General features: G+C 35.9%; 51 protein-coding genes and 1 tRNA gene (2 of these 52 only partly in view). 21 read left to right on the top strand and 31 right to left on the bottom strand.

Features of this window, described 5'->3' with window-relative positions; translation table 11 throughout:
- The 6 genes from DFQ03_RS17215 to DFQ03_RS17190 form a co-directional block, all read right to left on the bottom strand.
- On the bottom strand, positions 1–265 hold the 5' end (the start) of the coding sequence (locus tag DFQ03_RS17215; protein ID WP_133674474.1) for a cellulose synthase family protein. It extends 1,220 nt beyond the left edge of the window; only the first 265 of its 1,485 coding nucleotides appear in the window; its start codon is at positions 263–265; the stop codon falls past the left edge of the window.
- Position 266: 1 nt separating this feature from the next.
- Complete coding sequence (locus DFQ03_RS17210; protein WP_133674473.1) at positions 267–956, bottom strand: glycosyltransferase family 2 protein; 690 nt, start codon at positions 954–956, stop codon at positions 267–269.
- Entirely contained in the window at positions 956–1,447 is a 492-nt protein-coding gene (locus DFQ03_RS17205; RefSeq protein WP_133674472.1) for a toxin-antitoxin system YwqK family antitoxin, read from the bottom strand. The genes DFQ03_RS17210 and DFQ03_RS17205 overlap by 1 nt, the downstream gene beginning before the upstream one ends.
- A 54-nt stretch (positions 1,448–1,501) precedes the next feature.
- The gene (locus DFQ03_RS17200; RefSeq protein WP_133674471.1) at positions 1,502–3,907 is read right to left on the bottom strand and encodes an alpha-L-rhamnosidase-related protein; all 2,406 of its coding nucleotides are present in this window, start codon (positions 3,905–3,907) and stop codon (positions 1,502–1,504) included.
- A gap of 153 nt (positions 3,908–4,060) precedes the next feature.
- Positions 4,061–5,644: a 4Fe-4S binding protein gene (locus DFQ03_RS17195; protein ID WP_133674470.1), complete on the bottom strand. Its 1,584-nt coding sequence runs from the start codon at positions 5,642–5,644 to the stop codon at positions 4,061–4,063.
- Positions 5,645–5,673: 29 nt separating this feature from the next.
- Positions 5,674–7,020, bottom strand: coding sequence for an NAD(P)/FAD-dependent oxidoreductase (locus DFQ03_RS17190; RefSeq protein ID WP_133674469.1), 1,347 nt, complete (start codon positions 7,018–7,020; stop codon positions 5,674–5,676).
- 274 nt (positions 7,021–7,294) lie between these two features.
- Between DFQ03_RS17190 and DFQ03_RS17185 the strand changes: the two genes are divergently transcribed.
- The 4 genes from DFQ03_RS17185 to DFQ03_RS17170 all read left to right on the top strand — a co-directional run bounded on the left by DFQ03_RS17185 (position 7,295) and on the right by DFQ03_RS17170 (position 11,459).
- The gene (locus DFQ03_RS17185; protein ID WP_394346274.1) at positions 7,295–8,014 is read left to right on the top strand and encodes a DUF547 domain-containing protein; all 720 of its coding nucleotides are present in this window, start codon (positions 7,295–7,297) and stop codon (positions 8,012–8,014) included.
- A 27-nt stretch (positions 8,015–8,041) separates the two neighbouring features.
- Positions 8,042–8,917: a hypothetical protein gene (locus DFQ03_RS17180; RefSeq protein ID WP_208295934.1), complete on the top strand. Its 876-nt coding sequence runs from the start codon at positions 8,042–8,044 to the stop codon at positions 8,915–8,917.
- Positions 8,918–9,092: 175 nt separating this feature from the next.
- Entirely contained in the window at positions 9,093–10,358 is a 1,266-nt protein-coding gene (locus DFQ03_RS17175; RefSeq protein WP_133674468.1) for a POTRA domain-containing protein, read from the top strand.
- 66 nt (positions 10,359–10,424) lie between these two features.
- Positions 10,425–11,459, top strand: a complete 1,035-nt coding sequence (locus DFQ03_RS17170) for an N-acetylmuramoyl-L-alanine amidase family protein (protein WP_133674467.1) — start codon at positions 10,425–10,427, stop codon at positions 11,457–11,459.
- A 1-nt stretch (position 11,460) separates the two neighbouring features.
- Here the strand turns inward: DFQ03_RS17170 and DFQ03_RS17165 are convergent, their stop codons facing one another.
- From DFQ03_RS17165 to DFQ03_RS17150, 4 genes are read right to left on the bottom strand one after another with little or no spacing between them, the layout of a single operon-like run.
- Entirely contained in the window at positions 11,461–12,165 is a 705-nt protein-coding gene (locus tag DFQ03_RS17165) for a TIGR04283 family arsenosugar biosynthesis glycosyltransferase (RefSeq protein ID WP_133674466.1), read from the bottom strand.
- Between the two features lie 44 nt (positions 12,166–12,209).
- The gene (locus tag DFQ03_RS17160; protein ID WP_133674465.1) at positions 12,210–13,025 is read right to left on the bottom strand and encodes a purine-nucleoside phosphorylase; all 816 of its coding nucleotides are present in this window, start codon (positions 13,023–13,025) and stop codon (positions 12,210–12,212) included.
- Positions 13,022–13,693: a TIGR04282 family arsenosugar biosynthesis glycosyltransferase gene (locus DFQ03_RS17155; protein ID WP_394346275.1), complete on the bottom strand. Its 672-nt coding sequence runs from the start codon at positions 13,691–13,693 to the stop codon at positions 13,022–13,024. Before DFQ03_RS17155 ends, DFQ03_RS17160 begins: the two co-directional genes overlap by 4 nt.
- Before the next feature lie 29 nt (positions 13,694–13,722).
- Positions 13,723–14,232, bottom strand: a complete 510-nt coding sequence (locus DFQ03_RS17150) for a rhodanese-like domain-containing protein (RefSeq protein WP_243834531.1) — start codon at positions 14,230–14,232, stop codon at positions 13,723–13,725.
- A gap of 52 nt (positions 14,233–14,284) precedes the next feature.
- Between DFQ03_RS17150 and DFQ03_RS17145 the strand changes: the two genes are divergently transcribed.
- On the top strand, positions 14,285–15,868 hold the full coding sequence (locus tag DFQ03_RS17145) for a glycoside hydrolase family 32 protein (protein ID WP_133674463.1): 1,584 nt from the start codon (positions 14,285–14,287) through the stop codon (positions 15,866–15,868).
- Positions 15,869–15,872: 4 nt separating this feature from the next.
- On the opposite strand, the gene DFQ03_RS17140 is transcribed toward DFQ03_RS17145, so the two are convergent.
- The 3 genes from DFQ03_RS17140 to DFQ03_RS17130 all read right to left on the bottom strand — a co-directional run bounded on the left by DFQ03_RS17140 (position 15,873) and on the right by DFQ03_RS17130 (position 18,259).
- Complete coding sequence (locus DFQ03_RS17140; protein WP_133674462.1) at positions 15,873–17,144, bottom strand: ADP-ribosylglycohydrolase family protein; 1,272 nt, start codon at positions 17,142–17,144, stop codon at positions 15,873–15,875.
- Complete coding sequence (locus DFQ03_RS17135) at positions 17,141–18,112, bottom strand: phosphotransferase (RefSeq protein ID WP_133674461.1); 972 nt, start codon at positions 18,110–18,112, stop codon at positions 17,141–17,143. Before DFQ03_RS17135 ends, DFQ03_RS17140 begins: the two co-directional genes overlap by 4 nt.
- A gap of 74 nt (positions 18,113–18,186) precedes the next feature.
- Positions 18,187–18,259, bottom strand: a tRNA-Phe gene (locus DFQ03_RS17130).
- A gap of 100 nt (positions 18,260–18,359) precedes the next feature.
- Here DFQ03_RS17130 and DFQ03_RS17125 point away from each other — a divergent pair.
- From DFQ03_RS17125 to DFQ03_RS17095, 6 genes are all read left to right on the top strand, one after another.
- Positions 18,360–19,088, top strand: a complete 729-nt coding sequence (locus tag DFQ03_RS17125; RefSeq protein ID WP_133674460.1) for a type III pantothenate kinase — start codon at positions 18,360–18,362, stop codon at positions 19,086–19,088.
- Entirely contained in the window at positions 19,089–20,378 is a 1,290-nt protein-coding gene (locus tag DFQ03_RS17120; RefSeq protein WP_133674459.1) for a hypothetical protein, read from the top strand.
- 38 nt (positions 20,379–20,416) lie between these two features.
- Complete coding sequence (locus DFQ03_RS17115) at positions 20,417–21,790, top strand: tetratricopeptide repeat protein (RefSeq protein WP_166637492.1); 1,374 nt, start codon at positions 20,417–20,419, stop codon at positions 21,788–21,790.
- 5 nt (positions 21,791–21,795) lie between these two features.
- Entirely contained in the window at positions 21,796–22,407 is a 612-nt protein-coding gene (lptC, locus tag DFQ03_RS17110) for an LPS export ABC transporter periplasmic protein LptC (protein ID WP_133674458.1), read from the top strand.
- Between the two features lie 198 nt (positions 22,408–22,605).
- Positions 22,606–23,892, top strand: a complete 1,287-nt coding sequence (locus DFQ03_RS17100; protein ID WP_133674456.1) for a hemolysin family protein — start codon at positions 22,606–22,608, stop codon at positions 23,890–23,892.
- A gap of 110 nt (positions 23,893–24,002) precedes the next feature.
- Positions 24,003–26,120, top strand: a complete 2,118-nt coding sequence (locus DFQ03_RS17095) for a peptidylprolyl isomerase (protein ID WP_133674455.1) — start codon at positions 24,003–24,005, stop codon at positions 26,118–26,120.
- Between the two features lie 55 nt (positions 26,121–26,175).
- On the opposite strand, the gene DFQ03_RS17090 is transcribed toward DFQ03_RS17095, so the two are convergent.
- Both DFQ03_RS17090 and DFQ03_RS17085 read right to left on the bottom strand, forming a co-directional pair.
- Positions 26,176–27,087, bottom strand: a complete 912-nt coding sequence (locus DFQ03_RS17090) for a GYDIA family GHMP kinase (RefSeq protein ID WP_133674454.1) — start codon at positions 27,085–27,087, stop codon at positions 26,176–26,178.
- Positions 27,068–28,411: a hydroxymethylglutaryl-CoA reductase, degradative gene (locus DFQ03_RS17085; protein ID WP_133674453.1), complete on the bottom strand. Its 1,344-nt coding sequence runs from the start codon at positions 28,409–28,411 to the stop codon at positions 27,068–27,070. Before DFQ03_RS17085 ends, DFQ03_RS17090 begins: the two co-directional genes overlap by 20 nt.
- Positions 28,412–28,622: 211 nt before the next feature.
- Between DFQ03_RS17085 and DFQ03_RS17080 the strand changes: the two genes are divergently transcribed.
- Entirely contained in the window at positions 28,623–30,788 is a 2,166-nt protein-coding gene (locus tag DFQ03_RS17080; RefSeq protein WP_133674452.1) for a S9 family peptidase, read from the top strand.
- Positions 30,789–30,804: 16 nt separating this feature from the next.
- Positions 30,805–32,337 (top strand): peptide MFS transporter, encoded by a 1,533-nt coding sequence (locus tag DFQ03_RS17075; RefSeq protein WP_133674451.1) that lies wholly within the window; start codon positions 30,805–30,807, stop codon positions 32,335–32,337.
- A 7-nt stretch (positions 32,338–32,344) separates the two neighbouring features.
- Here the strand turns inward: DFQ03_RS17075 and DFQ03_RS17070 are convergent, their stop codons facing one another.
- The 5 genes from DFQ03_RS17070 to surE all read right to left on the bottom strand — a co-directional run bounded on the left by DFQ03_RS17070 (position 32,345) and on the right by surE (position 37,212).
- Positions 32,345–34,357, bottom strand: coding sequence for a ComEC/Rec2 family competence protein (locus tag DFQ03_RS17070; protein WP_133674450.1), 2,013 nt, complete (start codon positions 34,355–34,357; stop codon positions 32,345–32,347).
- Position 34,358: 1 nt separating this feature from the next.
- A complete protein-coding gene (locus DFQ03_RS17065; RefSeq protein WP_133674449.1) occupies positions 34,359–34,922 on the bottom strand; it encodes a C40 family peptidase in 564 nt (187 codons plus the stop codon).
- A 68-nt stretch (positions 34,923–34,990) separates the two neighbouring features.
- Complete coding sequence (lpxB, locus tag DFQ03_RS17060) at positions 34,991–36,112, bottom strand: lipid-A-disaccharide synthase (protein WP_133674448.1); 1,122 nt, start codon at positions 36,110–36,112, stop codon at positions 34,991–34,993.
- A gap of 1 nt (position 36,113) precedes the next feature.
- Entirely contained in the window at positions 36,114–36,398 is a 285-nt protein-coding gene (locus tag DFQ03_RS17055) for a hypothetical protein (RefSeq protein WP_133674447.1), read from the bottom strand.
- 46 nt (positions 36,399–36,444) lie between these two features.
- A complete protein-coding gene (surE, locus tag DFQ03_RS17050; protein WP_133674446.1) occupies positions 36,445–37,212 on the bottom strand; it encodes a 5'/3'-nucleotidase SurE in 768 nt (255 codons plus the stop codon).
- A gap of 191 nt (positions 37,213–37,403) precedes the next feature.
- Between surE and DFQ03_RS17045 the strand changes: the two genes are divergently transcribed.
- On the top strand, positions 37,404–39,542 hold the full coding sequence (locus tag DFQ03_RS17045; protein ID WP_133674445.1) for a carboxy terminal-processing peptidase: 2,139 nt from the start codon (positions 37,404–37,406) through the stop codon (positions 39,540–39,542).
- 65 nt (positions 39,543–39,607) lie between these two features.
- Here DFQ03_RS17045 and DFQ03_RS17040 read toward each other — a convergent pair whose 3' ends face one another.
- The 3 genes from DFQ03_RS17040 to msrB form a co-directional block, all read right to left on the bottom strand.
- Positions 39,608–40,012 carry a DoxX family protein gene (locus DFQ03_RS17040; protein WP_133674444.1) on the bottom strand — a complete coding sequence of 135 codons (405 nt, stop codon included), beginning with the start codon at positions 40,010–40,012 and terminating at the stop codon, positions 39,608–39,610.
- A 128-nt stretch (positions 40,013–40,140) separates the two neighbouring features.
- A complete protein-coding gene (gene msrA / locus DFQ03_RS17035; protein ID WP_133674443.1) occupies positions 40,141–40,683 on the bottom strand; it encodes a peptide-methionine (S)-S-oxide reductase MsrA in 543 nt (180 codons plus the stop codon).
- On the bottom strand, positions 40,676–41,134 hold the full coding sequence (gene msrB / locus DFQ03_RS17030; protein ID WP_133674483.1) for a peptide-methionine (R)-S-oxide reductase MsrB: 459 nt from the start codon (positions 41,132–41,134) through the stop codon (positions 40,676–40,678). The genes msrA and msrB overlap by 8 nt, the downstream gene beginning before the upstream one ends.
- 90 nt (positions 41,135–41,224) lie before the next feature.
- Between msrB and DFQ03_RS17025 the strand changes: the two genes are divergently transcribed.
- Positions 41,225–42,037, top strand: coding sequence for a DNA/RNA non-specific endonuclease (locus DFQ03_RS17025; protein ID WP_133674442.1), 813 nt, complete (start codon positions 41,225–41,227; stop codon positions 42,035–42,037).
- Here DFQ03_RS17025 and rodA read toward each other — a convergent pair.
- The 8 genes from rodA to DFQ03_RS16985 all read right to left on the bottom strand — a co-directional run bounded on the left by rodA (position 42,034) and on the right by DFQ03_RS16985 (position 51,039).
- Positions 42,034–43,317, bottom strand: coding sequence for a rod shape-determining protein RodA (rodA, locus tag DFQ03_RS17020; protein ID WP_133674441.1), 1,284 nt, complete (start codon positions 43,315–43,317; stop codon positions 42,034–42,036). The two genes, DFQ03_RS17025 and rodA, sit on opposite strands and share 4 nt — an antisense overlap.
- Positions 43,307–45,175 (bottom strand): penicillin-binding protein 2, encoded by a 1,869-nt coding sequence (mrdA, locus tag DFQ03_RS17015; RefSeq protein WP_133674440.1) that lies wholly within the window; start codon positions 45,173–45,175, stop codon positions 43,307–43,309. The genes rodA and mrdA overlap by 11 nt, the downstream gene beginning before the upstream one ends.
- Positions 45,172–45,681, bottom strand: coding sequence for a rod shape-determining protein MreD (mreD, locus tag DFQ03_RS17010; RefSeq protein WP_133674439.1), 510 nt, complete (start codon positions 45,679–45,681; stop codon positions 45,172–45,174). Before mreD ends, mrdA begins: the two co-directional genes overlap by 4 nt.
- A complete protein-coding gene (gene mreC, locus DFQ03_RS17005) occupies positions 45,674–46,495 on the bottom strand; it encodes a rod shape-determining protein MreC (protein ID WP_133674438.1) in 822 nt (273 codons plus the stop codon). Before mreC ends, mreD begins: the two co-directional genes overlap by 8 nt.
- Before the next feature lie 174 nt (positions 46,496–46,669).
- Positions 46,670–47,698 carry a rod shape-determining protein gene (locus tag DFQ03_RS17000; protein WP_027066022.1) on the bottom strand — a complete coding sequence of 343 codons (1,029 nt, stop codon included), beginning with the start codon at positions 47,696–47,698 and terminating at the stop codon, positions 46,670–46,672.
- A 56-nt stretch (positions 47,699–47,754) separates the two neighbouring features.
- The gene (gene purH, locus DFQ03_RS16995; protein WP_133674437.1) at positions 47,755–49,287 is read right to left on the bottom strand and encodes a bifunctional phosphoribosylaminoimidazolecarboxamide formyltransferase/IMP cyclohydrolase; all 1,533 of its coding nucleotides are present in this window, start codon (positions 49,285–49,287) and stop codon (positions 47,755–47,757) included.
- 92 nt (positions 49,288–49,379) lie between these two features.
- The gene (locus DFQ03_RS16990) at positions 49,380–49,829 is read right to left on the bottom strand and encodes a GAF domain-containing protein (RefSeq protein WP_133674436.1); all 450 of its coding nucleotides are present in this window, start codon (positions 49,827–49,829) and stop codon (positions 49,380–49,382) included.
- 112 nt (positions 49,830–49,941) lie between these two features.
- Positions 49,942–51,039, bottom strand: a complete 1,098-nt coding sequence (locus DFQ03_RS16985) for a hypothetical protein (protein WP_133674435.1) — start codon at positions 51,037–51,039, stop codon at positions 49,942–49,944.
- Between the two features lie 220 nt (positions 51,040–51,259).
- Between DFQ03_RS16985 and DFQ03_RS16980 the strand changes: the two genes are divergently transcribed.
- From DFQ03_RS16980 to DFQ03_RS16955, 6 genes are all read left to right on the top strand, one after another.
- Positions 51,260–51,673, top strand: coding sequence for an HYC_CC_PP family protein (locus tag DFQ03_RS16980; RefSeq protein WP_449405361.1), 414 nt, complete (start codon positions 51,260–51,262; stop codon positions 51,671–51,673).
- A gap of 62 nt (positions 51,674–51,735) precedes the next feature.
- Positions 51,736–52,506, top strand: coding sequence for a hypothetical protein (locus tag DFQ03_RS16975; RefSeq protein WP_133674434.1), 771 nt, complete (start codon positions 51,736–51,738; stop codon positions 52,504–52,506).
- Between the two features lie 18 nt (positions 52,507–52,524).
- Positions 52,525–53,157, top strand: a complete 633-nt coding sequence (locus tag DFQ03_RS16970) for a heavy-metal-associated domain-containing protein (protein WP_166637491.1) — start codon at positions 52,525–52,527, stop codon at positions 53,155–53,157.
- The gene (locus DFQ03_RS16965) at positions 53,154–53,981 is read left to right on the top strand and encodes an NHL repeat-containing protein (protein ID WP_133674433.1); all 828 of its coding nucleotides are present in this window, start codon (positions 53,154–53,156) and stop codon (positions 53,979–53,981) included. The genes DFQ03_RS16970 and DFQ03_RS16965 overlap by 4 nt, the downstream gene beginning before the upstream one ends.
- Positions 53,982–54,039: 58 nt before the next feature.
- Positions 54,040–56,532: a heavy metal translocating P-type ATPase gene (locus DFQ03_RS16960; RefSeq protein ID WP_133674432.1), complete on the top strand. Its 2,493-nt coding sequence runs from the start codon at positions 54,040–54,042 to the stop codon at positions 56,530–56,532.
- 20 nt (positions 56,533–56,552) lie between these two features.
- On the top strand, positions 56,553–57,671 hold the 5' end (the start) of the coding sequence (locus tag DFQ03_RS16955) for a TonB-dependent receptor (protein WP_133674431.1). The gene runs 1,146 nt beyond the window's last position; 1,119 of the gene's 2,265 nt are visible here — the first part of the coding sequence; it begins with the start codon at positions 56,553–56,555; its stop codon lies off the right edge, out of view.

Here is a 57,671-nt window from a genome sequence, read left to right as displayed (position 1 = left end):
CTAATTTACTTTTAGGGTATTCTATTTTTGCGATGTTCTCTAATAACCTATCCATTACATATTCCTCGTTAAAAACAGGAAGCTGAATGGTTACGAATGGAATTTCTTTTGGGTCTAACAGATTAAATTTTGGTGCTGTTGTGTTCTCTCTTTTTTGCGATAAGTAATTGATTAGCAAGTTCAGCTGCGCCAAGCTATAAAAGAAAATCAATAGTAATGAGATACTATAAATTATGATAATAAAATAAGCTAAAGCTAGTGCCATATTATTTAATACTGTATTTGAAGATCCACCCCAAAATTTTTATGCCAGCAAATATACTACCTTTTACGGTTCCTGACACTTTTGAGATGCCAATTCTTCGTTTGTAACGTACTGGTACTTCGGTATATGTCATTTTTTTCTTAAGAATTTTCAGTTGCATTTCAACCGTCCATCCATAAGTTTTATCTTCCATGTTCAATTCTTTGAGTTTTTCGTATTTAATAGCCCTAAAAGGACCTAAATCCGTAAATTTTGCACCAAAAAATAATCGCATTAAAAATGTCGCCAACCAGTTGCCAAAAACCTGTTGCGGCGTCATCGAACCTTCTTCTCGCAAGCTTTTTGTTCTGGCACCTACTACAAAATCGATATTATCTTTTAAAATAGGAGCGACCACCTTATCTAGCTCTTCTGGATAATCAGAGTAGTCTCCATCAATAAATACGATAATGTCGGGTTGTTTAGATGTCGAAGCAACATAATCTAAACCTTTAAGGCATGCATAGCCATAACCTTTTTTGGTTTCGGTAAGTACGGTAGCTTCTGCAGCTTCTGCATTTTTTACGGTATCGTCGGTAGAATTATTGTTCACAACGATTACCTCAGACACCGATTTTGGCAGATCTTTGATGACATGGGCAATGGAATCTGCTTCGTTAAAAGCTGGTATAATTACTTTAATATCTGTCATTATTTTAAATCTGATAAACTGTTTTCATGGGTAAAAGAACGAAAAGATGTCCATTCCTTAACTTTTTCACCCATGCTATATTTCTCTGCAGATATCAATTTTGTATCCTTGTATTTTAGACAATATCCGTCTTTGATTCCTTTTGATAACTGGCATTTGTGATTTACACGTCCTTTTTTGTCGTAAAACAACCACCAACCTATTTCTTTGTTTTCAACGAATTTTCCCTCTTTAATTCTAATACGGTCTTCGCTAAAAAAGAACCAATATTTCTCTTTTTTGCCATATGCGTAATATCCTTGTTCAGACTTATAACCGTTTGGGTGGTAGAAAGTCCAGTAATCCGTTTTGGTACTATAGCGAACCCACCCTTCACTTTTTAAAGTGCCATCATCATAATAGTTACGTTCATAACGTTTGTCTTCAGGGTTTATAAAAGCTAACAGGCCTAAACAAATAATAGCGGGGTAAAAGAGTTTAAATAGCTTCATTTTTTAAAATATTAGATTAATATCTAGGTCATAACTACACCAAAGATCAAGCCGTTATTTTCGACTTTTTATGGTGTAGGTATTTTTTCCTTTTTTAAGCGGAATAGCAGTTCCCTGCCAAATTAAGTTGCCTTTTATGGTTGTAGGAATGGTTATTTCTGCGGATAATTTATTCTTTGTTCTCTTTAATTCAAATTCAATATTACCTTTCGATGTAGGAAGTAAACCTACTATTTCATTTAGTTTGCCGAATACCGGAGCAATTTCTACCTCTTCAAAATCATTTTGTACAGACCGGATGCCTGCCAGGTAATTAAAATAAAAATATGCTGGCGATGCACTCCATGGGTGTACTTCTGATCTTGTTGGTTTTTCAACACTTTCAAAACGTTCTAAGGTTGTGGTCATGTGGTTATTTATCATTTGTTCCCATGGTTTTTGAGCGACATCGAATAATTCTGGAGCACCTACTTTTTTAATCGCTTCAAAAAGATAAAAACGATAATAGTAAGTAGCTTGTAGTAAGTCTTTTTCGTTAAGAATTTTATCTAAAAGCGCCCTTTGCTCATTTTGTGGGATAGCATCTGTCAATATCGCCATAATATTGGTATGCTGATCGTAAATGGTCTTATCCGGTCTTTCGGCAAATAGATTTCTATCAGAATCATAGCAAAGTTTGTAAACCGATGTAATGATTTCTTGCGCTCTATTCTTGTATTTTAAAGAAGTTTGTTCATCTGCGATTTCATCAAAAAGGTGTGATGCATTTTGTAAGGCATGCACATAATGTAAACTGACCACGGCAGAGTTGAGACCGTCGTTTTTGGTAGCTGTGCCACTGCCGTTATTTAGACCGGTATACCAATCTACAAAATATCGGTATGGTGTTTTGTTGACCAAATTAAGGTCGTTCATATTTTTTTCGAATCCGGCTAAAGTATTGATAATGCCATCTTTATAGGCGTGTATAAAATCTTTATTGCCAGAGGTGTTGTACCGATCTGCAATCATATCTACCCAAACTAAAGAATACGTGGGGTAAATAAAGGTAGAACGAAGTGGGTAGGCGCCTAAAATATTACCTTCAGAATCTCTAGACTGATCAAACTGGCGAATGGCATTTTTAGTATGTTCGGCATTACCGCTCAAGGCTTCCCAAACTAAGCCCTGTATTTTTGTATCGCCCACATACTGCATGGTTTCGTAATAGGCATCACTTAAAAAGTAATCTTGTGTACAGATATCAATAGTACGCTTACAGATTTCGAAAATGTCATTGTACATTTCGTCGTCAGACTTGAACTTGGCAATAGAAGGTATGGTAGTTCTTGATCGGTGGTTTATAAATTTTTCTAGAACAAGTTCTTGGTCTTTGGTCTCAATTTCGAATTCAATGAAACGGAAGGTGCGCATCCAATTCGGTATGAATTTCTGAGAAGCTTCTCCGTTAGAAATAATTTCGTCGTAGTAACCTAAAAGCTTTTTGTTCTCTATTTCGTTACGGTCCCCTTTTTCATTGTTGGCTCCAAAAAGATTTTCTGCATATTTAATGGTGATCGTTGCCAATTTTCCTTTGCTGAATTGCAGTTCGGGAAATCCGTTGGTAACGTATTGCTGATCTAAAAGAAAAGTAGCTTTTGTGTGTGGGGCAAGTGTCAAAGTACCCAACACCGGAAACTCAGTTTCAAGAGGTTTCGAAGAACGGACAATGCTTGCAATTCTTTCTTCATCCCAAGAAAGTAAAGGTAAATTACGAGGTTCTAGTAAATAGGCAATAGAGCCTCCCATACTACTGGCATTCTCAAAAAACTCTACTTTTTTCCATTCAGAGTCATCAAAATCTAGGGTTTCCCAATGCGTAGGGTATTGGTTCATATCCACAATATCGGTAGGGTTGTTGGCATAGAATCCTCCAACGATGGCCTTTTCCTTATCACCCCTCCAAATGACTTCGTTCGCTTTGTAAGATTCGTCAATGGTACTTACCCAAGTATCATTGAATCCTGTTGTATTAATAATTTTGGCATTTTCAGTAACGCCGTTTATCATGACACTAGTGAAAATAGATTGCATACCCAAAAACCTTCTTTTTCCAAAATTGATGACCTTAACGGCAATTACATTTTTTCCCTGCTTCAGGAAATCTTTCAAGTTTAAGGTTTCAAATTTATAATGTTGAATATCGCTCAATTGCGGTCCATGAGTAATAAACAGGCCGTTTACATATAGAAAGTAATGGTTGTCAGCAGAAATATTGATAATAAAATCTGCCTTTAAATCATCAATATTAAATGTATTACGAAATAAAACCGCTGTGTCTTTACCGCCTTTTATATCTGGGTGACTTACCCAACTGGCACTGATATTTTCTTTGCCATAAACAATCTTAGGGTAATTAAGTTCCGTTTGTGATTTAGCGGAAAGAGATAGTAAAAAAAGTAAGAATAAAAAGCGGTTCATGTAATTTTTAAGTTGTTTTTAGTAGGTTGTAAAGATCATGAAAGATTAGTAGAAACGAGTCTTTCATGATCTTTTTCCTTTTATAAAATGCTAGTGAATAAAATTAGAATAGTTATGATGCTAAAATATGTCGTACTATTTTAGATTAGAAATCTATTTGCTATTCACCAAATCCATTAAGTCAACATCGTTACCTAATAAGACATCTTTAGAGTTAATACGTCCTTTTTCAGGTCCGTTCTCTAATTTTAAAACTCCCCTTGGGCAAACCGCAGAACAAATACCACAACCTACACAACTAGAGCGTACAATGTTTTCCCCTTTTTGAGCATAAGCACGAACATCGATACCCATTTCGCAGTAGGTAGAACAGTTACCACAAGAAATGCATTGCCCACCATTGGTCGTAATTCTAAATTTAGAGAACATACGTTGTTGAAAACCTAGCATAGCTGCCATTGGGCATCCAAATCTGCACCAAACTCGATTTCCTAAAATGGGATAGAATCCTGTTCCTATAACTCCAGAGAAAATACTACCAATTAAAAAGCTGTAAGTGGTACGTAGCGTTTCTGCCTTGAATATAAATATGTTTCCAGAACCACTAAAAAAGTGCATACCAATTAATACGGCGATAATAGTAAAGTATCCAATAGCACCATATCTGGCATCTTTTGCCAGTTCTTCTCTTTTATAGATCATTACCCAAGCAAATATTGCGGTTAAAATAACGGCAACCCCAGAAATAAACATGGTTTTGGTAAGCCAATATTTACTGGTGTCATTACCTAAATAGGAGTAAATAACCGCCGTAGTCATTAAAGTGACGAATACTACTACACTATGTACTACCCAACGTTCCACTTTCCAAGCAAATTTAGACTTGTCACTTAATTGACGAAAAGAATCACCGGCAGTTTCAGCCAATCCGCCACAACCACATACCCAAGAGCAATACCAACGTTTACCGTATTTGTAGGTTAAAAACGGAGAAATTACAAAGATAGAAATGATACCAAAAAATAACATGGTCATACCAACACTACCAGAATCTATAAAGCCATTAATACGGTAACGTTCAAAATTGTAATAGTTTAAAGGCCACATGTTTTTTAAATCGTAATAAGGCAAATCCCCATTTAAACGCGCCATAATTTCTGGAATAAAAAAAGCAAATGCGGTCTGAAAGAACATAACACTGACCGTTCTCAATTGCTCGTATTTATTATGGCGGTATTTCCAAATGAATTTTGCGCCGAAAGCCAAAATAGCAACGGTATACATGGTACCGTAAACGAACCATTGGCTGGCAGGGTTTCCGCTCAAGCCTTTGCTTAAAGGGTCGAATAGGGCAATTAAACCAGTATTGTCGCCATCTTTTACCAAACCTAAGTACTGCGGATAAAAATAGAGTACAATATAAAATCCCGTTAAGGCAATACCTGCCATCCAAGCCAATACACCTCTACTGGATATGGATTTAAACCATACGCCGTCATTCTTAATGCCTTTTTGCTTGTGTGCGTATGCAGCTTGTGAAAACCAAATAATACCAGTAAAAATAGCTACGATAGAAATTGTTAACCACAAGGCACTATTGCCTAATTTTAAGTTGAACAATTGTAATATAAGTATGCCCATACCGGTCATACCTACTAATACTGCCAATTTTTGGCCTGTGTTTAATGCTTTAGGCGGTTCGCCCGCAAGTGACATACTTCTGTCAAAATTACCCATAGTAGGTGTTGTTTGTATTTGTTATTGAGTTAGGCGATACTGAAAATACGTTTCCAGCTTTTTTTCTTAGGGCTGATGTTCTTATTAAAATCAGCATTGTATTTAGCGACAATTTCATCCTCATAAAGTTTGTAGAACTCCGGATCAAAATTGGCACCCTTTAAATAGGTCATGACATGGTCTATGTCTTTGTTCTCTGTTAACCATTGGTCAAAGATTTCATGTCTCATTCGAATTCCAAAGGTGTTGATGCCTAAAAATTGATAGCTGTCTTTGTCAAATGCTACAGTTATACAAATCTTTTCAGTAGCATGGCGCCAATGAAAATGGTGTTCATTATCTTTTTTGCTACGCTCGCTAAAGACCCATCCGTAGGTTTGATATTCTACATCTAAAAATTTAGCCGAATTGAACCAGTGGCCGGGGTTGTATTCTCTTTTTTGTCCACAAATGGTTTGTGCTAGTGCTTCGCCCATCATTCTACCGGTGTACCAAACAGCTTCAATTGGTCTTCTGCTGCCAATACCTTCGTGCTGTTCTGCGCAATCGCCTATTGCGTATACGTCTTTTACGTTGGTCTCTAAAAAACGGTTTACCTTAATGCCCCTGCCTAATTCAATACCGGAATCTTTCAAGAAATCTATATTTGGGGCAACTCCCGCAGTTAAGCCAACAACGTTACATTCTATGGTTTCGCCTTTATCGGTTACAACAGCTTTTGCGCGCCCATTGTCATCAGAAATTATTTTTTCAAGATTGGTGTCTAATTGTAAGTCAATATGATGTTCTAAAATATGTTCGTTGATCATAGCAGATTCCCCAGCAGGTAATACGCCGTTCCAAAAGCTCTTTTCTCGCACCAAAAAGGTAACCGGTATTTCTCGAGAACGCAACATTTCTGCCATCTCTATACCAATGAGTCCGCCACCAACAATTACCGCACGATTACAAACCTTATTGTTGGGTGCATTTTTTTCAAGCATCTCTAAGTCTTGTTTTGAATACAGACCTTGTACACCTTTTAAGTCTTGTCCTGGCCAGCCAAACTTGTTGGGTTTAGAACCTGTTGCAATGATTAGTTTATCATATGATATGTAAGAGCTGTCTTTTAAAAGTAGTTTTTTAGAATCCGTTTCTACTTTTTCTACAAACCCTTTTACGAGGTCGATTCTGTTTTTCTTCCAAAACCAGTTTTCGTAAGGTTGGGTATGTTCAAATTTCATATGACCCATGTAAACATACATTAATGCGGTACGGGAGAAGAAATAGTCACTTTCTGCAGAAATAATGGTGATTTTTTTGTCTGATAGTTTACGAATATGCCGAGCTAAAGTGACCCCGGAAATGCCATTACCAATAATTACAATATGATCCATATATGCTTTTGTTGCTCGTTGTGTCGGTATTAAAGGTAAGAACTTAATAGCCTACTTTTAATTTAGAAAGATTATAAAATTGTTATAACTCTGTGATACTTTTTGCCGTAGTTTGCGTTTTATTGAAATAAAAAAGTCTTTGTAAAGTATTGATTATAAAGGTTTAAATAAGATGTAACTATCAAAAAAATCGACAAGAATAATTTTTTTGCTTGTATGGTTTTTAAAATATGACCGACTTAAACAAACTCAAAAGCGATGCTAAAATTAAAATATGATGAATAGAACTTTTATACAGTCGTTGTTTTTCTTTTTAATAGTTACCAGTGTTTCTGCACAAGATGTAGTAACCTTTTTTAACAAAAGCGATAGTTTTTTTAAGGAGAATGTTGTTAATGGTAAAGTAAAGTACGCAGCTATAAAAAGTAATCCTGAAACTTTGAACGCGGTATTGGCAACTGCAAAAGGTTTAACGGTTTCTAAATCTGATGCTGTAACGTATCAGGCTTTTTGGATCAATGCTTACAATCTACTTGTTATAGATGGTATCGTTAAGAATTATCCATTAAAATCTCCTTTAGATGTAGCCGGGTTTTTTGATAAAACAAAGCATGATGTTGGCGGTAAGTCTGTAACCTTGAACGGCATAGAGAATAATCTGTTAAGAGCAGAATTCCCAACAGAAGCAAGGTTTCATTTTGTATTGGTTTGCGCAGGTTTAGGATGTCCACCAATTATAAACACGGCTTACAGCCCTAAAACATTAGAAAGTCAATTGCAGAAGCAGACCGTTTTGGCATTGAACAATCCTAATTTTATTAAAGTAAATAAAAATAAAGTCCAGATTTCACAATTGTTTGAGTGGTACAAGGGTGATTTTGAACAAAGAGGAAGTACGGTAGATTTCATTAATACCTATAGAAAAGAGCAATTGCCAGAGAAGGCTAGGGTTTCTTATTATCCTTACGACTGGACTTTGAACGAAGCTAAATAATCAATTAAGAATTTTAAAAACCCAAAAATGAGTGTTTTAATTAGAAATTTATTTCTTGCAGTGGCTTTTTGTGCCTTTTTTAAAGGGTATAGCCAAGATAGTTTGCAACAGAAAAGTAATATACAACAATACACGCCATCAAAATTGGTTGGAAAAGGTCAGTATGATGTAAAATGGTTCAATAATTTATACACCCAAACCGAAAGTACATTTTCAGAAGGTACAGAACCAAGGCAAACATTTTTTACGTCTACAATTGAAGGGTATACAGGTGTAGGTACTAATAAACGGTGGAATGTAGGTGCTATCTTAGAATTTAGGTCAAATGTAATTGGTGATAGAAGTGCCTTAGATGTATTTAAGTTTGATGGGGAGAACAACACCGCCAGATCCGGACTTACTTCAATTGCGCCATCGGTGAAGTTTGTACCGATAGCTTCGGTCAGTAATTTTTCTATTCAAAGTTCATTCTTTATTCCGTTAGTTGATAATGAAACTGAGAACGGCGTCTTTCTAGATCAGAAAGGATACATCTGGCAGAATAGATTCTTTTACGACTATACTTTTCCAGGCGACAAGTGGCAACTATTTAGTGAAATCAACTCAGAGCTAAGCTTTGGTGATAAGGAAGAAAGTTTTGCCAATAACAGTTTAAACCTTAGTCCGGGTTTATTTCTTAGCTATTTTCCAACAAGTAAGTTTACCGTTTTGGCATTGGCGCAACATTCTCAGCGTTTAGATTTAGGAAACAATTTCACACAAGATTTTACGGCCTTAGGTGGTGGTGCAAAATATCAATTGACAAATGCTTTGAACTTAGAGGTGCTGTACACCAACTTTGTGCGTGGCAATAATACAGGACTAGGGCAAACCTTTAATTTAGGCTTGCGCGGTATATTTTAAAATTAGTTTAAGTGTTCCTTAAAAGAGCTTTTGGCTAACATGCAGTATAGCTAGGCTCTTTTTTTGTTGTGTACAGCTACGCTTTTGAATTATAATTGATTACGCCTATATTTTGTTCTATATTGAAAATCATAATTAAAGATTCATAAAGATTTAGCCTGTGTATTTGAAAAAAATGAATATAAAAACACTTCCTTTTTTTATGCTATTAATTGCCGGCGTTTTTATGCAAGGGCAAGATGTAAGGGTGGCAGAAGTGAATTTTGAAGGAGCAAACCGCACTAAGATTTCTTTTATAAAGAATCTTGTAAATTTAGAGGAAGGTATGGTCTTGGATTCTGTTCTTATGAATAGAGATATACTACGTTTAAAAAGGTTGCCGTCCATTTCTCATGCCTATTATAAGGTCAGTTCGATGCCAAATGAAACCTGTGAAGTTAAATATGTTATTGAAGAAAATTTCACATTAATCCCCTTTGCAAATCTTTTTAGTTCATCAAACGACAATTTTGCATTTAGAATTGGGCTGCAAGAGTTTAATTCTTTTGGTCGCAACATTACGCTAGGTGCTTTTTATCAGTATGATAATTATAGTTCTTTCGGGTTGAGTGTACGAGCGCCATATCTATTTTCTAATAAATTAGGTCTCGCACTAAACTACAATGATTTCACCACGTTGGAACCTGTATTTTTTCAAGATGATACAGCAGATTATAAGTATAGTAATACCGGATTTGAACTCTTAGGTCTGTATGAGCTCAATTTTAAAAATAGAATGGAGCTGGGCTTTAGTTTCTTTACTGAAGACTACCAATATATTGAGGGTGCTACCAGTGCAGGTGTACCATTGAGCTTAAATGTAGACAAGCATTTGTTCAAGTTCATTTATGATTTTAATAGTTTAGATTATTTCTACCACTATTTAGAAGGCTTTAGAAGTCAGTTAAATTTACAATATGTAGGTAGCACCAATTCTAATTTACCCGAGTTTTTAATCGGGTTCAATGATTTTACCTACTTCAAAAGAATTGGCGATAGGGGTAATTGGGCAAACAGGCTACGTTTAGGTTTGGCAAGTAATGTTGATAGTCCGTTTGCACCCTTTACCGTAGATAATAACTTAAATATTAGAGGAGTCGGTAATACCATTGATAGAGGTACAGGTATGGTTGTTTTGAATACTGAATACCGACAAACCCTGATAGATAAAAATAAGTTTGTGCTTCAAGGTAATGTCTTTGTTGATGGTGGTACATGGAGAAACCCCGCAGGCGGATTTGATGATTTGCTGAAGAGTGAGAATCTTAGAATATACCCAGGTGTCGGACTCCGATTTTTGCACAAGCGAATTTTCAATGCGATTTTTAGGATAGATTACGGCTACGGAATCACAAAAGATGGCGACAACGGAATTGTCTTTGGTATTGGTCAATATTTTTAGCAATCTTTGTGATTCAAAAGGTGGTCATATATAAATTATGGCATAGACCTTGCTTTCAATAATAGCATGAAATACAACAGTTTTACCATAATATTTTTATTGTTTATTAGCGGTTTTTGCGTTGCGCAAGATTCGTTGAAAACGGTTGTTGCAGAACCTGGTGACGGAATTTTGTCGCTATTAAGAAAGCAAGGTGTTAATCCGTATGAGGCTTATGACGAATTTGTAGCCTTAAATCATCATGATTTGCGCGATAGTGTGGATCTAGTTGCTGGTAGAATTTATGTACTTCCAAGAATAAAATTAGATACCGTAGCTATAGTAGATTCTTTGCAGCTGCAATCAAAAGAAATTAAAGAGTTAGAAAGTGATGCTTACGACATTTTTGGAGAGAAGCATAAAACGGTCATTGCTAAAAGTGAAAGATTAAAAGGCAATATATATTATTTGGTTTCAGGTCATGGTGGTCCAGATCCTGGTGCTATGGATATTTATGCGGGCAAGGAAATATCTGAAGATGAGTATGCCTATGATATTACCTTACGATTGGCTAAAGAGTTATTAGCTCATGGTGCAGAAGTATATATCATTATACAAGACGAAAATGACGGAATTAGAGATGATTTTGTTCTTGAAATTGACCACGATGAAGTTGCTTATATGAATAAGACAATTCCACTAAACCAAGTTGCCAGATTAAAGCAGCGGGTAGATATTGTGAATGATCTGTATAAAGATCATAGGGGTAAATATCAGCGTTTGATCGTAACCCATGTAGATAGTAGAAGTGAAAATCAAAATATAGATGTTTTCTTTTACCACCACGAGAAAAGTAAAAACGGAGAAAAACTAGCAGAAAGCATTCATAAAACTTTCGGTGCCAAATACAAGAAATATCAGCCTAACAGAACCTATTCAGGAACTTTTGAAGATAGAACTTCACTGTATTTGGTAAAAAAGACCCATCCTGCAATGGCATATATTGAGATTGGTAATATTAGAAATAAAAAAGATCAGGTCAGAATTCTAGATCCAGATAATCGCCAGGCATTGGCAAAATGGATCAGTGAAGGTGTGTTGTTAGATTTTGAGGGCGAGTAGGTTATGCAATTATATACTTCAAGTAATATTGATGCAGCTCCATTGGTTTTGCTCCCAAATGGTATTTTAAATGAATCATGCCAAAATGATATTGTAGCCTAACCATGCCACGTTCTTCATAACGACGAGCTGAAGTAGTGACAGCCGAAGAAATAATTTTGAAAGGTCTTAGTTTATACACCCGCTGAATAAATTCATTGTCCTCATAAATAATATAATTTTCATTGAAGCCGTTCAATTGGTGAAATAGTTTGTTGGTAATGAATAGCGACTGATCCCCACCACGACAAATTTGAAGATTTATGCGAGTACACCAAGAAAAGAATTTTAAAAAGTGGCTGTTACTATTAAAGCGCATTTGAAAACAACCCACCTCAAAACCTCGGTCAATTTCATTGATAATAGCCTTATCAAAATCTTTTGGAGGTAAAGAATCTACATGTAAAAAATAGAGAATATCTCCCGTTGCTTTTGTTGCGCCGAAGTTCATTTGTGCTGCACGTCCTTTTTTGCTTTTAAAGACAGATGCACCATGTTTTAGCGCATTTGCAACGGTGTGATCTGTGCTGCCGCCATCAACCACTAGTATTTCTTTAATGCGTTCAGAGCCTGAATTGGTTGAAATAGCAAAAAGTACATCTTTAATGTATTTTTCTTCATTCAATACCGGTATAATAATACTAATGGTTGGCTGGTGGGCACTCATACAATATTGTTTGTTTACTTATGGTAGCCAAATACTAGTAATCCTTACAACTGCTTGATCAATTCTTGAAATAACTTCACCATTTTAGGTTCGGTTTTTTCAGCAATAGCAATGATTTCGCTGATGTCTACAGGCTTTAGATTGTCTGGGTCACATTCATCTGTTAATACAGAAACAGCAACAATAGGTAATGACAAATGATTGGCTACAATAACCTCTGGTACGGTACTCATACCTACGGCATCTGCACCAATTAATTTAATCATTCTGTATTCAGCTTTTGTTTCTAGTTGAGGTCCTACAACAGAAGCGTAAACACCCTGTTTCAAAGAAATATCATTGTCTTTGGCAATGGTGATCAGCTTTTTACGCATGTCCACATCATAGGGTTCAGACATGTCAGCAAAACGTTCTCCAAATTCACTTACTCCTTTAAAAGCCAATGGCGAACCACCCTGTAAGTTAATGTGGTCTTCGATCAACATCATATCACCTTTTTTAAAGTCAAGGTTTACCGCACCAGCTGCGTTAGAGATAAACAGTTTAGAAATACCCAACATGTGCATAACACGAATAGGGTAGGTGATATCTAAAAAGTCATAACCTTCATATAAATGAAAACGACCTTGCATTACCACTACTTTCTTTCCAGAAATGGTTCCGTATACCAATTTACCCGTATGAAATTCCACTGTTGCCAATGGAAAAAATGGAATGTGATTGTAATGTGCCTCAATGGGGTCTTCTACACTGTCAACTAATTTTCCTAATCCTGTGCCTAGTACAATACCAATTTCAGGTTTGTCAAAACCTTTGTTTTTAAGGTATGCTACAGATTCTAAAAGTTCATCTTTCATCATAAGTTTATATGTTTTAAAAAGGGTTTAAAGGCATCAATATCCTTTATGTCCTCGTAATAGTCTACGTCGTTTTTTGTTTCTAAAAGGGCAGTGGTTTCATTTGCGAGGTCAGCTAAAGTGTCTTTTAAAACGGTTTCTGTACCCCAAGTTTTGTTTTTGAAAAGTGCCGGCATAAATTTCTTCATACCCAATAAATAATATCCTCCATCTTCAGCTGGCCCCACTACAAAATCGTTTTTCTCTAAAGCTTTAAATGCATTTTCTAAATCTTCTTGAGATAGATCCAGCATGTCACTACCAATGATAATAATTTTTTGATATTCGTTCTGAAAGCCTTCTTGAAAGGCATTTGCCATACGAGCACCTAAATCTTCGCCTACTTGTAGTTTTTTGCCGAATTTTTGATTGTCCCAAATATCGTTTTTCCAAATTTCTTCAGAATAATACACCTCTTTTTCGGCATATAAATTTTTTGTAATCGCTAAGGTGTGATCTAATAAAAACTTATAAATATCAAATGCGGCTTGGTCGCCAATAGTAGCGGCTAAACGTCTTTTTCCTTTCCCTATTTCAGGGTTTCTGGTGAAAATCAGTAAAAGATTGTTTGAGTTTGCGAGTGTGAAGTCTATAACCTTTTCGTCTCGCTCTGCTTTGTTGTTCTGTAATATTGCCAATGTATTTTTTTAATTTTTCCTAACTAGTACACCTTAATTCCTTCTTGTAAAAGCTTTCCCCAATGTTTGCTAAAAGCATGGACGCTATCGGTTTCAATTTCTTTGTCGTTAAAAACGGCTCCACCTTTATTTTTCCATTCAAAAATACCACCATGCAGGTTTAGAATTTTGGTATATCCTAATTCTTTTAGCTTCTCGCCAATATCTTCTGATCTTACACCAATAGAACAGTAAACGATTATGGGTTGCGATTTGTCGGTAATAGTTTCCAACACCTTTTTTTCATCGAACTTTTTATATCCCACCCAAATAGCATTCTTAAGGTGGCTTACTTTAAATTCTTCTTTTTCTCTCGTGTCTAAAAATGCAATAGAATCTGTCTCTGGTAAATTTTCAACATACGCATAAGGTATTGTTCCCTGGTTCCAAGAGTCTAGCGCTTTTGAAATTTTGTCTTGTCCTGAGCTATATTTTGAAAAAGAAAGGAAGGCAAGGATACAAAGTAATAACTTATAATTTAGTATTTTCATCATAACAAAGGTACTATAATTAGCATTTAAGAAGTACCGGTATAAAAGTGAATTTATGGTTAAAACTTTGCAGAATAAGGGCTTAACAGTATTTGTTTTACTGTACGCTATTTTCAATATTGGTTGCAAACAAGAAGTAAAGCAAGAGTTGATCGAAGAAGAAGAAATCCCTACAGGTTATTATACAGAAAAATACAGATCCCAATATCACTTTACACCAGAGGAAAAATGGATGAATGATCCTAATGGATTGGTTTATAAAGATAGTTTATATCATCTTTTTTATCAATACTATCCAGATAGTACGGTTTGGGGGCCTATGCATTGGGGGCACGCGGTTAGTAAAGATATGATGGTTTGGAAGCATAAACCAATTGCGTTATTTCCTGACGAAAACGGATTCATATTTTCTGGTAGTGCAGTGGTGGATCATAACAATACCTCGGGTTTTGGTACAAAAGATAATCCCGCAATGGTGGCAATTTTCACCTATCATGATATGGAAGGCGAGCAAGCCGGAAAAAATGATTTTCAAACACAGGGTATTGCCTATAGTTTAGATAATGGTGAAAGCTGGACAAAGTATGAAAAGAACCCTGTTATAGGTAATACAGGAATTAAAGATTTTAGGGATCCTAAGGTTTTTTGGAATGATAAAGCTGAGGTTTGGACGATGCTTTTAGTGGCTGGTGATCATTTGCAGATTTGGAATTCACCAAATTTAAAAGAGTGGGAAAAAGTAAGTGAGTTCGGTAAAGAAACAGGTGCGCATGGTGGTGTATGGGAATGCCCAGATTTATTTCCGTTAAAAATAGAAGGTACCGATGAAGTAAAATGGGTGCTTCTAATAAGTATTAACCCAGGTGCGCCAAATGGAGGCAGCGGTACACAATATTTTATAGGGGATTTTGATGGCACAACATTTACGACAGACCAAGTGGATCATAAGTGGATAGATTTAGGTAGGGATAATTATGCAGGTGTCACCTATAACGATGCACCAAATAATGAACGAGTGTTTATTGGTTGGATGAGCAATTGGGATTATGCACGTGAAACACCTACTGAAAAATGGCGTAGTGCCATGACGGTGCCAAGAGCGTTGACTTTACGTAAAGTAGGAAATGAGTTGTCGCTATTTAATTATCCTTTAGAAAATTTTGAAAAGCATGTTGCCTTGGCATACCCAGAAAGCAGAATTAAGATTCTACCTACTAGAAAAAGAATTATTCCCCTTAAATACAGTAATCAAAGCAAAACAAAATTTACATTGTCTGTTCCGAATGCTCAAATGTATTTTAGGAATAAAAATGGAGATAGTTTAAGTATTGACATAGATAGAGATAAAAAGTTGGTAACTCTTGACAGAAGAAAATCTGGCAATGTTGATTTTAGCGATAAATTTTCGCCGGGAGTTCAACAAATGAAAATTCCGAATTTGCCAGATGGTCCAATTGAAATAGTGTTGTTGTTGGATCATTCTTCGTTAGAACTTTTTATCAATGGCGGTCAATACGTAATGACCAATCAAATATTTCCAAATGAATTTTTTAGGGCGATAACCATTATAAATAATTCAGAAGAAGAGTTAGTTATAGAAGACTTTACAGAGCATAAAGTAGAGCGTGTTTGGGACTAGCTATTTATTGTCTCATCACATGGGCTAAGGCTTCTAGGTCTATGCCCATTTGTTCTTTGTTTACCTTGATAACGGTTTCTTTAAGTTGAGGTGGTAAGGCTTTGTAACCTAATTTTGCGCCAAGAATCATACCTGCTACAGCGGCAACAGTATCATTGTCGCGGCCGTAGTTGACAATAAATTGCATTGTTTTTTGAAAATCTCCTTGTCCGAATTCAAGCGCCGTTACAAGTATTTGCCAAATTTCTGCAGAGTGAAATGCAATGCTACGTTCCTCTTTTTCTAGTAGATGATATAGCATTTCTTGTCTGATCCAGTCAGGTTTAGAGCCTTTGAATCCCTTTGGTATTTTGTAGTTTATGGTGTCATTTAATAATGTCGAATCTAATACCAATTCATTGATTCGCCTCACATTCTTTTGAGACGATATTAAAATAGAGGTAGGTATGCGACCTACCAGCCTACTGTCTGCATAACCAATAGGGTCAACAAAATTAACCACGCTCATAATAGAATCGATTCTTTGTGTTCTCGTTGCCATAAAAGTCATGGTAGAGACTAATGCGGTAATGTCTTTGGCGTAGCCAATATCGAATAAGCTTAAATCATATGCTTTTTGATAAGCGTCAGCGGGCGATTTAGAAATGAGCCCCACCATGGGCGAGTACAATTGCCCGGCACAAGACATTTCTCCGCCATAAAAACGGTTTTGAGCCTGTAGGTAGTTTTTGTTGTCTTTTTTGTAGGCCAATGCAACTCTTGCCCATTCTTTGATCCAATCTATCTTTTCAATTTGTATGTCTAGTGCATCGGTATTGATTTGAATATCTTTGTTGGCAAGAGAGTTGGTCAAAGTGTTATAGTACTCAATAATAAAATCGGCAAAATTTTCAGGATTGGTATCATTTTCATTCAATTTAAAATAATGCACCATTAAACTTTTCCAGCGGGTATCGTCGGTAGTGGCACCGTCTAATAAGTTGTGGTCCCAGGTGCCTTCGGGCGATTGTTCGCGAAGTGCAGGGGTTAATCCGTTAATATAGCCGTATGTTAATTGAATTTCTTTTCTATGCCACATTTCTGTAGATGCGCCCATAGCATCGCCAATTGCAGAACCAACTAAAGCACCTAAAACCTTATCATAGAAAACGGAGTCTGTCAACTGAGTTGTATTGACTTCGTAGTTACTTTTAGTTGGAGAAGGAATATCGAATTTCTTGTTATCGTTTTTACATCCTATCAAGCCAATAAACAGAAGAATTGCTAAGTATCTCATGATAGAATTAAGTTTTTGGCCATGGTTAGTAATTTCTTTTTTTCTTCTAGAGTTCTAACAATTGGTAATTGCGCCAAGCCAATTAGTCTACGCATGATTTCGATACCGGCAACTTTTTTGAGTAAGTATGTTTCTACATTTGCAGGATAAGAATCTTCAATTTTGTCAATGTAAGAAAGGTCATTAGTAGCAATAACAAGATGCGCTGCCATAACGCCAAGGTCAAATTCTTTAAATCCGACGAAACCGAATTCGGGGTCAATTATAAATAGTTGCTTGTCTGTAGACATCCAGCTTCCGGGATAATAATCGCCATGTAGAAGCGTATCTCCTTTATGTAGGTATTTATCACCAATTGAATTGATGATTTGTTTCATTTGGTCATTTTCTTTGTATTCAAGCGATAAGTTTTGTAATCCGGGTTGAATATCATCCAGCGAGAATCCGTTATCTATCATAAATGGCAATACAAAAATATGCTGATGGTTAAGCTCTCGCATTTTTATATTATCAGGAAAGTCGCTTGGCGGTTTAGTATTGTGAATTTGATGTAGAATCAAAATTAACGTATTGAACTGTGCATCTGTAATATTTTGTTGATGGTATAGAAAACTCATGTCGTCACAATCGCCTAAATCTTCCATTACAAGAATATGGGCGTCAACGTCAAAGCCGATAATTTTTGGTGTATGAGATTTGATGCCACTTTTACTAACAGTTTGGTAAAACTCATGTTCAACTGCTATTCTTTCTATAGGTGCAGGTATGTTCTGGTATTTCTGAACAAATGGTCGTGATTGTTTTACTATGATAGAACGAGAATTGGTGATTACGCGTATGACTACGTTCATATTGCCCTCCCCGGCTTTTGAAATTTGGGTAATTTCTTCATTGTTCTCAAGCCAACCTTTATTTGATAGGTATTCTTGAAGGGAAATTAATGTAATGTCTTCGCTAATTTGTATCACAACCTATATTTTTCGTACTTTGAAAGATAGGTATTAAAACAAAAAAATCCTTACCGTTAAGTAAGGATTTATTGTGGTGCCTCCAGGAATCGAACCAGGGACACATGGATTTTCAGTCCATTGCTCTACCAACTGAGCTAAGGCACCATGTCGCTGTAAGCGGCTGCAAATATAATTTCAATTTTATGATTTACAAACAAAATCGTGAAAAAAGAGAAATGTTTTTTTAATTTTTAATCTTTGCAACATGAATTTAATAATTGATGCAGGTAATACAAATGTGAAGTTGGCAATCTTTAATAAGTCAGAAATAATTCATTTAGAGACTGTTGTTGTCGATTTGTTTGTAGAATCCGTAAAAAAAATATTCAAAGAATACACAAGAATTCAGTGTGCAATAGTTTCTAGTGTTGGGTCACTTTCTAAGGAACAAATGAAGGTTGTAGCCGTTTTTTGTGACCTTCATGAGCTTTCGAATGCTTCGAAAGTGCCATTTAAGAACTCTTATGCCTCACCTCAAACATTAGGTGTAGATCGTTTGGCTTTGGCAACAGCGGCATATTATTTCAATCCTCATCATAATAATTTGGTCATTGATGCAGGTTCTTGTGTAACGTATGATATGATAAATGATTTTGATGAATATTTGGGCGGAGCAATATCTCCAGGAGTTCAAATGCGATATAATGCTATGCATCATCAAACGGCAAAATTGCCGTTACTAGAGAAAAAAGAACTGTTAGACTATATCGGCAACACGACAGAAAACTGTCTTCATAGTGGTGTAGTAAACGGTATAACTCTTGAAATAGACGGTGTCATTGATCTCTACAAAGCCAGATTTGAAAATTTAACAGTTATTTTAACCGGTGGAGACACACTATTTTTGTCTAAACGATTAAAAAATACCATATTTGCGGATTCCAAATTTCTCCTGAAAGGGCTTAATTATTTGCTGGAATACAACAAGCACTAAATGATCAGAAAAATTGTAATTGCAATTGTATACATAACCACCGTGGGTATGTACGCTCAAGATGGCACCGTTTCTCCCTATTCTTTCTTCGGAATAGGCGATTTAAAGAACGAAAGCACGGTTGAAAATCAAATGATGGGTGGTATTGGCGTCTATGCCGATAGTATTCATATAAACCTTAAAAACCCTGCTGCTTATGGTAAGCTTGGTTTAGAGGTAATGGATAGGGAAGGTCTTGTAACATATACCGCTGGTGTCTCGAATAAACAGTATACACTTAAAAGTTTTACCGAAGAACAACAAAGTTCTATTACTAATTTAGATTATTTGGCACTAGGTTTTAGTGTGGGTAATGGTTTAGGTATGGGGTTCGGTATTATGCCGTATTCTTCAGTTGGCTATAATTTGGTTGAAGAACGCTCAAATGCAAGTGGCTCAGATTTGGTTAATGTATATAGTGGAGAAGGCGGGTTGACCCGTGCATTTTATTCTATAGGATATGAAGTTGTAAAGAATTTAAGTATTGGGGCTACCGTAAATTTCAACTTCGGTACTTTAGATAGCGAAAGGTTGCAACAGGTAGAAGATATTCAATTTGGTACTTTTGATAGAAGAAGTTCTAGAATAAACGGATTCGATTTTAACTACGCATTAAATTATACTCCTATAATAAAAGGTAGGCAACGACTACATTCTTCTATTCGTGTAAATACGCAAGGTAATTTAGTTTCTAAGAATGATAGGCAAATAGGTTCTTTCTCGGTTGCAAATGGGGGAACAATTGAAGAGGTAGAAGTAAATTTGGCTGCTCAGAATTTGAGTAATACCGAGTTAAAAATACCTACGACCACTACAATAGGTTTAGGTTATGGAGAAGATTATAAATGGTTTATAGGTGCTGAGTATAGTTTTCAAGAGATGAGTTCTTTTGAAAATTCTTTCTTGGGTTCTGATAGTATTGCGTACGAAGATGCGAGTTCTTTTGCATTTGGTGCTTTTATTACACCAGATCATAACTCGTTTTCAAGTTACTTAAAACGAGTTACTTACCGTGCAGGTTTACGTTTAGATAAGACCGGTATGCTAGTGAACGATGTTGATATAAATAACTTTGGCATAACTTTTGGATTAGGGTTACCGCTGGGTAGAAGTTTCTCTAATCTTAACTTAGGTTTTGAAATTGGCAAAAGAGGAACAACTAGGGCTAATCTAATTGAAGAGAGCTATTTTAAATTTAATGTAGGTCTTTCGTTGAATGATCGCTGGTTCCAGAAAAGAAAAATCAATTAATAAAAATTTAGTACATTAACCATTTAAAAAGAGAAAAAATGAAATCGAAACTTTACTTCACGGCAATAATGTTCCTAGGGATGATGGGAGTGAGCAATGCACAGGCACAAAACCCTGAATGTATGACGAACCTGTCCATATTTTCTGAGCATGCGAAAGTTAAAAATTATGAGGCGGCCTATGAGCCATGGAAAATGGTTTATGAAACTTGTCCACAACTAAATAATGCTATCTATGTATATGGTGAGCGTATACTTAAAGATAAGATGAAAAACGCGACAGGTGCTGACAAAGAAAAATTTGCTAATGATCTTATGGGTCTTTACGATAATAAGTTAAAGCACTTTGCATCTAAAACTAGCCAAGCCGAGACGGAAGTTGATAAGGCTTTGGTTATGTATGATAATAAAATGGCAGATGATGCTAAAATGTACAGCATGTTGAGTGATGCTTTTACAAAGGATCAAGAGAACTTCACTAATCCAAAAGCATTATATATCTATTTCTCTAGTTTAGTTGATGAGAATAAGGCAGGTAGAAAAGATTTACAAGAAGTTTTTGATGTATACGATGCTGTTACAGAGAAAATTGAATTGGAAAATGAAAAAATCACAGGTAAAATTGCTAAACTTTTACCTAAAGAAGAAGCTGGTACGTTAACTTCAAAGGAAAAATCTCGTTTAAAGTCTTACAATTCTTATTCTGAAGTTTACGGTAAAATTGCAGGAAGTATCGATTCTAAATTAGGTCCTTTGGCAGATTGTAGTAACTTAATTCCTCTGTACGAAAAGAGTTTTGAAGAGAAAAAGAATGATGTTGTATGGGTAAAAAGAGCAGTAGGTCTTATGTTCAATAAAGAATGTACAGATGATCCAATGTTCCAGAAATTATTCGAAGCGCAATTAAGATTAGATCCATCTGCCGATGCTTATGTATATGGTGGTACTTTGAAAATGAAAAATGGAGATACGAAAGGTGCTCTTGCAGATTTCGATAAAGCCTTGTCTTTAGAAACGGATAATGAGAAAAAATCTAAGATAGCTTATAAAGTAGCTGTTATTAATAAAAGAAAAGGTAGTAAGTCAACAGCACGTAGCTATGCACAGAAAGCAATTGATGCTAACGCATCTAACGGTCGTGCATATTTATTAATCGCTAACTTATATGCAACTAGTGCAAATGATTGTGGTACTTCTGCTTTTGAGAAAAGAGCAATGTATTGGAAAGCTGCAGATATGGCAAGAAAAGCAGGTAGAGTGGATCCGTCATTAAGTGGTTCTTCAAGTCAAGCCGCAAACAGCTATAGTGCAAAAGCACCTTCTAAAGAAATGATCTTTAGCTCAGGTATGGCTGGTAAAACTGTTACTTTCAACTGTTGGGTTGGTGGTAGCGTGAAAGTACCTTCTTTATAGAAAAAATGATACAGATTAATAATTTTAAAGGCATTGCCGTGGTATGTACCATGGCAATGCTTTTTTTGTCTTGTCAAGATGATTACAAGAGAGTAGGTGAAGAAGCGGCAAAGAAAGTTTATCCAAGAAGTGTGGCAGAAAACTTTGTGGCGACTTATACCGAGTCTCCTGAAAAATTAGGGTCTGAAGCTGAGGGTTCTTCTAAAGTTATGGCAATATTATCAGGACCTATAAGAAATGATTTTGAGCAATTATCCTTTCCTTATCAAACCTTTCCAGAAGGCTTGTTGGTAGAGGTTTTTAATGAAAAAAATGAAAAAACTACCATAGAGGCAGATTACGGGGTATTGTATTCCAAAACTTCTATCGTAGATTTGCGTGGTAATGTACTTATAAAGAGTGATGATGGTAAGAAATTATCAACATCTCAATTATATTATGATCGTGGTAATGAATGGGCTTTTACGCAAGAGAAATTTACATTTACCAATCCTGATGATGGAACGGTAATGGACGGCGAGGGAATGGATATTCAGAAAGACCTTAAGTTTTTAAATGCACATAAGACCTATGGGCTTATGTTGATTAAAGAAGATAAAGAAGAAAAGAATGATTAATATTTTAAGGTATACAGAATATTTATATATAATAGTAGCTGGTTTTTCAATTTTTAGAATTTTCACAGATTGGAATACCGATAGAAGTATGGCTTATTTTTTCATATTCTTCGCGATAGTTTCTATTGGTATGTTTTTGTTTAGAAGAAACTACAGGAAAAAATTCGAACAGCGTAAACGGGATAATCAAAATAAATAGTGGGTACAGCCGGTATTATCATTATACTTTCCTTGATTTTTTCAGCATTTTTCTCAGGAATGGAAATTGCCTTTATTTCTGCGAATAAAATTCATATTGAAATAGAGAAAAAACAAGAAGGTTTTTTGGCTAGAGTACTAACTAGATTAACCAAAAAACCATCTAAGTTTATTGCTACCATGCTTATTGGCAACAATATAGCATTGGTTATTTATGGTCTTTTCATGGGCGATGTACTTATGAATTGGTTTGCGGGTATTGCACCTGACAATGCTTTTTTAAAACTACTGATAACAGATTTTAGTCTGTTGACCCAAACGTTGATATCTACATTCGTTATTTTAATAACGGCAGAGTTTTTACCGAAGGTTCTCTTTCAAATTTATGCTAATAACCTATTGAAATTATTGGCAATACCGGCGTTCTTATTTTACATTTTATTCTCCTTCATATCAGATTTCATTATTTGGATTTCTGATTTTATATTGAAATATGTGTTTGGAACATCGGGAGATGAAGTACAATTAGCGTTTAGTAAATTAGAGTTGGGAGATTATATCACCGAACAGATGGAGACCGTTGAAGAAGAAGACGAAATAGATACCGAAATACAGATATTTCAAAATGCCTTAGAATTTGCCGCTGTAAAAGCGCGCGAGGTTATGGTTCCAAGAACTGAGATTGTAGCTGTAGAAATGCATGAGACGCCTAAAAATTTAGCAAAACTATTTACAGAAACAGGCTACTCCAAAATATTGGTTTATAATGATACGGTAGATAATGTAATAGGTTATGTACATTCATATGAATTATTCAAGAAACCAAAAACGATAAAAAGTATATTATTACCTGTAGAGTTTGTGCCAGAAACGATGCTAATTCAAGATATATTAAATGTATTGATTAAAAAACGTAAAAGTATAGCAGTAGTATTAGATGAATATGGTGGTACGTCGGGTCTTGTAACAGTAGAAGATATTGTAGAGGAACTTTTCGGTGAAATAGAAGATGAACACGATACTACAGATTTAAGAGAAGAAAGAGTTGATGAGCGTCACTTTCTTTTTTCTGCAAGGTTAGAAGTTGATGATATCAATGAAAATCATAAATTGAGCCTGCCGGTATCAGATGAATATGAGACACTTGGAGGACTTTTAGTACATACACTAGGGGAAATTCCAGATAAAGAAGTAGAGCTTACCATAGAGTCTTATAAGTTTACGGTACTAGAAGTTTCCAACACCAAAATAGATTTAATTTCGATAGAAGTTTTGGAAGAGGAATAACAGTGCATAAATCAATAAATTAGGAGTCTTTTTAGTTTTTATTATTTCAATTAAAAATGGTAGTTTTGCCTCCCAATAACCACAAACGATTATTTTAAACGTTAATTAGAATGGCAGTATTAGAAAATATAAGGAAACGTACAACAGTGTTGATCTTGATTATAGGTTTAGCACTTTTTGCATTTGTTATTTCTGGGGTTTTTACCAGTAGCAATTTTGGAGGAGAAAAAGTAGGCTCATCTGTAGCTGTAATTAATGGAGAAGATATTTCTATTGATGAATTCAGAAGAGAAGTTGAAGTTGCTTCGAATAGAGTTGGTCCAACGGCATCGTCAATGCAGGTTGTAAACCAGGTTTGGGAGAACAAGGTAAGAAAGACAATCTTAGGTGAGCAATTTGAAGATTTAGGTATTGGTATCGAGCAAGATCAGATTGTTGATTTTCTTAGAACTACTGGTTACGCACAAAATCCTCAGTTTCAAGATCAGAACGGTCAGTTCGATGCAAACATGTTCAAGCAAACTGTAGCAGATTGGAAAGTGAACAACCCTGCACAATACGAAGCTTGGTTACAAACAGAAGATGAAATCGTTCAGTTGGCAAAAGAACAGACTTACTTTAATATGGTAAGAGCTGGTGTTGGTGCTACTTTGAAAGAAGGTGAGCTAGATTATAAATTGGCCAACGAAAAAATGGATATTAAGTATGTAAGAGTACCTTACACTTCTATTGCAGATAGTACTATTTCTGTTTCTAAAAGCGAAATTGCTGATTATGTTAGTAAGCATAAAGAAGAATATAAGCAAGATCCTGCTAGAGATTTGCAATATGTATATTTTCAAGAAGAACCATCTGAAGCTGATCAAACTGCAATTAAAGATGAGATTACTAAACTTTTAGATGATACGGTCGAGTACAATTCTCAAACAGATCGTAACGATACTATTAGAGGTTTTAGAAATACAAAAGATGTTACTGCATTTTTAGACAGATACTCGGACACTAAGTTTGATACTATTTATAAAGCGAAGAAAAATTTACCATCTAGTGTTGCCGATACATTAATGAGTTTAAATGTTGGTCAGATCTACGGTCCTTATAAAGATGGAGATTCATACAAGATTTCTAAAATGATTGCTAGAAAGCCCAATGGGTCTGTAAAAGCTAGTCATATTCTATTGGCTTATACAGGTGCAACTAGAGCTAACCCTGATGTAACTAGAACAAAAGAAGAGGCAGAAGCTAAAGCAAAAGAATTATTAAGGGAAGCTAAGAAATCTGGTGTTGTTTTTTCTACATTGGCTAGAGATAACTCAGACGGGCCTTCTGCACCTAACGGTGGAGATTTGGGGTACTTCCAAAGAGGGGTAATGGTTCCTGCTTTTAATGATTTTGCATTTGAAAATTCAGAAGGATCAATTGGAATGGTTGAAACTGATTTCGGTTTTCATGTTATTAAAATAGATGACAAAGAAGATGTAGTTCAAATTGCTACGGTCTCTAGAGAAATTGTCGCTTCAGAAGAAACAATTAATACATTGTTTACAAGTGCTACAAAATTTGAAATGGAAACAACAGATGATGAAAGTGCATTTTCAACATTGGCCAAGAAAGATGAATATGTAGTTCGTCCGGTAAATAAGATCAAGGCTTTAGATGAGAACCTTCCTGGTTTAACAAATCAAAGAAACATTGTTCAGTGGGCTTTTAACGGCGATACTAAAGTTGGCGATGTAAAGAGATTTAATATTAATAACGGTTATGCTGTTGTTCAATTGACAGGTAGTTATGCTGAAGGAGTAATGAGTGCTGAGGATGCTTCTGTACTAGTATTGCCAATTATTAGAAAAGAACGTAAGGCGGCTCAGATAATTGCAGCTAACAAGGGCAAAGATATGAGTACGATTGCATCTGATAACGGTGTTAGTATTTCAAATGCTTCTGCACTTACGGTAAAATCACCAACAATACCTGGTGCAGGAAGTGAGCCTGTAGTAGTAGGTACTGCTTACGGAATGAATGCTGGTGCAACTTCAGGATTGATTCAAGGAAACACTGGTGTTTTCAAAATTGAAATCGTAAAGAAAACAGAAGCTCCTAAATTAGATAACTACAGTGTATATGCCAATGCTTTGAAAACCGGAGCGGCTAGTCGTGTTAACACTGCCGTATACAATGCGTTGAAAGATGGGTCTGAAATTGAAGATAAAAGAGCTACTTTCTATTAGTAGTTACTTTAAGATTTATATTTAAAAAAGAGCATCCAATTTGGATGCTCTTTTTTTATAGTATCATTTTTGAGTAGGGGAGTATTGTGTGGTATCCTTTTTTCTTGAAGTATTGCATGTTATCTTCAGTACCGGTAGCTAGCACAAAGTCTCCGCCCCAAGCTCCTAAGCTTTTAATTGTTCTAGAATAATCAGAAAATAGAGTGTCTTTAATTGTGGGTATTTGAAGAGTTTTTGATAAAATAGCTTCGTGTTGGTCTAATAAGATTTCAAAATCAATTATCTTATTACAAGATAATATATGATCTGTAATACAATCGATTTTGGTAATAAGCTCCTTTTTATTAATGTCTAAACTACGATAGCTATCAATAGCATCTCTACTATTCTTTTTTTGATTCAGATAAACGAAAAATAGCTCATCCTTATAGTCCGGATTAAAAGTCACCTCTTTTACTATGGGCTCAAAACCATTTCTTTGGTAGGTAATTGCTGTATTATATGTGGCACATGCAATATCATAACCACTGCCGCCAAAGGTAGCTTCTAACAATTGATAGGGATTCACAGCTGCCCATGCTGCCATATTTGCAATTAACGTAGAAGAAGTGCCTAACCCCCAATCTTTAGGGAAAGAAATTTTGGCTTCAATGATACTGTATAATGATATACTTGATGAAAACTCAGGATTCAGCCGTTGTGTTTCAGTCAATATCTGATGTAATCTATCTGAAACGGTTTCGTCAGTTGTATTAATAGTCTTAAAATCGGTCTTGGAAAATTCGGCGTAAAACCAAGTGTCGTCATTCTCGTCAACACTAAACCAGTGAATGGTTTCAGAGTTTTTATTTCTAAGTTTTAATGATTGTCCGAAAGATGTAGGCAATGCTAAGCCTTTTGCACCGTCAAGAATGGCATATTCACCAGTAAGCAATAATTTTCCATTACTATAAAATTCCTTCATCATAGATACCTTGCTTTCTAATGTTACTCAGTTGAACTTCAACACCATGGTGCGTAACGGTATTGGTTTTAAAATATTCGACCAACGAAGCTTTTTCTTTTTCATTAGCACCTAATTGGTTTAATATATTTAGAAGGTGCATTTTCATATGTCCTTTTTGAATTCCGGTGGTCACCAAAGAGCTTACTGCGGCAAAGTTCTGTGCCAGTCCTGCGACCGCAACAATTTGCATAAGTTCTTCTGAAGTGGGTCGTTGAAGTATCTCCATATTCAGTTTTACTAGCGGATGCAGGTTTGTTAGTCCGCCAACGGTACCTAGTGCCAATGGCAGTTCTATCCAGAATTTAAAAAATCCGTTTTCAATTTCGGCATGCGTTAAACTACTGTATTGCCCATTTTTACAGGCATATGCATGTACGCCGGCTTCAATAGCTCTAAAATCATTTCCTGTAGCTAATACAACGGCATCAATACCGTTCATGATTCCTTTATTATGTGTAACCGCTCGATAGGGTTCTACTTTAGCGATGTTAATCGCCTGAATTATTTTTTCAGCAGTATGTTGCGGCGTTAATTCTGCCGATAGTTTTAAATCTTCAACAGGGCAGCTAACTTCAGCACGAACGGTACAGTTGGGTACGTAGTTAGATAATATGCTCATCACTACTTCAACATCTTTCTCTTTGGCTGAGAATTCATTATAATTGGCAGCTTCTTTTTTCAACGTAGCAGCAAATTGCTCTAAGCAGCTATTAATAAAATTGGCGCCCATGGCATCTTTCGTTTGAAAAGTAGCATGTAGCTGAAAGTAATGGTCTAATTCGCTGGTTTTGTCTCTTAGAACGATATCAGAAATACCACCACCTCTTTTTTCCATACTAGTGGTTAAAGAAGCACTTTCTGCTAGTAAAATAGGTTTTAAATAGGTAAAAAAAGATGTTAGCTTGTTGGCATCACCTTTAAAGATAAAATGTACCTGACCTACTTTTTCAGTGCCTATAATTTCAGTTTTAAATCCGCCCTTGTTCAACCAAAATTTTGCCGCCTTACTAGCGGCAGCAATAACCGAACTTTCTTCGATAGCCATAGGTATGGCGTATAGTGTTTCGTTTATTAAAAAGTTAGGGGCAATGCCTAAAGGCATGTAAAGATTGGTGAGTGTATTTTCAATAAACTCATCGTGTAGTTGCTGAATACTAGAATTTTCATTCCAGTAGGTTTGCAATATTTTCTTTGATTGCGCTGCGTTTTGGGTGTAATTTGTGGTGACCCAATCTATTTTTTCTTCTTTGGTAAGCTTGGAGAAACCACTTATTGGCTTGGTCATTTAGATATAACTTTCAACTAATATTCGATGTTGTGTAAATGTCTTGCTTTAGAAAAATACTACACATTTTTACGGTTGTAAAGATAAGCATATTGGCAAGAATCTATTTTCTAAGGGCAAAGCGTTAAAACCGCTTTCTTTTTCACTGTAAAGCGTGTTTTTTTGAGGAAATAGTGGTAAACTTGAGAGATTTAACAAAATTCAAATATTTATGCGAAAAACACACTTATTTGCGTTGATTTTACTTTCGTTCACCGCAATTACTTGGGCACAGGAAAAACAAATTGAAGTTGCTGAAATATATCAAGGCGCTTTTAGAACTGAAGGGATGGATGCCCTTAGATCCATGAAAAATGGTACCCAGTATACAGTTCTTAATACCAATAGATTCAGCCAAATTACAACGGTTGATAAATACGATTACAAAACACTAGAAAAAGTAGGTACCGTAGTTTCATCTGCAGATTTAGCAGATATTCCTTCATTTTCATCATATGACTTCAGTTCAGATGAAAAAAAGATTCTATTGTCAACAGAAGTAGAACCAATATTCAGAAGATCGAAACTTGGTATTTATTATGTGTATGATGTAGCTTCTAAAAAAGTGGTTAAGATAAGTGCAGATAAAATTCAAGAGCCATTATTATCTCCGAATGGAAGTCATGTTGCCTATGTGAAGAATAACAACATATACATTTTTAACATTGCATCAGGTGAAACCAAGCAGGTGACTGAAGACGGAGTGCAGAATAAAATTATCAATGGTGTAACCGATTGGGTGTATGAGGAAGAATTTGCATTTGTTCGTGCTTTTGAATGGAATGCCGATGGTTCTAAAATAGCTTTTCTGCGTTTTGATGAAACCAATGTACCAGAGTTTTCTATGGATGTCTATGGAACGGGACTGTATCAACAACCACATGTATTCAAATATCCAAAAGCAGGCGAGAACAATTCTATAGTTACGTTACATCTTTTAGATGTTGCAAGTGGCGCTATTTCTTCGGTAGATTTGAAAGATGCTTATTATGTACCAAGAATTAAATGGAAAAACCATAAAGATTATTTAAGTGTTCAAACCTTGAACAGACATCAAAATCAATTAACGATGTATTCGGTTAATGCCAAAAAAGGAGATGTTTCTGTTTTGTTGGTAGAAAAAGATGGCGCTTATGTAGACGTTACCGATAACTTAACTTTTTTAGAAGACGATAGCTTTATTTGGACTAGCGAAAAAGATGGTTGGAACCATATTTACCTTTATGGGGAAGATGGTAGTTTAATGAACCAGATTACAAAAGGCGATTGGGAAGTAACAAAATACTACGGTTACGACCAAGACGAAGATAAAATTTACTACCAATCAACTGAAAATGGTTCTATAAACCGTGGTGTTTATAATATCAGCAGCGGTGGTGATGATAAAAAAGGTTTAGCAGTAACTAAAGGAACGAACAATGCATCTTTTAGCACTGATTTTACATATTTCATCAATACATTCTCTAGTGCAGAAATGCCTCAGGTGTATACTTTGCATCAAGCTATAAATGGTAAGAAGGTTAAAGATATAAAGGACAATAGTCAATTATTGAAAAGTTTAGAAGGGTATGCTGTGAGTCCGAAAGAATTTTCTACAATCACTATCAATGGTAATGATTTGAACATGTACATGATCAAACCTAAAGATTTTGACCCTGCAAAAAAGTATCCGTTGTTTATGTATCAGTACAGTGGTCCTGGTTCACAAAATGTAAGTAATAGTTGGATGGGTGCTAATGATTATTGGCACCAGAATTTAGTAGCTGAAGGTTATATTGTTGCTTGTGTAGATGGTCGTGGAACCGGATTTAAAGGTAGAGATTTCAAAAAGGTAACTCAAAAAGAATTAGGTAAATATGAGGTTGAAGATCAAATTGCTGCAGCTAAAAAATTAAGTGAGTTACGGTATATCGATGAAGAAAGAACCGGTATATGGGGTTGGAGCTATGGTGGCTTTATGTCGACCAATTGTATTTTAAAAGGTAATGATACTTTTGAAATGGCAATCGCCGTTGCACCAGTTACATCGTGGGCTTTTTATGATACGATTTATACGGAGCGCTACATGCAAACGCCACAAGAAAACCCAAGTGGTTATGATGATAACTCACCATTTAATTATCCGCAGTTATTGGAAGGAGATTATTTGTTGATACATGGTACAGGTGATGATAATGTTCATGTTCAAAATTCAATGCGAATGATCGAAGCTTTAATACAGGCTGATAAGCAATTCGATTGGGGAATCTATCCTGATAAAAATCATGGAATTTACGGTGGAAACACAAGAATTCACCTCTTCAACAAAATGACCAATTTCATAAAAGAAAAACTTTAATCAAACTAACATCAATATGACTGAGAGTACTGAATTTTCAGACCAAAAGCAGATTTTTGGACACCCGCAAGGTTTATTTTACTTATTCTTTGCAGAGTTGTGGGAGCGTTTTAGCTTCTACGGTATGCGAGCATTGCTGACGCTTTACATGATTGATGTAATCTTTCAAGCCTTGGCAGAGCGAGATTATGCTACCGCTGCTGTTTACTCTTCCTACGGGTCTTTAGTATACGCATCGACCGTAATTGGTGGTAAATTGTCCGATAAGATTTTAGGGATGCGTAATTCTATCTTTTTAGGCGGTATTTTAATGTCTATAGGTCACTTTGTACTGGCAATAGAAAACAACATGGCTTTCTTTTTAGCACTCTCGTTGATTATTGTAGGTAACGGATTTTTTAAACCGAATATTTCCACTTTTGTAGGTACGTTGTATGAGAAAGGTGATCCCAAAAAAGATTCAGGATTTACTATTTTCTATATGGGTATTAATATTGGTGGTTGGGTAGCTCCATTATTATGTGGGTGGCTCGCGGCTACATATGGCTGGCACTATGGCTTTGGCTTAGCTGGTATTGGTATGTTAACCGGTTTGATCGTTTTTTGGAGAGGTATTCAAAATAACGTCTTCGGAGATAGGGGATTGCCGCCTAATGAGCATGTATTAGAGAAAAAGGTATTAGGTGTAAAACAAGGCATTTTGGTTCCTGTTTTAGCTGTATTGGCTGCACCATTAATTGCTCTTTTGTTATCATCTTATAAAGCGATTGCTACAGAAGGTATGTTTGCAGATCAGAATATCGTTAATGTAATTTTTACAGGCATCGGTATTGCAGTATTGGCATATTTGGCATATGAGATGTTCAAGGCAAATGTTAAGGAGAGAAAAGAACTTTTTGTAGCCGTATTGCTTACATTTTTCATGACCATATTCTGGGGGTTCCATGAATTATCCGGTAGTGTTATTACGTTGTTTGCAGCTAGAAATATTGATTTAGATGGCATAATGTCTGCAGCGCAAACCAATTCATTGAACTCTATGTTCATTATTATATTGGCTATTCCTATCTCAATGATGTGGACGTGGTTAAGTAAGAAAAATTGGAACCCGAGAACTCCGTATAAATTCGGATTAGGATTGCTTTTTGCCGGTATTAGTTTTTACGTTTTAGCTTTAAGTGGTGGTAGCGCCAACGAAAGCGGTTTTGTTCCTTTTACATATCTGTTGTTAATGTATTTCTTATTGTCGGTTGGGGAGTTGTTTATGTCGCCTGTTGGGCTGTCTAAAATGACCGATTTAGCACCGATGAGATTAATCGCCTTTATTATGGGTGTTTGGTTTTTATCATCTGCATTTGCATTTCAGATAGTAGGTTTTATTGGTAAACAATTAGCGATTGAAAGTACAGACGCAGATGTAAGTGGATTTGCAACTTTAACTGTGTATACAGATGGTTTCATGCTTATTGCAAAATATGCTATAGGTGCAGGTGCCATTGTTCTTTTAGCCTCACCACTAATTAAAAAGTTAATGGGTAAAGTACATTAGTCACAAATCACTCAAAATAATAAGCTCCCTTTTCACCAGTATAGTGAAAAGGGATTTTGTTTTTTATGCAGGTAGCTTCCCAACGTGAAATATAGCTTTTATAATTACTTCCATCTGCTATAATCACTTTTGGGTTGATGCTATCAAGCAATCTGTCTAGATTAATTTTTGGTGATTGGGTCAACAAGATTTTGTTCGACATTGACTTCGGATAAATTCCGGTACTATCAATAATCAGTAACGATTCACCTTGTAAAGCATAGCTGTTTTTTAAAGAATCATATCGAACCGAATCTATGCGTTCAGCGGTTATAAAATCTGAAATAAGATAATCAGGTTTGTTGTTGGGATTTGTTAAGATGGATACATTATCTCCGTTTCTATTAAAAACAAGACTTTTTCTTGTTTGATGTAACACAAATACTTCCGACTTACTACGAGCCTCATATTCTTGATAAATTGTCCAACCTTGAAAACATATAATACTCAATAAGAAGAAAACTATTCGTTTATAATTGAATTTTGCACAAAGCTCAACGCCCATTATGAGGATCAAAACACTTAACAATAGCTGAATAAAATCAAAAGAGATAGCGCTAAAAATAAAATTTTCTTGTTTTGCCACCCAGGCAATAAGGCCGTTCATTATACTGATAATTTCATTATAAAACCATACCAATTGAGTAGGGAGCCAATTTACTAGTGATAATACAATCACTAAAATACCCATGCCAAGAATCACTCCCAAAGCAGGCACGATAACTAAATTCGAAATAAAGAACAATCCCGGAAACTGATGAAAATAGTATAGGCTAATAGGTAAAACACCTAATTGCGCAGCGATACTGACACAAAGCAATTGCCAAAAGTATCGTGCCACTTTATTCTTCGGAAACCATAATTGTTTGAGTAATGGGAAAATCCAAAGAATAGCAAAAACAGCTGCATAGCTCATTTGAAATCCGACTTGAAATAACAAATTCGGATTGATGAATAGTAGAATAAATAGTATGGAAAGCGCAAGTATATTGAAGGTGTTACTAGGTCTGTTCAAATACAGTGCATATGCCACGAAAGTGAACATCGTAGTTGCGCGAATAATACTAGCAGACAACCCAGCAATAAAGGCAAAACCCCATAAAAAGAATACCGATAGAATTAAAATAAGAGATCGACCATTAGGGATGTTTTTCAGCGGACTCAATAAAAACTGAATAACTAAGAGTAAAATACCAATGTGTAGCCCTGATACTGCTAAAATATGCACGGCACCCGCTTTCTGGTAATTGGTATACGTTTCTTCTGATATATCTGAACGCTGCCCAAGTAATAGAGCTTGTATGACTCCCAATTCATCTGCTCCGAAACTTTCTTTATCAAGTTTTTCAATAATATGATTTCGTGCCCTTGCAGCGATGCCGAGAAGGGTAGTTTGCGAACTTTTAATTTTCACAAGTTCATCATGCTCTATTCGCATACTATGATATATCCCTAAATTCTCCAAATATTTTTTATAATCAAATTGATGTGGATTTAGTGGAGGGGAAATACCTTTAGCTTCGTTATAGGTTACAAATTCATCATCGATAGCTAAGCTTAAATTTGCCGAATCTTTGGGTATAGTGAGAAGAATAGTGCCCCTTACATGTTTATTACCTACACTTTTTACAGAGGCAAAATAGCGGGTCGAAAACTGATTAGGTTTTAGAACCTCTTTGATTTTTAGCGTCCATAATTCATTACTAATGTTATTATAATTACTGTAGTGATTGCTGTAATTTATGGGTTGTGCCACAGTGTAGCTATATATACCTAATGCAATAAATGTTAGAGCGGCAAAGGTTCCAAATAAAACCGATTTTGTATTCTTTTCAAAAAAGAAAATAAAAGCTAATAAAGAGAAAAGTAAAACGGTAGATAGAAGAATATTTAAAAGGTTGAAGGAAAAAAAGTAACCTATTAGGATTCCAAGGATGAGTAAAAGCGTTAATCTGATAGGAATAAACGCTAAGAGCTTCATGCTATAATATTCTTGTAGCCTTTACGAAAGCTTGGTTCCAGAATCCGTCTCTCAAAGATGAAACGGTAACACCACGCGATGTTGAAGCATGTATAAAAGTAATTTCGTTATTATCGGTGCCTACGACCATACCTACATGGTTAATACGTTTAGAGCCTCTTGAAGTCTTAAAGAATAGCAAGTCGCCCTTCTCTACATTTTTAACGGTAACTCGATGTCCTTCTTCTGCCATGTGAAAAGACGTTCTAGGCAGTTGTACATCATGTTCGCCAAAAGAAATATATAGTAGACCAGAGCAATCCATTCCTTTTTTGGTGGTACCGCCAAACTTGTAGCGTGTTCCAGAAAATGAAAGGGCTGTGTTGATAATCTCATCAGCCTTTGTATGCGTTGAAGAAGGTATAGTCCTACGTTCTTCGGTTCTTGTAGGTTCGGTGACATTACCTGTTCTAGTATTATTTGCAGCAGCAACAGATATTTTGCGCTCTTTGTCAGATGTGCTCGTCTTTTTGACTCCGCAACTGGCTAAAAAGCAAATAATGAGAAAGTATGGTAATATGCGCATAAAATAGAGTGAACCCTGTAGTAGGTGTAACTCCAAAATTATAGAATTTTTTTTAAAAATTAATAAAGCTAAGAAATTTTGGCATTTGCAATGATTAACGAAGCTGCTTCAGCGCTAGCGCCAGAACCACCTAACTTAGCAATTAACTCATCATAATTAGCCAATTGTTTAGTTCTAGCTTCTCCATCTAAAATTGAGGTCAGTTCTTTTTTCAGGTTCTGTTTGGTGAACTCATCTTGTATTAATTCTTTAACTACCTCCTTTTTCATGATAAGGTTGACCAAAGAAATATATTCTAGAGTGATAATACGTTTTGCAATTTGATAAGAAATCCAGTTTGCTTTGTAGCATACTACTTGTGGTACCTTAAATAAAGCAGTTTCTAAAGTAGCGGTGCCACTGGTAACCAATGCTGCAGTTGAAATAGAAAGTAAATCGTAAGTTTTATTTTGAATGAATTTTACATTCGCATTGGTAAGAAAAGCAGCGTAAAATTCTTCGTCTAAACTTGGTGCGCCTGCAATAACAAATTCATATTCAGAGAAGTCATTGGTCAAAGAGAGCATCAAAGAAAGCATCTTCTGAACTTCTTGTTTTCGACTGCCGGGTAGTAAGGCTATAATTCGTTTATTTGGGTCTATGTCGTTAGCTGACCTAAATAGACTTTCGCTTAATTCTGGTCTATTATCAATAGCATCTAATAGCGGATGCCCCACGAAATTAACTGGGTAATTATGTTTCTTTTCGTAAAATTCTTTCTCAAAAGGGAGAATAACATACATGTGGTCAACTGTCGCTTTTATTTTATCGATTCTACCTTCTCTTGATGCCCATATTTGTGGTGAGATGTAATAATTGGTCAAGAAATTATGTTCTTTGGCCCATTTGGCAATACGTAAATTAAATCCGGAATAATCAATGAAAATAATAGCATCAGGGTTGAAGGCTGCGATGTCTTGCTTACAGAATTTTATATTTTTGAAAATGGCATTTAAGTTCAGAAGAACTTCGAGAAATCCCATGAATGCCAATTCTTTGTAGTGCTTGGCTAAAGTCCCACCAGCTTGCTGCATTAAGTCGCCGCCCCAGCATCTAATGTGAGCATTAGGGTCTTGTTTCTTCAAAGCCTTAATTAAATTAGAACCATGTAGATCACCAGAAGCTTCGCCTGCAATAATGTAGTACTTCATTTTAAAAGACTTTGTAGTAAAGAATCAAGAATGCGGTTAAAATGGTGGCGATTAAAACCCCTTTTGCTCTATTGTCCCTCTTGATTTTTAGAAATCCGAAAAAAGCAACTAGGTTAAGAATAGCACCTAATGCTAGAAGGCTACCAACATGCTCTTGATTAACAGCGGCTTCAAAAGTTTCGGCAATGCTTAAATCTGAAAATATGAGAATGTATAGTAATGTACCAAGAGTGTTTGCAATGATGCCTACTATAAAGCCTATTAGAATTTCTTTTTTAGTATTCATTTAAAATAGTTGTACGATATAATTGAAATCTTTTAAACTGTGTTTATTAGAGCTCCCAAGTGTTCAATTCTTGAATAACATGATGGGCAGTTAAATCAAATTGTGTAGGTACCACAGAAATATGACCATTTGCCAATGCCCATTCGTCGGTATCTTCACCTTTATCTAGCAATTCAAATTCACCGGTAAGCCAATAGTAGTCTTTACCCATAGGGTTGGTACGCTTATCGAATTTTTCTTTCCAATTTGCTCTAGCTTGTCTGCACACCTTAATACCTTTTATCTCATTTTTGGTCAGCTTAGGGATATTCACGTTTAATACGGTGCCTTTTGGAATTCCGTTCGCCAAAGCTTGGGTGACAATACTGTGAATAAAATCATGAGCTTGCTCAAAATCAGCATTCCAGCTATAATCACATAGTGAAAAACCAATAGCAGGTATTCCTTCTATGCCAGCTTCTACCGCAGCACTCATGGTACCTGAATAAATAACATTAATTGAAGAATTAGAGCCGTGATTAATGCCGCTAACACAAATATCGGGTCTTTTAGGTAGTATTTCTTGAAGTGCCAATTTTACGCAATCTGCAGGTGTACCGCTACAACTATATTCATCGATACCGTCAAGGTCAATTTTCATTTTTTTAGAAAATAGGGCTGTATCCAGGGTTATTGCATGACCCATGCCAGATTGCGGACTGTCAGGTGCTACAACAACTACATCGCCAATTTTTTTCATTATCGTAATCAACATGCGTAAACCAGGCGCTGTAATTCCGTCATCATTCGTTACTAAAATCAGTGGTTTTTCCATATCATATACTTTCTGTAGTAAAAATACGTTTTTAAATATGATAAGCCCGAAATGCCGTTTAACAAAAAATTAGTTCTAAGCAGATTTAATTGGCATGGTTTTTTCTTTACCTTAGGGGTTTAAGTAGCTTTTATTGCTGTTTTTAACCCTCAAATTCGGAGATATTGAAAAGGAAAGTAAAATATAATTTTATGAAAAGAAATTTAGCCTACGTACTCTTATTGTTGCTCGCAGCTGTAGCATCTTGCAGTTTTACGAATAAGACTTTTGAAAATGACGATAAGGACAAATTGTTGTTAGATTTAATAACCTACGTATTAGAAAAAGGGCATTATGAGCCAAAAGCGCTTAACGATGACTTTTCGGTACATGTGTTTGAAGATTTTATTGATGTAATCGATCCTACTAAAAGATATTTTATAGCATCTGATATTGCTGAATTCGAAAAGTACAAATATCAGATAGATGATGAAATCAAGAATACAGACATCACATTTTTCAATATAGTATATGAAAGATTGATGGAGCGTATGGACGATGCAAAAGGAATTTATAAAGAAGTTTTAGAAACTCCTTTTGATTATTCTGAGAATGAAAGCATCAGTATTAAATATGACGAAGAGCCATTTGCTGCAGATAGAAATGAGTTAAAAGAACGTTGGAGAAAGCAATTGAAATATGCAACCTTAGGTACATACGATTCTAAAATTTCTCATATGGAGAATGAGGAGATTGAAAGTACAGATGAGCATGATCATACTGCACATTCACAAAAAGAGGCAGAAGAAGAATCTAGAAAATCTACAGAAACTACTTTAGATGAGTTCTTTGATTTTGTAAATGATTTAGAGCGTAAAGATTGGTTTGTACAGTATATCAATACTATTGTCGATGAATTTGATCCACATACATTTTACTTCGCTCCAGAAGAAAAAGAGAAGTTTGATACCAGCATGTCCGGCAAGTTCGAAGGTATTGGTGCAAGACTTCAGAAAAAAGCTGAAGGTGCAAAAATCGTAGAAATTATATCTGGTGGACCGGTATGGAGAGATCAACGATTAGAAGTTGGTGACGAAATCATTAAAGTTGGTCAGAATGGTGAAGAGCCCATTAATATTGTTGGGATGCGTTTAGACGATGCCATTAAGTTAATAAAAGGTGCTCAAGGCACTATCGTAGATCTGACTGTTAAAAAAGTTGATGGTTCTTTAGATGTTGTTTCTTTAACAAGAGATGTTGTTGAGTTAGAAGAGTCGTATGCAAAATCTGCGAACATTATTAAAGGAGAAGAGAAATTCGGAATTATTAATCTTCCAAAATTCTACGTTGATTTTAATGATTACAGCGAAAGAAACGCAGCTACAGATGTCGCTAAAGAAGTAGAACGTTTAAAGGAAGAAGGCATGGAAGGTCTAATTCTAGATTTACGTGATAATGGCGGCGGATCTTTAAAGACTGTTGTTGAAATGGCAGGTCTTTTTATAAAGGATGGCCCAATTGTTCAGGTTCAATCAAAAGATAAAGGTAAAGATGTATATGATGATAAAGATGAAAGAATTCAGTGGGATGGTCCATTGGTAATTCTTGTAAACGAGTTGTCTGCATCTGCTTCTGAAATTTTAGCAGCTGCAATGCAAGATTATAAAAGAGCTATTGTAATTGGTAGTAAGCAGACTTTTGGTAAAGGAACGGTACAGAATGTTATTCCTTTAAACAACATGTTGCGTAGTAATGAGCACGGAGATTTAGGTGCCATTAAAATTACTACTCAAAAGTTCTATAGAATTAACGGTGGTTCTACGCAATTAGAAGGTGTTAAGAGTGATATCGTTGTTCCAGACAGATATAGCTATATTGATTTAGGGGAAAGAGATCAATCAAACCCATTAGGATGGGATAAGATTACACCTGCTGACTATAAAGCATGGGATGGTTATATTAACTATGAGAAAACTATTGCCGATAGCGAAAAGAGAATGTCAACTAGTCAACAAATTAAGTTGATAGAAGAGAATGCAAAGTGGTTAAAAGCTGAGCAAGATGAAACAGAGATATCCTTAAATTTTGATACTTACAAGGAAGAAAAAAATAAGGATAAAGAACAATCGAATTACTTTAAAAAGTTGACCGATTATGATTCTCAGCTTACGTTTAAGTCTTTAGGTTATGAAGAACAGTTGTTTACTAAAGATTCTGTTCTTCGTGAAAAGCGTAATAGGTGGCATAAAAATTTAGCAAAAGATGTTTACGTTGAAGAAGCTGTAAACGTATTAGAAGATTTAAAAATCAACAACATTAAGCAAGGTAAACTCGCTAGTGTCAAGAACTAGAATTCTATAAAAAGCAAAACCGCTACATAATTGTAGCGGTTTTTTTGTATTTATTTTTTAATACTTTATGAGTGCTCAAGTTTTCCAAATTTAGCCAATTCATTGTCATTGTTAGTGTTGCGTATTTTTCTACTTTGAATATAAGTAACAAACAATAATACAATGCATACTACTGCAGATGCTCCGTTACCATCTTTAATAGCTAAATGAGCAATAGCACCTAATGTGTAGTTCATAAAAAAACCAGCATACACCCATTCTAATGACCAGTGCGATTTGTTGGTAAAAATCATTAGCAAGCCTATAGATTGACACACGCCTAATATATGAATTAGATAAACAGGATAGCCAAGCTTTATAAATGTGGTTGATACTTCTTCGAAATTTACAATAGAATTGATGATTGAACCTATCACTGCGATGGCGAAAAGCCCTAATGCGATGTAATAAAAAGATTTTTGAGAATTCATAATAAGTAGGTTTTTATGTTATTATGTCTCAAAAATAAGTTCACCTATAAAAAAATGAAGTTTTTATAGGTGAACTGAAAATTGCTGTAGTTGAATGGAATATCTCTTTAGATAAACCGAATTACATGCTATTTTAAAAGCTTGTCGGCATGTAATTGTCTAAGTTTAGCCAACTTGGGGTTGATGACCACCTGGCAATAGCCTTGCTCAGAATTGTTTTTATAATAATCTTGATGATATACTTCAGCATCGTAAAATATACCTAAAGGACTCAATTCAGTGACAATAGGTTTTTCATATACTGCTTGCATTTCGTTCAATACTATTTTTGCTTTTTTCTCTTGTTCGTCATTTTGAAAATAAATAACAGAACGATACTGCGTTCCTGCATCGGCACCCTGCCTGTTTAAAGAAGTAGGGTCGTGGGTTGTCATGAAAATAATCAAAATATCTTCAAAAGATATTATAGTGGGGTCAAAAGTAACTTGAACCACTTCTGCATGACCGGTTAGTCCTGAGCAAATTTCTCTGTATGTTGGTCTTCCAGGAGCTTTTCCGCCTGTGTATCCAGAAACTACTTTATGTATGCCTTTCACTTCTTGAAATACTGCTTCGGTACACCAAAAGCAACCACCACCAACAGTGGCGATTTCTAAATTTGTGTTAGCCATTCGATTCCTCCTTTTCTAATTGCATAGATTCAGAATTAATGCAGTAGCGTAGCCCGCTTGGTTCTGGTCCATCAGGAAATATGTGTCCCAAATGCCCATCACATGTATTACACATCACTTCTACCCGTATCATACCAAACGATGTGTCCTTGTGGTATTTTATAGCATTCTCTTTAATAGGTTGTGTAAAGCTAGGCCAACCAGTACCAGATTCAAATTTAATAGTAGAATCAAATAATGGTGTGCCACAACATACACATTCATACTTACCAGCATCATGAGAAGTACAAAGCGCACCGGAATGCGGGGCTTCAGTACCTTTTTTTCGAGTAACTCTAAACTGTTCAGGTGTCAAAATCTCTTTCCATTCCTGTTCTGTTTTTTCAACTCTTTTGTCAGGTTCGGGGTTACCATTCACTGAGAAATGAATTACATCTTTCCAAGTTAACATCATAATTTTCCTTTCGTTTAGACTTTAATTACTAGGTATATTGGTCGGTAAATTACCTTGTATCTTACAAAATTACGGTAATTTTGGCGCATGGCATACCGTAAAGGAAATGGAACTGTTTATAGTCTTTTAATTCTTGTTTGCATAGTTGGTTTTTGGTTGTTTGAAAACTTTTATACTCCCGCAACATATTCTATTAGTAACGAAGGTGTTACCTCAAATGAGTTTCCAAAAGAATTACTGCCTTCGTCAACAACAGGTGAAATTGTAAACCATGAACATTTTACATTGTCTTATAACGAGCCTTATGAGCAAGCTGAATGGGTTGCGTATACCTTAAGTAAAAATCATTTGACATATGATGATAGAAAGCGTCCGTATTTCATAGAAGATCCTTTTGTCTCTTCTAAATCAGCAGATTGGCGAAATTATAAGGGTTCAGGTTATGATCGCGGTCATTTGGTACCTGCTGGTGATCGTAGGTTTTCGTTACAAGCGTATAACGAGACTTTTTATACAAGTAATATAAGTCCGCAAGACAGAGAGTTCAATGCAGGTATATGGAACGACTTAGAACAGCAAACAAGACGCTGGGCAAAGCAGTACGGAATTTTATATATATTTACAGGTGGCGTGTTAGAAAGTGGATTAGAAGAGATCGGACAAGAAGATGTTGATGTGCCAGACTCTTTTTATAAGATTATTGCTCGTAAAAAGGGAAATAAGATCTACACCTTATCTTTTTTAATGCCAAATAAACCTCAATTTACATCTTTACGTAATTTTGTAGTGTCTATTGATGAGATAGAAAAACAAACAGGTATAAACTTTTTTGCTGAATTACCAGAAAAGCAACAAAGCGCTTTTGAAGCAAGTAAGAATACAACGGGATGGAAGTTTTAGAAACTCTCCTTCAATCTGTTGGTATCTAATCGCAAGAAAATAAAAAGTAGAATAGTAAAGAATAGGAGTCCTGATCCACCATAACTAAAGAATGGAAGTGGAATGCCGATAGTAGGTAGTAGACCGATTACCATTCCTATATTAATAAAATAGTGAATTAGTAGAATGGAGATAACGCCATAACCATACATTCTGGCAAAAGCATTTTTCTGTCGTTCGGCTAAAGATATTAACCTTAGAAATAGCACGGTAAAAAGAATAATTACAGTTGCGGTTCCTAAAAATCCCCATTCTTCACCAACAGTGCTAAAAATATAGTCGGTGTCCTGTTCAGGCACGAAATCACCTTTAGTACGTGTGCCTTCTAAAAATCCTTTTCCAAAAAAACCACCAGATTCAATTGCTTTTTCTGATTGATAAGTGTTATAGCCAATAGATTTTCTAATTTGTTCTAATTTTTTAGGGTCTTTTTCTAATCGAAGCCATAAGCCAAAACGATCTCTATGGCGCTGCTCGAATACATTATTGAAAACAAAATTTACCGAAAGTGAGAATAGAATTACGGCTACACTAATTAGACTTAGCGGAACTACTGGAATTTTTAATGATTTTCGTTTTAAGGCATAAATAAGTATAATCATCAATGCCAAGCCTATTATAAGCCAAACAGTACCAAACATTAAGGTTATGATAAATACGAGGATCAGGCTCAATATAATCACTAAATAATATAATGGTAGCCCTTCTCTAAAAATTACAAAGATCATCGCAAAGAAAACCAATGCACTACCAGGATCTGGTTGTGGTATAATTAAAATGGCAGGTACAAGTATGATAAGAAGTGCATAGAATTGATCTTTTCTACGTTTAATATCTGTCTGTATATCGCTTAGGTATTTAGCGAGTGCAAGTGCAGTAGCTACTTTTGCAAGTTCAGAGGGCTGCAGGTTAAAAAAACCAAGATCGTACCATGATGTTGCACCGGCAATTGTTTTACCAAAAACAAATAGACCTATAAGCGAAACCATGGAAAGTAAGTAGAAGATACTCGAAAATCGTTCGTAAAAGTTTACCTCAAGGGCGAGTATAATTACTATGGCAACTAAACTTACACCTATAAAAAATAATTGCTTGCCATAACGTGTGCCAATATTGAAGATTGAACTTTGCTCATCAATGAATGTGCTAGAGTATATGTTGATCCAGCCAATAAGAACAAGTGCAAAATAAATAAATACACTTAACCAATCAATTCTTTTTAAGATGCTTCTACCAGACACGCTCGTTTATTTTAAACTCCTCCCCGCTGTAGGGTTTCGCGTATTCTGCTTCTAAGGTTTTTTCTAGCATTCTTTTTTCAAGGGTCTTTAAGGTGATTTCACCTTTAAGGTATTTTTCGATCATTAATGTGGCGATATGACCAGCGTATCTAGATCCAAAATATCCATTTTCTATATATACCGCTATCGCAATTTTAGGGTCATCGACTGGTGCGAATGCTACAAATACCGAGTGGTCTGTCAATTGTGTACGTACGCCATCTATTTTAGTAAAGTTTTCGGCGGTACCTGTTTTTCCGGCAACTTCAATACCAGGAATTTGTAACCATCTTGCTGTACCACTTACATAAACATCGGCCATACCTTGTACTACTGGTTCAAAATGTTTTGGGGCTATCGTAGTGTGTTTAGCCTCTGTAAATTTTGGTTCGGTGATATCTTTACCTTCTATTTTCTTTAAGATATGCGGAGTAAAATAATGACCTCTATTGGCAATTGCGGCCGTCATATTCGCTAGCTGTACCGGTGTAGCTAATATTTCACCTTGTCCAATAGAATTTGAGATGATATAAGAAGAACTCCATCTATTATCTCCGTACCATTTATCGTAATATTCTTTGTTAGGTATACGTCCTTTTTGTCCGAATGGTAGGTCGTAACCCAAATAGTCACCCAGACCAAAGCTTTTCATGTGTTTTTCCCACACATCCATAGCTTCATCAGTAGTATCGAACTTTTCATAAATTTTTCTGAATGCTCCCGCAAAATAAGCATTGCATGATTGCGATATTCCTTTATTCAAATTTCGTAAACCACCACCACAGTGACAACCTCTTTTTTTCTTGCCCACATAGAAGCCGTGGTAACACTGTATGGTAGTATTTTCATCTAGAGCACCTTCTTGCAATGCGATTAGTGCATTTAATGTTTTAAAAGGAGAACCAGGTGGTTGTTGCGCGTGAATAGAACGATCCCAAGTTGGGTTGGCTATAGTATCATTATATAGTTTCGTGTAGTTTTTAGAGCGCTCTCTTCCTACCAATAGGGCAGGGTCGTAGGTCGGTCCAGAAATCATGGAAAGAATTTCACCAGTTGAAGGTTCAATAGCGACAATACCACCTCTTTTGCCATTCATTAGCAATTCGCCATATTCTTGCAGCGTTTTGTCAATTGTGATGCTAATTTGTTTGCCCTGTTCAGGTAAAGTGTCAAGAATTCCTTCTTTATACGGACCAATATCTCTATTAAAACGGTCTTTTTGTATATGTTGTACCCCTTTTCTTCCTCTTAACAGGTCTTCGTAGTAGCGTTCAACTCCCGTTCTACCTTTTAGCTCACCTTGTACGTAATATTTGTTAGCTGCTAAATCACCTTCGTTGACTTCACTGATATAGCCTAGAACATTTGCCGCACTAGGGGTGTCGTAATAGCGCAAAGATCTTTTTTGAATATAAAACCCTTTGTACTTACGCATTTTTTCTTGAAGTTTGGCGTAATCTTGTTTAGAGAGTTGAGGTACCAAAACAGATGGCAGACGAGGAGAATATACTCTTGCTTTTCGTAGTTTTTCAATAAACTTTTCTTTTTCGATTCCTAGTAGTCCGCAAAATTCTAAAGTATCTAATGGTTTAACTTCTCTTGGGATTACCATCACGTCGTAAGCAGGGTCGTTACCAACTAAAAGATGACCGTTACGATCATAAATATAACCACGTTCTGGATAATCATATATTTTTTTTATAGCAGGGTCGTCTGTTAGTTGATCTGCAGAAAAACTGAATATTTGCAAATAGGATAGCCTTCCCAAAAAGGTAATTGCGATGACAACTATAATTAATGATAAAAGAATTTTTCTCATTCTTTTTTACTGCTGAATAATGTACTGAACAATATGCCTAAAATCAATGTGGAAATACTAACTATTAACGTTTTTTGTAAAATTAACAAGCTGTTTGAAAAGCTGAAAATTTCTAAAGTGAAGTATACCAAATGATGTATTATAATCAATAACGCTAAAAACGTGAATTGTTGTGCCTTTGTACTGTTGTTTAACTTAAAACTTTGAAATTCATAATTGACACCAAAGACAAAACGCATAATGGTTGGTCGAAGATAAGCTATGGTAACGGTAGCTGCTGCGTTTATGGCAAGTGTGTCAGAAAAAATATCTACGCATAGTCCTAAGAAAAAGCATAGAATTATAAAGGTAGTTCTATTTTGTTTGATAGGATACCAATACAAGAAAAGAATATATATGAGCGGATTTATGTAGCCAAAGAAATTCAGCTTATTAAATACTAGTACCTGTAATAGTACCAATAATATAAATCGGAGTACAATTAAAAATGAAGTACTATTAATCATTGGTTTCTGTTTCTGCTTCTAATTCTAAAACCTCTTTACGGTTTAAATTTTTAATGATATAAATATTGCCAATATTGGTCATATCATTAAAAAGTTCTACATCTATAAAATAGAAACTTTTCGAGTTATCTAAATCAAATCTTTTAATCGTACCAATTGGGATGTTTTCTGGAAAGATGCTACTCATGGCTCCCGTAACAATAGTGTCACCTATGGTCAGTGGTACCAGTCTAGGAATGTCAATTAATTGAACAACATTATAATCTGTAGTGTTTTCCCAAACTAAAGAACCAAAGTGGTTAGAGTTTTTGATTTTTGCGTTTATGTTCGATTTATCACTTAAAATACTCTGAACGGTAGAAAATTTATCTGATGTATTTTCAACGATACCTAAAATACCTTTGTCTGTAATAACGCCCATATCTTGTACAATACTATCATTTTTACCTTTATTGATGGTGATGTAGTTTCGCTGGTCAGCATAGCTGTTGTTGATGACACGACCTCTTACGACTTCGTACTCTATAGAAGTAGAATCTATTAGTGAAGGTGAAAGAACTACATTATTAAAGAGTTTGTCTCTAAGTCTTCTGTTTTCTTCAACAAGCTTTTTGTTTTCTTCCCTTAGGCCAAAATATGAAGTTACATTATCTGAAAAAGTGTAGATACTTCCTGAAATATAGTTGGAAGAATTTAAAAATTTAGATTGATGGTACGAATGCGATTGAAACGTAAAAATGCAAGAAATCAATAACAGAAAAAGGTAAAGTAAGAAAATCTTATACCTAATTAGAAAATTTATAATCTGTTGCATTCACCCCTGAATTTTTACTCGTTAATCGAGATTTAAACCTAACTGCCGTTAGGCAAGTTGCTTCTAGGAATTCCTAAAAGCGCTAACTTTTTTCATTTATAATAGTTCTTGAACTTTTTTTTAAAGGTTTTGTACTGTCAAGTTTCTAAGGTAATCCTATTGAAGTCGAGCTTCTTACTTGATCAATATACTCTTATAACGTTCTAGATTTTTAAGCGCTATACCTGTACCACGTACTACGGCACGTAACGGGTCTTCTGCTATATACACTGGCAGGTCGGTTTTTTGAGACAACCTTCTGTCCAATCCACGTAACATAGAACCACCACCTGCAAGGTAAATACCTGTGTTGTAAATATCGGCAGCTAATTCTGGGGGAGTCTGAGATAATGTTTCCATAACCGCATCTTCAACACGCAGAATAGATTTATCTAAAGCCTTCGCTATTTCTCTATAAGATATTTGAACTTGCTTTGGTTTACCTGTCAATAGATCACGACCCTGTACAGATTTTTCATCTGGTGGAGATTGTAAATCTTCAGTTGCAGAACCTATTTCAATTTTAATTGCTTCTGCAGTACTTTCACCAACGTATAGGTTATGTTGTGTACGCATGTAATAAATAATGTCATTCGTAAATACATCACCTGCAATCTTTACAGATTTATCACAAACGATACCGCCTAATGCAATAACTGCAATTTCAGTAGTACCACCACCTATATCAACGATCATGTTACCTTTCGGCTGCATAATATCTAAACCGATACCTATAGCAGCAGCCATTGGTTCGTGAATTAGATATACCTCTTTACCGTTTACACGTTCTGCGGATTCCTTTACCGCACGCATTTCAACTTCAGTAATACCAGAAGGAATACAGATGACCAAACGCAATGCTGGCGGAAACCATTTTTTCTTTAATGCAGGAATATTCTTGATGAACATCATCAACATCTTTTCAGATGCGTCAAAATCCGCAATTACACCATCTTTCAATGGTCTAATTGTTTTTATGTTCTCATGGGTCTTACCTTGCATCATGTTGGCTTCTTTACCAACTGCAATGATTTTTCCGCTAATTCTATCTCTGGCAACGATGGATGGGCTATCGACAACTACCTTGTCATTATGAATGATAAGAGTGTTAGCTGTACCTAAATCTATAGCTATTTCCTCGGTCAAGAAATCAAAAAATCCCATATGTGATATTTAAATTTTAGATAAAAGGGTGTATTTCATCGACAAAAGTAATGAAATTAATGCTTGAAATGACGTGTGCCTGTCATCACCATTGAAATTTTGTGTTCGTTGCAATAATCAACACTTAATTGGTCTTTTATAGATCCGCCCGGTTGAATAACACTGGTGATACCCGCTTTGTCCGCAATCTCCACACAATCAGGGAAAGGGAAGAAAGCATCACTTGCCATAACCGCTCCTTTAAGGTCAAAATTAAAGGTTTGTGCTTTGTGTATTGCCTGGTTTAAAGCATCGACTCTACTGGTCTGCCCTGTACCACTTGCACAAAGTTGTTTGTTTTTAGCAAGAACAATTGTGTTAGACTTTGTATGCTTACAAAGTTTAGATGCAAAAATTAAATCTTCTAATTCTTGATCGGTAGGGTTTGTGTTGGTCGCATTAGTAAGGTCGGCGACTGTATCTGTTTTATGATCTTTTTCTTGAAGAAGCATACCGTTTAAACAAGTTCTAACTTGCATCTCTGGCATCTCAACTTCATTTTGAATAAGGATGATTCTATTTTTCTTTCCTTTTAAAATTTCAAGAGCTTCTGCGTTATAACTAGGTGCTATAACAACTTCGCAGAATAATTTATGTATCTCTTCTGCCGTAGCTTTATCAATTTCTTTATTGCTGATAAGAACTCCGCCAAAAGCAGAAACAGGGTCACCGGCTAAAGCGTCAACATAAGCTTGGTGTAATGTTTCTCTTTGTGCTAATCCGCATGCATTGTTATGCTTTAGAATAGCAAAAGTAGGAGCATCGTTTTTAAATTCCAGCATCAAATTAACGGCGGCATCAACATCTAAAAGGTTGTTGTATGATAATTCTTTACCGTGTAATTTAGAGAACATAGCATCAAAATCCCCAAAGAAGAATCCTTTTTGGTGTGGGTTCTCGCCATAACGTAAAACCTTGCCTTCAGTCTCGCTTACTTTTAATGCTGCGATTTCATGGTTTTTATTGAAATAGTTAAATATAGCAGTATCGTAATTAGAAGAAACATTAAAAGACTTAGCGGCAAAACGCTTTCTGTCTTCAAGGCTAATGTTACCGTTGTCAGCAGAAACAACGTCAAGAAACTCTGCATAGTCTTCCATAGAAGAAACACAAGTAACATCCTTAAAGTTTTTTGCTGCAGCACGAATTAAGGATATTCCGCCTATATCTATCTTTTCAATGATATCTTGTTCAGAAGCACCACTGGCAACCGTTTTTTCAAAAGGATATAAATCAACAATAACGATGTCTATCTGTGGTATTTCAAATTCTGCTAATTGGGCAACATCACTTTCGTTGTCTTGTCTATTTAAAATACCGCCAAATACTTTTGGGTGTAAGGTCTTAACTCTGCCGCCAAGAATAGATGGGTAGCTAGTTACATCTTCTACAGGAACTACATCGATACCAAGATCGGTGATGAATTTTTCAGTTCCTCCAGTGGAATAAATAGTGATTCCTAATTCTTGAAATTTCTTTACTATTGGCTCTAATCCGTCTTTATGAAAAACTGAAATTAAGGCTGAAGACGCTTTTTTTACACTGCTCATTGTATGATGCTTAAATGTTTTTAATAAGCAAGCAAAAGTAATTTTTTTACAGCTATAAAATGAGCTAGTTTATCAACAAAAACACTAAAGTTTTAAAGAATTTTGGCTACCTCAAAGTTTATGAATTCTAAAAAGGTCTCATCTGCCTTCGTAAAAGGGTTGGGAGTGTTAGAATCGATGTCTATTTGACCTATGTTTTCGCCATTAACAAACAATGGCACAACAATTTCCGATTTAACGGTGATGCTGCATGCGATGTAGTTGTCTTGAGCTTGTACATCTGGTACAACAAAATTCTCGTTGCTTTCTGCTACTTGACCGCAAATACCTTTTCCAAAGGGAATAATAGTATGGTCTGTTGGAGCCCCGGCATAAGAACCTAGTTTTAATTCACGCTTGTCGCCATTCTTGAAATAAAACCCTACCCAGTCATAATGCGGTACTTCTGCTTTTAAAAGCTCGCAGATATCCTGCATTTTAGCATCGGGGGTTTTATTAGAATCAATAATAGAACTTACTTGAGGGCGTAGCGCTTCGAACATAATTTTTTTTACAAAAATACATATTGTTGTAATGTAATGGTGTGCGCTAAAACAAAAAATGAGGATGTTTTTAAACATCCTCATTTTTAAAACTAAAAATTATAAGTTACGATTATGGTTGAATCTTAACATCGAATTCAATAAAATCGTTATTATTAAAACCTGGTTCAATAGCGGTAATTTTTATTAAACCTTTTTTACCGTAGTTGTCAACAAACTCTACAACATCACCAACACTTAGGTTTGTGATTTTTTGAGCGTCAGAGCTAGCAATAAAATTTAATTCACCATTTAGCGTGATTGCATCAAATGCAGCAGCATCTATTGTTGTAGAACTAGCAAAGAACATTTGATTTAATGTTTCTGTTGCCGCATTCTCTTCGTCAGCACCAGGCTCAAGTCCCTCAACAGCAAATCCAAAAGAAGCATCGTATTGTTCGGTAGAAGCAAAAGAAGCATTGTCACCGGCTGAATCACCAGAGGCGCCGTAGTAGTAACCAAAATCCCAGAACGCTCTAAATTCAGGTCCTACATTAATTCTGTATACGGTTTCGTTCAATAGGGAAAAGAAAGATTCTGTTGTTCCATCTTGTGCCGGAGCAAATAATTTAACGCCTGTAAATTCTCTAACTGCAGCAGCTGGGTTTGCACCTGTACCAATGGTTACTGTTATTTGACCTACGCCTAATGCCAATCTTTTTTCGCTGTCTCTGAAATCACCCTTACCGGTAGTTGTCCAAAAAGAGTAAACAATTTCTCCGTTTTCAATATCTGGTACTGGTAATGGAAAAGAAAAATCAATTTCCTTTTTTGTAGCACCATCTAAATCAATAGAACCATCGGCTTTTAAAGCTTTAGTTAAATCATCACTTACCAAATCAAAAGAACTAAAAGGCATTTCTCCTTGTCCTAAATAATTTTGGGTAATATACATTCTACGTTGCGTAGTCGCGTCTGAAGTAAAAATAACTCTACCGGTAACATTGGTACCTGCTTCTCCACTTGCTGATGCTGTTGTAATATTTGAAGAAGGAACGGCTTCGTTAAAAACAATAGTTGCTACTTCTGGCTCTTCTGAATCATCTTCTTCCTCACCGCCCGTATTATCAGGTATGGGAGTGTCAAAGATTGAGCCGTCGTCAGAACTACAACTACCTACAAATAGGGCAATAGTGCAAATTAGAAATGTGAATTTTAAATGTTTTCTCATGATTTTTAATTTTAATAGTTAGTGTTAAAGCTGTTAAAGCTGTTAAAGCTTATTGTTTTGTTAATGTGTTAACACTTTTAACTTTAAATTATTGCAAATCGTATACGGCATGTGCTGTTTTTTATGGGTTTATCCGTTGTAAGGCCTTTCTTATAGCTAATTTTAGTTAAAGAAATGAAGTATAGCTTCTTAAACATTCAATATTTCGTATTTTTGTAATGTGAAACTATTGCTACATAAACTGTTTTCTATATTCATGGCAATGCTATTGTTACTGTCTACAATTTCTTGGACAGTTGAAAAGCATTTGTGCATGGGTCGTGTGATGGATGTAGCATTGTTTGATCATGCAGAAGATTGTGGTATGAAAGCTGGCTTGTCTTTATTAGAAGATGAACCGTCAGTGAATAAGCATTGCTGTAATGATGAAGCTTTTACAATACAGGGTCAAGATGATTTGACACATGATATTTCTAGTTTTGATTTTTCACAACAGGTTTTTCTGATCTCTTTTACATGCTCTTACCTTGGCTTTTTTGAGGAAACTACTGATGAAAATATCGATTTTGATTCCTATCCGCCGCCTATACTGGCTGAGGATTTGAATATACTTCACCAAGTTTTTTTGATTTGATTTAAAAATTGTTTTAAGTCGCTTGATTGCGAACACACATTTTTAATCAAATCTAATATTTCATGAAAAAAAATAGTTGGCTTTTAGCCATTGTCCTATTTGGGATACAATTTTGCGAGGCGCAAGGACCTCCAATTACTGCAGATAAACCAATTATGTTAGGCGGTGGTAGTTTTACTGCAAAGACCTTGACAGAAATACGACATACACAAAGAGGGGATTTTACCTATGTCCCGGTCATGTTGCATTACCTGCCTACCTCCAATTCCTTGGTTGCGTTGCATTTGCCATACCTTAACTATGATGTCGATAACGGACCAAGCGGTAGTAGTGTGGCAGATATTAAAGTTATGGGAAAGTACCAGTTTCTTAGAAAAGATGGTACGGGCAAGACCTTTAGAATGGTAGCCAAAACAGTACAGACACTGCCTACGGGTAAAGAATTGGATGTAATGGATTTAAGTACGGGTAAATATGCCGGTTACTACGGTATCGTTGCGGGTTATGAATCATTGAAATATGGTATTAGCAATGAATTGGGTTATAATTGGGTGCCCGATGGAAGCCTAGATGCGTTGACCCATAAAATAGGTTTTGGACTTCCCTTATTGAAACCTCAATATCCTAATAAACAAATTAACCTGTATTTTGAATATACCAATTTATGGTTGGTTGAGAGGGATTGGTATCAGCTCTTGTACGCCCAAGGGGTACAGTATGCAAGAAAGAACATAACCTTTGATCTTGCCGTTCAGGTACCTTTGGTAAATGACTTGGATGAAGGACGTAAATTAAAGTATAGCCTGTTTTTAGGCTCAAGATATTCTTTTTAAAAATTAAAATATACAATAATGAAAAAATCAATAATAGTTTCGGTGTTAATAATGTTCGCGGTAGTGTTTGGAGCTACTGCGCAAGAAGGTAAGGATAAGTTTATGGTGCAGGTAGACGGACTAGGTTGTCCCTTTTGTGCATACGGACTTGAAAAAAAGTTCAAGGAATTTAAAGGGATAAAGAATGTAAAGATAGATATAGAAACAGGCGACTTTAGTTTTTCTTATCCAGCGGAAAAAGCATTGACCTTAGGTGATGTAGAAAAACAAGTTGAAAAAGCGGGGTACACGCCAGTAACGGCTAAAGTGGAGCGTGCCAATGGTACATTTGAAGAATCATCGGCAGCGGCAATGATGCAAAAAACAGAAGGTGCGGTAACTAAAAACGTAATGGTGGCAGGAAATTGTGCCATGTGCGAGGCTAGAATTACCAAGGCGGCAGCATCGGTAAACGGTGTTACTGACGTTTCTTGGGATAAGGATACAAAAATCATGAAGGTTTCTTTTGATGCGGAATTAACTTCCTTGGAAAATGTTGAAAAGGAAGTAGCGGTTGCAGGTCATGACACCAAAAACCACAAAGCACATACAGATGATTATGGAAATTTACCGGCCTGTTGTAAGTACGAACGTTTAAGCTATAAAAAATGAGGCAAAGTATAATTATATTGATCGGTTTAGTCTTTGCATCGGCTTGTAAAGAAAAAGAAATTGTTCCTAAAGAATGGGTGTTATCCAAAACCATTCAGTTGGATGGGGTGAATCCAATTGGCTTATCTCAAGTGAATGGTGCTATCTGGCTTTCTGATGGCGATCATAACCGTTTGGTTAAAATTGATAAGGAAGGCCAAATCACAGAAACGATTGATTCGCTGGATCGGCCCATGCATATTGATGCAATTGAGGAAACCCTATTTATTCCACAGTACGGAAAAGATGTGGTTGAAACCGTTGATAAAAAAGGGAGATTTGTAATGCAACTTACCGATTCTTTAGATGCCCCCGCGGGAGTTTCCGTTTTTAATAATGAACGTGCCATTGCAGATTTTTATAATAACCGTATTCTCTATTTTGATGGTGTAAATTGGATTTCATTTGGTAAAGAAGGGAAAGCGCAAGGGGAGTTTTACTACCCTACCGATGTTCAAATCACAAACGATAAAATTTGGGTGGCCGACGCTTATAATAATCGTGTTCAGGTATTTGATAAAAAAGGGGGCTTTGTTCAAATGATGGGGCAAGATGAAAAAATGAATGCGGCAACAGGAATTTTTGTTGCTGAGAAAGAAGTATTCGTCACTGATTTTGAAAACGACCGTGTATTGGTTTTTGATAAAGCAGGTAAATTATTACAAGTCTTAAGAGATCAGATAGAAAAACCTACGGATATGATGTTGAAAGATAAGAAGCTATATGTGATCAACTACAGAAATGGAAAACTTAATGTTTTTGATAAGCAGCCTATTGAAAAGTAAGATGAGTTGTTGGTCCTGTGCTTTTTTCAGGTATGATTAATTTAATGAGAGACAACATATGAAACATACATATACCATTATGGGTATGACCTGTAACGGGTGTAGAAGCCATGTAGAGCAAACCTTGGCTGCCGTAAAAGGAATAAAAAGTGCTACTGTAAATTTAGATAGCGCAGAAGCCGTATTGGAAATGGATAATGAAATTCCCTTAAAAAGTTTACAAGCGGCTATGATAGCTGATGGTGGGCATTATTCCATCCATGAACTCGGTGCTCATGTACATGAGGCTACAAAATCAAAGACGGTCGAGAATGGTAATGGTACTTTTTACTGCCCTATGCATTGCGAAGGAGAAAAAACATATGAAGAACCTGGCGATTGCCCAGTTTGTGGTATGGATTTGGTCGAAGAGGCGAGCGCTACAACAAATAAAGGGCAAGAGTATACGTGCCCAATGCATCCCGAGGTAATTAGTGATGAACCTGGTGATTGTCCTATTTGTGGTATGGATTTGGTTCAGAAGCAAGCAGGTATTTCAGCTGAAGAAAAGAGTTATAAGAAACTTCTAGATAAGTTTAAAATAGCAGTCGGTTTTACATTGCCCATCTTTCTAATTGCAATGTCAGAGATGATACCTGGTAATCCGCTTCAAAATATCTTGAGTTTAAAATACTGGAATTGGGTGCAATTTGTATTATCGATACCTGTGGTGTTTTATGCAACATGGATGTTTTTTGAACGTGCCTATCGATCGGTAAAAACATGGAATTTAAATATGTTTACATTGATTGGTATTGGTGCTGGCGTGGCGTGGTTGTTTAGTGTGTTTGCCATTTTGGTACCCGATTTTTTTCCGGCACAATTTAAAACAGACCAAGGTACTGTGCATGTTTATTTTGAAGCGGCAACGGTGATTTTAACCCTAGTACTTTTCGGTCAGCTATTAGAAGCCCGAGCACATAGTAAAACGAATTCTGCAGTAAAAGAATTGTTGAAATTGGCGCCTAATAAAGCTATTAAGATTGTAGACGGTAAAGAAGAGAGCATTTCTATTGATCAGATTATAAAAGGAGATTTACTTCGCGTAAAACCAGGTGATAAAATACCTGTAGATGGAAGTATTTATGAAGGTGAAAGCACGGTCGATGAATCAATGATTACTGGTGAACCCGTTCCGGTTCAAAAAGTAGTCGGCGATGCGATAAGCTCAGGTACTATTAACGGTAAGGGCTCTTTTGTAATGACTGCAGAGAAAGTAGGTGCAGATATGCTCTTGTCGCAAATCATCGACATGGTGAACAAGGCTAGTCGTAGTCAGGCACCTATTCAAAAATTAGCAGATAAAATATCTAGTTTTTTTGTACCAGCAGTTGTCCTAATTTCTATTGTAACCTTTTTGGTTTGGGTCATTTTTGGTCCTAATCCCGCTTATGTATATGCGTTGGTAAATGCCATTGCAGTTTTGATTATTGCTTGTCCGTGCGCATTAGGTTTGGCTACACCGATGTCAGTAATGGTAGGTGTGGGTAAAGGAGCCCGATCTGGTGTGTTGATTAAGAATGCAGAAGCGCTTGAACGAATGGATAAAGTTGACACCCTAATTGTAGATAAAACAGGAACTATAACCGAGGGGAAACCATCAGTAGAAAAAGTAGGAAGCATTGCTGATATTGATACCGAAAAAGTGCTGCAGTATATCGTTTCTTTAAATCAGCTAAGTGAGCACCCATTGGCAGATGCCACCGTAAATTACGGGACATCTCAAGGTGTAGATGTATTAAAGGTTGATGATTTCAATTCTATCACGGGTATGGGTGTTTCTGGTAAAATTAATGGAGAATCTGTTGTTTTAGGAAATGATAAAATGATGGGTGAGGCTACAGTGACTATTCCTGAAAATTTACAAGTAGTCGTTGCTGCGCATCAAAAGCAAGGTAAAACAGTCTCATATTTAGCTATTGATGGTAATGCCGTAGGTTTTGTGGCAATAGGAGATAAAATCAAAGAGACTAGTAAAAAGACAATTGAAGCACTTCAGAAATCTGGTATTTCGGTAATCATGTTAACAGGTGATAATTATGATACGGCAAAGGCTGTTGCTGATTATTTGAATTTAGCAGATTTTAAAGCGGGTATGCTTCCTCAAGACAAGCTATCAGAAGTAGAACGTTTGCAGTCAGAAGGTAAAAAAGTAGCTGTTGCCGGCGATGGTATAAATGATGCACCTGCATTGGCAAAAAGTGATGTAGGTATTGCCATGGGTACAGGTACAGATGTTGCCATTGAGAGTGCGTCAATTACGCTGGTCAAAGGTGATTTGCAAGGTATCGTAAAAGCACACAACTTGAGTAAGGCGGTAATGAAAAACATCAAGGAGAATTTATTTTTTGCACTGATTTATAATACCGTTGGTATCCCTGTTGCTGCAGGGGTTTTATATCCATTTTTCGGATTGTTGCTTTCTCCTATGATTGCCGCTTTGGCTATGAGTTTTAGTTCTGTTTCAGTGATTGCAAATGCATTGCGGTTACGGGCGGCAAAAATTGATTAATCAAATCGAATAAAAAATTAATGAATAAATATATCATCATAATATTAATGACTTTGCTATCTGGGCTGGCTTCTTCGCAAGAGAAAGTAGAAGGGGTAGTTTTAGATTCTGAGGGCGCTAATGCCTTAAGTCTATCTGGAGCAAATGTGTACTGGCAAGATTCCCAAACGGGAGTCGTGACAGATTTTGACGGTAAATTTTCAATTCCGTTTAAAAAGGAATTTAATAAATTGATAATTAGTTATGTGGGTTTTGAAACTGATACATTAACTATAAATGAACCAAAGACAATTCGGGTAATTTTAAAACCATCTAATGAATTAGATGAGGTTGTGGTACAACAAGAGCGAGATGCAATACAGAAAACGTATTTCAGTCCACAGAATGTTATCACGGTAAATAGTGCAGAATTGTTGAAGGCTGCTTGTTGTAATTTGGCTGAGAGCTTTGAGACCAATCCTTCTATTGATGTAAATCTATCTGACGGATTAACCGGTACCAAACAAATACAGATGTTAGGTTTAACGAGTCCGTATTTATTGATTACCCAAGAAAATATACCTATGGTTCGCGGCGCTTCACAGGCATACGGATTAACATTTACACCGGGTACTTGGATAGAGAGTATTCAAATAACCAAAGGTGCAGGTAGTGTGGTTAATGGTTACGAAAGTATATCAGGACAAATAAATACAGAGTTGGTGAAACCTTTGACGGATAATGCAATTTTTGTGAACGGCTATGCCAACCAGAATGGTCGTTATGAACTGAATACCCACTTTAATAGAAAGTTGACGGACAAATGGAGTACAGGGTTGTATATACATGGAAATACCAGAAGTCAAAAAGAAGATAATAATAAAGATGGGTTTTTAGATGCGCCATTAGGAGAGCAAATAAATGTGATGAACCGTTGGCAATATCAAGATGCGGTAAAAGGATTTGTCAGTTTCTTTAATGTCCGTTTTTTAAATGATGAAAAGCAAGTTGGACAAGTAGATTTTAATCCGGCTACAGATAGAGTTGATGGTAGTAATAGATTACTGGGCGGAGCCGAGGTATGGGGAAGTGAAATTAATACTCGCAGGTTTGATACGTCATTAAAACTAGGCTATGTTTATCCAGAGCTTCCATTTCAA

The sequence above is a fragment of the Maribacter caenipelagi genome, from assembly GCF_004364175.1.
In the GTDB taxonomy this organism is placed as follows: Bacteria; Bacteroidota; Bacteroidia; order Flavobacteriales; family Flavobacteriaceae; genus Maribacter; species Maribacter caenipelagi.
Note: the sequence above shows the minus strand (reverse complement) of the source record. Positions and strands in the feature narration are given on the sequence as shown.

Excerpts from the sequence above, each read along its gene's own strand:
- mreC (WP_133674438.1), bottom strand. The coding sequence starts at position 46,495 with ATGCAACAGATTATAAATTTTCTAATTAGGTATAAGATTTTCTTACTT.
- DFQ03_RS17165 (WP_133674466.1), bottom strand. The coding sequence starts at position 12,165 with ATGAGTGCCCACCAGCCAACCATTAGTATTATTATACCGGTATTGAAT.
- mreD (WP_133674439.1), bottom strand. The coding sequence starts at position 45,681 with ATGATTAATAGTACTTCATTTTTAATTGTACTCCGATTTATATTATTG.
- DFQ03_RS17095 (WP_133674455.1), top strand. The coding sequence starts at position 24,003 with ATGGCAGTATTAGAAAATATAAGGAAACGTACAACAGTGTTGATCTTG.
- DFQ03_RS17175 (WP_133674468.1), top strand. The coding sequence starts at position 9,093 with ATGAATATAAAAACACTTCCTTTTTTTATGCTATTAATTGCCGGCGTT.
- DFQ03_RS17140 (WP_133674462.1), bottom strand. The coding sequence starts at position 17,144 with ATGAGATACTTAGCAATTCTTCTGTTTATTGGCTTGATAGGATGTAAA.
- DFQ03_RS17190 (WP_133674469.1), bottom strand. The coding sequence starts at position 7,020 with ATGGATCATATTGTAATTATTGGTAATGGCATTTCCGGGGTCACTTTA.
- DFQ03_RS16990 (WP_133674436.1), bottom strand. The coding sequence starts at position 49,829 with ATGTTCGAAGCGCTACGCCCTCAAGTAAGTTCTATTATTGATTCTAAT.
- DFQ03_RS17205 (WP_133674472.1), bottom strand. The coding sequence starts at position 1,447 with ATGAAGCTATTTAAACTCTTTTACCCCGCTATTATTTGTTTAGGCCTG.
- DFQ03_RS17090 (WP_133674454.1), bottom strand. The coding sequence starts at position 27,087 with ATGATGAAGGAATTTTATAGTAATGGAAAATTATTGCTTACTGGTGAA.
- DFQ03_RS17150 (WP_243834531.1), bottom strand. The coding sequence starts at position 14,232 with ATGATGAAAATACTAAATTATAAGTTATTACTTTGTATCCTTGCCTTC.
- DFQ03_RS17075 (WP_133674451.1), top strand. The coding sequence starts at position 30,805 with ATGACTGAGAGTACTGAATTTTCAGACCAAAAGCAGATTTTTGGACAC.
- DFQ03_RS17185 (WP_394346274.1), top strand. The coding sequence starts at position 7,295 with ATGATGAATAGAACTTTTATACAGTCGTTGTTTTTCTTTTTAATAGTT.
- DFQ03_RS16975 (WP_133674434.1), top strand. The coding sequence starts at position 51,736 with ATGAAAAAAAATAGTTGGCTTTTAGCCATTGTCCTATTTGGGATACAA.
- DFQ03_RS16960 (WP_133674432.1), top strand. The coding sequence starts at position 54,040 with ATGAAACATACATATACCATTATGGGTATGACCTGTAACGGGTGTAGA.
- DFQ03_RS17025 (WP_133674442.1), top strand. The coding sequence starts at position 41,225 with ATGGCATACCGTAAAGGAAATGGAACTGTTTATAGTCTTTTAATTCTT.
- DFQ03_RS17115 (WP_166637492.1), top strand. The coding sequence starts at position 20,417 with ATGAAATCGAAACTTTACTTCACGGCAATAATGTTCCTAGGGATGATG.
- DFQ03_RS17045 (WP_133674445.1), top strand. The coding sequence starts at position 37,404 with ATGAAAAGAAATTTAGCCTACGTACTCTTATTGTTGCTCGCAGCTGTA.
- DFQ03_RS16985 (WP_133674435.1), bottom strand. The coding sequence starts at position 51,039 with ATGAGAAAACATTTAAAATTCACATTTCTAATTTGCACTATTGCCCTA.
- lptC (WP_133674458.1), top strand. The coding sequence starts at position 21,796 with ATGATACAGATTAATAATTTTAAAGGCATTGCCGTGGTATGTACCATG.
- DFQ03_RS16970 (WP_166637491.1), top strand. The coding sequence starts at position 52,525 with ATGAAAAAATCAATAATAGTTTCGGTGTTAATAATGTTCGCGGTAGTG.
- DFQ03_RS17145 (WP_133674463.1), top strand. The coding sequence starts at position 14,285 with ATGGTTAAAACTTTGCAGAATAAGGGCTTAACAGTATTTGTTTTACTG.
- DFQ03_RS17080 (WP_133674452.1), top strand. The coding sequence starts at position 28,623 with ATGCGAAAAACACACTTATTTGCGTTGATTTTACTTTCGTTCACCGCA.
- DFQ03_RS17055 (WP_133674447.1), bottom strand. The coding sequence starts at position 36,398 with ATGAATACTAAAAAAGAAATTCTAATAGGCTTTATAGTAGGCATCATT.
- DFQ03_RS16965 (WP_133674433.1), top strand. The coding sequence starts at position 53,154 with ATGAGGCAAAGTATAATTATATTGATCGGTTTAGTCTTTGCATCGGCT.
- DFQ03_RS17170 (WP_133674467.1), top strand. The coding sequence starts at position 10,425 with ATGAAATACAACAGTTTTACCATAATATTTTTATTGTTTATTAGCGGT.
- purH (WP_133674437.1), bottom strand. The coding sequence starts at position 49,287 with ATGAGCAGTGTAAAAAAAGCGTCTTCAGCCTTAATTTCAGTTTTTCAT.
- msrB (WP_133674483.1), bottom strand. The coding sequence starts at position 41,134 with ATGTTAACTTGGAAAGATGTAATTCATTTCTCAGTGAATGGTAACCCC.
- surE (WP_133674446.1), bottom strand. The coding sequence starts at position 37,212 with ATGGAAAAACCACTGATTTTAGTAACGAATGATGACGGAATTACAGCG.
- DFQ03_RS17210 (WP_133674473.1), bottom strand. The coding sequence starts at position 956 with ATGACAGATATTAAAGTAATTATACCAGCTTTTAACGAAGCAGATTCC.
- DFQ03_RS17040 (WP_133674444.1), bottom strand. The coding sequence starts at position 40,012 with ATGAATTCTCAAAAATCTTTTTATTACATCGCATTAGGGCTTTTCGCC.
- DFQ03_RS17180 (WP_208295934.1), top strand. The coding sequence starts at position 8,042 with ATGAGTGTTTTAATTAGAAATTTATTTCTTGCAGTGGCTTTTTGTGCC.
- DFQ03_RS17195 (WP_133674470.1), bottom strand. The coding sequence starts at position 5,644 with ATGGGTAATTTTGACAGAAGTATGTCACTTGCGGGCGAACCGCCTAAA.
- DFQ03_RS17085 (WP_133674453.1), bottom strand. The coding sequence starts at position 28,411 with ATGACCAAGCCAATAAGTGGTTTCTCCAAGCTTACCAAAGAAGAAAAA.
- mrdA (WP_133674440.1), bottom strand. The coding sequence starts at position 45,175 with ATGAGAAAAATTCTTTTATCATTAATTATAGTTGTCATCGCAATTACC.
- DFQ03_RS17160 (WP_133674465.1), bottom strand. The coding sequence starts at position 13,025 with ATGATGAAAGATGAACTTTTAGAATCTGTAGCATACCTTAAAAACAAA.
- DFQ03_RS17000 (WP_027066022.1), bottom strand. The coding sequence starts at position 47,698 with ATGGGATTTTTTGATTTCTTGACCGAGGAAATAGCTATAGATTTAGGT.
- DFQ03_RS17070 (WP_133674450.1), bottom strand. The coding sequence starts at position 34,357 with ATGAAGCTCTTAGCGTTTATTCCTATCAGATTAACGCTTTTACTCATC.
- DFQ03_RS17120 (WP_133674459.1), top strand. The coding sequence starts at position 19,089 with ATGATCAGAAAAATTGTAATTGCAATTGTATACATAACCACCGTGGGT.
- DFQ03_RS17125 (WP_133674460.1), top strand. The coding sequence starts at position 18,360 with ATGAATTTAATAATTGATGCAGGTAATACAAATGTGAAGTTGGCAATC.
- DFQ03_RS17065 (WP_133674449.1), bottom strand. The coding sequence starts at position 34,922 with ATGCGCATATTACCATACTTTCTCATTATTTGCTTTTTAGCCAGTTGC.
- DFQ03_RS17200 (WP_133674471.1), bottom strand. The coding sequence starts at position 3,907 with ATGAACCGCTTTTTATTCTTACTTTTTTTACTATCTCTTTCCGCTAAA.
- lpxB (WP_133674448.1), bottom strand. The coding sequence starts at position 36,112 with ATGAAGTACTACATTATTGCAGGCGAAGCTTCTGGTGATCTACATGGT.
- msrA (WP_133674443.1), bottom strand. The coding sequence starts at position 40,683 with ATGGCTAACACAAATTTAGAAATCGCCACTGTTGGTGGTGGTTGCTTT.